The following is a 57671-nucleotide window of genomic DNA, read 5'->3' on the forward strand; positions in this document are numbered from 1 at the left end:
CTCGAACAGGCCGCGCCGATCATGGCGGTGAGCCGGGAAGAGATCAAACTGACCGGACAGGTCAATGTCGAGAACATCCTCAAGGACCTGCCGCAGGTACTTCCGGGCGCAACCGCATCGTCGAACAATCCCGGCGGCGGCGTCGCCACGGCGGACTTGCGCGGCCTTGGCGCGGTGCGCACGCTGATCGTCGTCAACGGCCGTCGCTACGTTTCCTACGACACCAACCAGGTGGTCGACCTGAACACGATCCCCACCGCGCTGATCGAGCGCGTGGATGTGGTCACCGGCGGCAAGTCGGCAGTCTACGGCTCGGACGCGGTCAGCGGCGTGGTCAACTTCGTGACCAAGCAGGACTATGACGGCGTGCAGGCCAACGCCAACTACCGCCTGACCGGACAGGGCGACGGCGCGCAGTATGGCGGCGGCCTGCTGGTCGGCAAGAACTTCGCGGACGGGCGCGGCAACATCACGCTCTATGGCGATTACATGCGCCGCAATCCGATCCTCCAGTCGGCCCGCAAGTACACCGCGACGACCCAGACCGAAGACGGCGCTGGCGGCCTGACGGCCGGTGGTTCGAGCTACATCCCGCAGGGCGCGATCTCGCTCGACGGCAACCGTTACATGTTCAATCAGGACGGCAGCTACCGGGACTATACCTCGGCAGATGCTTATAACTACGCCTCGGAAAACTACCTTCAGGTCCCGCAGAAGCGCGAACTGCTGTTCGGTCAGGCCCACTTCGACGTCAGCGATCACCTGACGATCTATGGCGAGGGCCAGTACGTCCACAACCGCGTGAAGAACCAGCTGGCGCCGACACCGCTCTCGGGCACGTACGAGATCGACACCAATAGCTCGTTCCTCTCGGCGGACTCGCAGGCGCTGCTGAAAAGCTACGATACCGATGGCGACGGCTACACGTCCGCTTCGGTCTATCGCCGCCTCAACGAAGTGGGCAACCGCATCTCGGTGATGGACAGCAAGGCCGTTCGCGGCCTGATCGGCGCGCGCGGCAATATCTCGGGCGACTGGAACTACGACGCCTACTTCAGCTACGCCCGCACCCGGCAGGTGGAGCACCAGTACGGCAACGTCTCGGCCAGCCGCGTCCAGCAGGCGCTGATGACCACGCGTGACAGCGCGGGCAACCTCGTCTGCACCGATACGAGCAACGGCTGCGTCCCACTCAACATCTTCGGCGCAGGCAACATCAGCCAGGCGGCGGCCGACTTCATCTCGATCGACACCGTCAACCGCTCGACCATCACCGAGAAAGTCGCCAGCGGCGCGATCACCAACAATTCGCTGTTCGACCTCGGCGCCGGGCCCGCAGGTCTGGCGCTTGGTGCCGAATACCGCAACGAACACGGCAAGTTCGAACCCGACGCAGCGCTCTCCTCGGGCGACGTGATCGGCTTCAACGCCTCCGGCCCGACTGCGGGCGGCTATAACGTCAAGGAACTCTTCGCCGAGATCGACGTGCCGCTGCTGGCGGACAAGCCGTTTATCGACCGTCTGGCATTCAACGGCGCCTATCGCTTCTCCGATTACTCGACGGCAGCGGGTCAGGTCGGCACGTTCTCGGCCGGTCTTGTCTGGGCACCGGTCAAGGACATCAGCCTGCGCGGGCAATATTCGCGCGCCGTTCGCGCGCCGACGGTTGCCGATCTCTACAGCGGCAGCATCGGAAACTACGAGACGGCAAGCGACCCCTGCGCCACCAGCGCGGCGCTTTCCAATGCCACGCTCAACGCCAGCTGCATCGCCTCGGGCGTTCCGGCGGGCAAGATCGGCAACTTCACCACCGATCCGCAGATCCTCAGCTACAACGCGGGCAACAGCGCACTGCGTGAGGAAACCGCCAATACCTGGACGTTCGGCACGGTGATCCAGCCCCGCTTCATTCCGGGCTTCTCGCTGACGGTCGATTACTACAACATCAAGATCGACAACTTCATCACCACCGCGACTACCAACAACATCGTCGGTGCCTGCTACGGCACTGCCGCCAATGGCTGGACGCCCTACAACACCGACTATTGCTCGCTACTGCCGCGCGATCCGACGAGCTACAACATCAACGGCGCCATCGACAACCTGACCAACTCCGGCGGTGTGAAGACCGACGGCATCGACTTCGACGCGCGTTACACGATCCCGCTCGCGTTCGGCGTCAATGACGAGAGCAAGCTGGACCTGCGCTTCTCGGGCACCCGCCTGATGAGCTGGAAGTTCACGCCGATCGCGACGATTTCGGATATGTCGTATGACTGCGCCGGCAAGTTCGGCCTGCTCTGCGGCAACGTCTACGCCAAGTGGCGCCTCAACAGCCGCGTGACCTGGTCGACCGAGGGCAAGACCCTGTCGCTTGCCTGGCGCCACCTGTCCCCGGTCAAGGACGACGACGTATCGACCGACTACAGCGTCGAAAAGATCAAGGCGTTCGACTACTTCGACCTGGCAGCCTCGATCGACGTGGCCAAGCAGTTCACCTGGTCGGTGGGCATGAACAACATGTTCAACAAGAAGCCGCCGATCCTTGGCGACAACCAGGAGCAGGCGAACACTTATCCATCCACGTACGATGTCTATGGCCGCACGCTCTTCATGAACGTGACTGTCGACTTCTAAGAGTGAAAAGAGGGGAGCCGGGTCCGTCCGGCTCCCCGATTTCGCGGTCTTTCATGAACCGCAGATGACATCTTTCGTTGCACGACGGACAATGCCGCGTCATCCTCTCAAAAAAATGAAAAGAGAGAGGATGACAGCACCGATGAAGACGGCACACGTGCGACTATCGATTGCAGGCCTGCTTGCTCTGGCGGGCACAGGTTGTTCCGAACTCAAACCCGCTCACGAAATGGGCGCTTGCTGGAACGTCAACACCACCTCATCGGGTCCGGTGCAGGGTCAGGGCGTGCTGGTTGCAGGCGTGGACGGCTTCTCGCTTCAGGCGCCGGATTGTGACGACAAGACCGGGCGGAACCGCTTCGAACTCTCGCGCGATGCGTCTGGCCAGCTAAGCACGCTGCTCGGCAAGCACCCGCGCGCCGTCACGTTCCGCTTCTCCGGCCATATCCTGCCGCGCTCGGGCCATCAGTCGCTGTGGATCGGCACACTGAGCAACATCGCCGCGAACAGCAGTCCGCCGAAATGGATGCCGGGAATGCAATGACGGCAGCGGCCCAGAAAGGCTGATAGATGCGGCGCGGGAGCCCATGCTCCCGCGCCGCATTCGTTTTTACCAGCCGGCCTTCTCGCCCTTGTTCTGCTCATCGAGCCACTTCTGGAGCGGCGCGAAGTAGGCAAGCATCGGCTTGGCACTCAGCTTGTCCGAACCCGTGAAGGCCTTGAGCGCCTCAGGCCAGGGCTTGGACATGCCCATCGCCAGCATGCGGTCGAGGTTCTCGCCCACCTTCTTGTTGCCGTAGAAGCTGCAACGGTGAAGCGGGCCCTTCCAGCCGGCCTGCTTGCACGCCGCTTCATACAACTGGAACTGGAGGATGCGCGCGAGGAAGTAGCGCGTGTAGGGCGTGTTGCCCGGCACGTGGAACTTGGCGCCTGCATCGAAACCGTCGTCGGGACGGGCCGAAGGCGGCACCACACCCTGATAGTCGAGGCGCATCTTGGTCCACGCCTTGTTGTAGTCGGCCGGCTTGATCGAGCCGTCGAAGATGCCCCAGCGATAGCGGTCGATCAGCAGGCCGAACGGCAGGAACGCCACCTTGTCCATTGCCTGACGCAGCAGCAGGCCGATGTCCTTGTCGGCGCTCGGCACCTTGTCCTTGTCGAGCAGGCCGATCTGGACGAGGTACTGCGGGGTGATCGACAGCGCGATGAAGTCGCCGATCGCCTCATGGAAACCGTCGTTGGCGCCGTTGAGGTAGAGGTAGGGCTGCTTGTTGTAGGCGCGCTGGTAGTAGTTGTGGCCCAGTTCGTGGTGAATGGTGACGAAATCTTCCGAATTCACCTTGGTGCACATCTTGATGCGCACATCGTCCTTGTTGTCGATATCCCAGGCCGACGCGTGGCAGATCACCTCGCGGTCGGCGGGCTTCACGAACATCGAGCGCTTCCAGAACGTCTCCGGCAGCGGTGCGAAGCCGAGCGAAGAGTAGAAGCCCTCCCCATACTTCACCATGTCCAGCGGGGTCTTGCCCTTGGCCTTCAGCAGCGCGCCGATGTCATAGCCAAGATCGCCCGCGCCGGCCGGCGCGACCAGCGGATAGACGTTGCCCCATTCCTGCGACCACATGTTGCCCAGCAGATCGGCGCGGATCGGGCCGGTCTTCGGCTGCACGGCATCGCCGTACTTCTCGTTCAGCTTGTGGCGCACGTAAGTATGCAGCGCGAGGTAGAGTGGCTTCACTTCCTCCCAGAGGCGCTGTGTCTCGGCCGAGAACTGCTCGGGCGTCATGTCATAACCCGAACGCCACATGGCGCCGACGTCGGCATAGCCGAGTTCCTTTGCGCCCTGGTTCGCGATACCGACCATCTTGACGAAGTCGCCCTTCATCGGCGCGCCGACGTTGTCGTGCCAGCTCGTCCACATCTCGGCGAATTCCGCCGGGGTATGCGAGAGGTCGCCCATGGCGGCCTCGATGTCCGAACCGTTGATTTCCTTGCCGTCCAGCGTGCCACGGCCCTTGCCGTACGTGGAGGCAAGGCGGGTCGAGATCGTGCTCAGTTCGTCCGCCGCGCCCGGCGTGGTCGGCGCGGGCAGAACGATGCCCTGACGCAGGATGCCCAGCTTGCGGGCAACGTCGGGATCGAGGCCCGGGACGTTCGCGAACTTGGCGGCCTCGATCGCATAGGCGACCTGCTTCTCGGTGATCGCCGCGTTCGACTGCGCCGCCAGCGCGTCGGTATCGTCGGTGATGTAGGTGTAGTTCACCCAGCTGATGCGCGCATTGTCGACCGAGGCGGGGAACAGGTCCTTCTCGGCATCGGCGATGAACTGTGCCGCACCGGCAGCGGTGGTGGGATAGTCGGCCTTGGCTTCTTCGGCGAAAGCGGGAACGGCAAGTCCGAAGCAAAGCCCGGCGGCCAGCGCCGCGCGTGCGGTGGATGCGAATTTCATGGGTGCGCCCTCTTGGTATGTTCTGATGGCGCCGGAGACTAACCGCGCTTGGCGTGAGATCAACCGTATCGGGAGGGCGATACCCGATAAATTCGATTCACGCGGAGGCGCGGAGGCGCAGAGATCTTGTGAATGCGGCGAAGCCGCCCATTCATCCCAACGTCGCATTTTGGGCAAGGTGAAGTCGAGGAAATGCCTGCGGCGCTTGCACGCCGTCTCTGCGTGCTTCCCCCTTTTCTTCTCCGCGTCTCCGCGCCTCCGCGCGAACCCTCAATCGAGCAGAAACGCCGCCATAGCCCGGCCCATGTCCTTGAACGTCACCGATGACATGTGATTCCCCGGCGTCTGGACATAGCGCCCATCCGGGAGTGCCGCCGCCAGATCGACAGCCGCACCGTTATCGTGGTCATCCTTGCCGGAAACACAGAGCGTCGGCATCGAGACCTGCGCGATGGCATCGGCAGGCGTATCGTCCACCGACTGAAGCAGCAGCCGGGCCGCCACGCGGTCGATGTTCATGGACTTCATGAAGGCCTGCGCGATGAAAGCCTTGTCGCCGCGCTCGATTGTGCCGAAGCGATCGATGGCATCCACGAAATGCGCCGAGCGCCGCGCCCAGCCCGAAAGGCCAGTGAGCCCCATGCCGCCAAGGATCAACTTACGCGGCGCCAGCCCCGCCAGCACGCCGCGCACCGAAGTCCGCGCGCCCAGCGAAAAGCCGCCAAGGTCGAAGTCGCCAAGGCCAAGCTGCTCCACCGTCGCCTTGAGATCGCGCACCAGCACGTCGCCCGGATAAGCATCGGCTTCGTGCGGCGCCCCGCTCTGTCCATGCGCGCGCAAGTCCGGCATGAAGACCTCGAACCCGGCATCGGCAAGGATCCGCGCGTTGCCGTACTTGATCCAGTTCACATCCGCGCTGGAAAACAGCCCGTGGAGCAACAGGAGCGGCCGCGCGCCGTGATCGCCCATGACATGCACTGCCAGCCGGGTGCCGGCATAGCCTTCGAGATATTCGGTCTTAGCGTCGCTCACTGCCAATTCGCCTGCTCTACGGGAGGACCGATCACTCGGGCGGCGCCATTCCGGCCGCCTTCCAGCGCTCGATCACATTGGGATTCTCGGCGCTCGTGTAGCCGGGCAAATGCGTCACGTCAGCCCATGCCGGAAGCATCGATTCAGTGGCATAGTTGTGCTCGGGCCGAAACGGCGTGGGATCGTCGAAACTCCCGACGGTAAGGTCGATATTCGTCGCGCCCTCGCTGAATTCGAAACCCAGCGGCGTACCGCAGTGCGAACAGAACGGCCGCCGCGCGATGGGCGAGGATTGATACCAGTCCGGCTCGGTATGCCAGACCACCTTGTCGCGCGGCGGATTGACGAAGGCAATGGAGACGCCCCCGGTCGCCCGGCGGCACATCTTGCAATGGCACAGATAGGCCGTCTCGGGATCGACTTCGGCCGTGTAGCGGATGCGGCCGCACTGGCAGCCGCCGGTCATCCGCACCGTCATACCGGCGTGGGCGCAATCGGCCGGATGTCCCCGGCAAGGTGCGCCATGAAATCGGCCTTGCCGAACTCCAGCCCCTGCATCCTCAGGATCGCGTAGGCCGTGATCAGGTGGAAATAGAGATTGGGCAGGATCCAGTCGTCCAGATAGCGCTGGCCGGAGAGATCGAGGCACATGCCGATCGGCTCCAGTCGGATGTGCTTCGTCTCTGGCAGTGCAGCCGCCTCAGCCGCCGCTGCCTGTACCTTGGCCAGCACCTCGCGCAGCAGCGCCTTCGCATCATGCCAGCCGGTGGGCGGAGTGACGGTGTTCGGCTGCTCCTTGCCCCGGCTCCATGCGAGAAACTGCTCGGCCTGCGTTGCGGTGGCAGCCACTTGCCAGGACAGCGGATGCATGTCGATCGCCAGCCGCGCGGCGGCCAGCGTGTCGAGATCCCTGCCCACCCAAAGCCCCTGGGCCTTGTCGAGCAATGCGGAAAGAGTGCTGAGCCGGCTGGCGATGAGCGCCAGACCGGATGCGGCGTCGGGTTGTTGCATGAAAAGCCTCCCTCGCTTTCAGGAAGCCCCTAAATGGAACCGCCGCGCCGCCGGGACAAGAGTCATGCGGCGGGTGGTCGGCGCCGTATGTAATGGATGGCCAGTGCCGCGATCAGTGCCACCGCCACGACTCCGGCCAGCAAGTGCTCGATCGACCGGATGCGCCCGAAAAGCGTATCGATCGCCTCCCCGCACCAATAGCCGAGCGAAACGAAAATGAACGCCCAGACCAGCGCCGCCACGGCATTCACCGCCACGAACGTCCGTGTCGCCAGCCGCGTGGTGCCGATGGCAACGGGGCTCACCGTGCGCAGGCCGTAAATGAAGCGGAACGCGAAAGTGAAGGTGAGCGGATGGCGTTCGAACGCCGCCAGCGCCCGCGCAAAGGCAGGCCGCGCGTGCATACGCCGAACGAAACCGTGGTCGCGAAAGCGCCGTCCCAGTTGGAAGAACAGCTGATCGGCAAAGAACGACCCTCCCGCCGCAACCAGCACCGCCGGCCAATAGGGCAACAATCCCCGATGCGCCATGAGCCCGCCCAGGACGGTCATGGTCTCCCCTTCGAAACCCGCGCCGAGGAACAGCCCGACAAGGCCGTATTGGGCAATGATCTGCTCAATCGTCACGGCGCAACCACCCGCACTGCACCCAGACGGGTGCCATCACCCTGCTCGACGATGCGTGAGGTCACTCAATGGCCTTCCCTGTTAGGCGTACCCGAAGGTGCATGCCTGAAGCGTGGCGGAACCGTTCAAGACAAACGCACTATACAGAATTTCGCTGCCATGGGTTCCCCAAAGAACCGGCGCCCAAGCACAAAAAAGTCCGCGAAGCCTCTGCCTCGCGGACCTTTTTGTCTGTCAGGTCGGGCTATGAAGCCCGCCCGTCACCGGAGCTGAAATCAGCCCTTCTTGAGGTGGCGACGGCCCAGCAGTTCGGCGATCTGCACCGCGTTCAGGGCAGCGCCCTTGCGCAGGTTGTCCGACACGCACCACAGCGCCAGGCCGTTCTCGACGGTCGGGTCCTCGCGGACGCGGCTGACGTACGTGGCGCTGTCGCCCACGGCCTCGATCGGGGTGACGTAACCACCGTCCTCGCGCTTGTCGACGAGCATGATGCCCGGCGCCTCGCGCAGGATGTCCTGTGCTTCCTCGGCCGAGATTTCGTTCTCGAACTCGATGTTCAGCGATTCCGAGTGGCCCACGAAGACCGGCACGCGCACGCAAGTGGCCTGGATCTTGATCTTGGGATCGAGGATCTTCTTGGTCTCGACGATCATCTTCCACTCTTCCTTGGTGGAACCGTCGTCGAGGAAGACGTCGATGTGCGGGATCACGTTGAAGGCGATCTGCTTGGTGAACTTGCGCGGTTCGACCTGATCGCCGACGAAGATCGCGCGGCTCTGCTCGAACAGCTCATCAAGGCCCGCCTTGCCCGCGCCGGAAACCGACTGGTAGGTCGAAACGACGACGCGCTTGATCTTCGCCTTGTCGTGCAGCGGCTTCAGCGCCACCACCATCTGCGCGGTCGAGCAGTTGGGATTGGCGATGATGTTGCGCGCCTTGTAACCGTCGATGGCGTCCGGGTTCACTTCCGGCACGATCAGCGGCACGTCCGGATCCATGCGGTAGAGCGACGAATTGTCGATCACCACGCAGCCCGCAGCGGCGGCCTTGGGCGCGTAAATCTTCGTCGGCTCGGAGCCGACGGCGAACAGCGCAATATCCCAGCCGGTGAAATCGAAGTGCTCGATGTTCTTTACTTTGAGCATTTTGCCGGTTTCGCCGAATTCAATCTCGGTCCCGATCGAACGCGACGAAGCCACCGCTGCGATCTCATCGCAGGGGAATTCGCGCTCGGCGAGGATGTTGAGCATTTCGCGGCCGACATTTCCGGTCGCGCCGACGACGGCAACCCGGTAACCCATTTCAAGATCCTTCATGCAAATCCCCGCACGGCAAGGACGCGGCGCGGGAAGCGGCCCGTTACAGGTACAGCGCGGGGATGGCAAGAGACTGCGCAAACCGCTTGCGCAAGGAAATCGAAATTCGACCGAAAATTACGGCGGGCCGCCCGTAAAGGAAATGGAACGCCAGTCGGATGGGGAAGAGCAAACCGGACACCCGCCCGCTCAGGCTGAGCGTGTCGAAGCCTTTGAGGGCGTGGCGCGAGCTTCCCATCCTTCGACAAGCTCAGGATGAGCGGTGTGGGGGGCGAGACAGTAGCTTACCCTTTCAAAGCCGCCGTCATCGCGCTGATGGAGGAAACCCAAAGAGTGCCCCGGCCATCGCGGCACAATAGCCTGTTCACCGGTCCCGATCAGGCCGACGGATCAAATCCTACGCCTTCCACTCCTGCTCAGGCTGAGCCTGTCGAAGCCCCCGCGCACGTGGTGCAAGGCTCGCATCCTTCGACAAGTTCAGCCTGAGCAGGAGTGAGGCCGGGTTCGGTAGTTGCCATTCAAAATAGCCGCCATCCCGATACAAAAAAGGCGCCGGATCAACCGGCGCCCTTCTCGTTTCGGTTATCCCGCCCGCCTCAGTGCGCGGTGGCGGAGGGGGCCGGTGTCTGCGGCGGAGCGGCGGCCAGTTCGTCGGCCTCGGTCCACTCGATCGCGGTGAGCGGCTCGACGAGCGCCTTTGCCAGCACTTCGTCGACATGGCTGACCGGAATGATCTCCAGCCCCTGCTTAACGTTCTCCGGGATCTCGGCGAGGTCCTTGCGGTTCTCTTCCGGGATCAGCACCGTGGTGATGCCACCGCGCAGAGCGGCCAGCAGCTTCTCCTTCAGCCCGCCGATCGGCAGCACGCGGCCGCGCAGGGTGACTTCGCCGGTCATGGCGATATCCTTGCGCACCGGCACGCCGGAGAGCGTCGAGACGATCGAGGTGACCATGCCGATACCGGCCGAGGGGCCATCCTTGGGCACCGCGCCTTCGGGCAGGTGAATGTGGATGTCCTTCTTGTTGAAGATCGACGGCTTGATCCCGTAAGCGGGCGAGCGCGCACGCACGAAGCTGAAGGCGGTCTGGATCGACTCGTTCATCACTTCGCCGAGCTTGCCGGTCGCCTTGATCGCGCCCTTGCCGGGCACAGTCACGCTTTCGATCGTCAGCAGTTCGCCGCCCACTTCGGTCCAGGCGAGGCCGGTGACGGCACCCACCTGGTGCTCTTCCTCGCCCACGCCGTGGCGGAACTTCCGCACGCCCGCGAATTCGGCAAGGTTTTCCGGCGTAATGACCACGCCCTTGGTCTTGCCTTCAAGGATCTGGCGCAGCGACTTGCGCGCAAGCCTTGCGATCTCGCGCTCCAGCGTGCGTACGCCCGCCTCGCGGGTGTAGTAGCGGATGAGATCCCGCAGACCATCCTGCGTGAGCGTGAACTCGCCCTTCTTCAGGCCATGCGCCTCCACCTGCTTGCGGATCAGATGGCGCTCGGCGATCTCGACCTTCTCGTCCTCGGTATAACCCTCAAGACGGATGATCTCCATGCGGTCCAGCAGCGGCTGCGGCAGGTTCAGGCTGTTCGCAGTGCAGACGAACATCACGTCCGACAGATCGATATCGAGTTCGAGGTAGTGATCCTGGAACTTCGCGTTCTGTTCGGGATCGAGCACTTCGAGCAGCGCCGAGGCCGGATCGCCGCGGAAATCCTGACCCAGCTTGTCGATCTCGTCGAGCAGGAACAGCGGGTTAGACTTGCCGGCCTTGCGCAGGTTGGTCACGATCTTGCCCGGCAGCGAGCCGATGTAGGTGCGGCGGTGGCCGCGAATCTCGGCCTCGTCGCGCACGCCGCCCAGCGACTGGCGGATGAATTCGCGCCCGGTCGCCTTGGCGATCGACTTGCCCAGCGAGGTCTTGCCGACGCCCGGCGGGCCGACGAGGCACAGGATCGGCCCCTTCAGCTTGTTGGTACGCGCCTGCACCGCCAGATACTCGACAATGCGGTCCTTGACCTTGTCGAGCGCATAGTGATCGGCATCGAGAACGCCCTGCGCCTCGGAAATGTCGCGCTTGAGCTTGCTCTTTTTGCCCCAGGGCAGGCCCAGCAGCACATCGAGGTAATTGCGGATGACCGTGGCTTCGGCGCTCATCGGCTGCATCGACTTGAGCTTCTTCAGCTCGGCCGTGGCCTTTTCACGCGCTTCCTTGGTCAGGCGCGTCTTCTCGATCTTGTCCTGAAGCTCCTGAATCTCGTTGGCTTCTTCACCGTCGCCGCCGCCGAGTTCGGACTGGATCGCCTTCAGCTGCTCATTCAGGTAATATTCGCGCTGGGTCTTCTCCATCTGCCGCTTCACGCGGCCACGGATCTTGCGCTCCACCTGAAGGACGCCGAGTTCGCCTTCCATGAAGGAATAGACCATCTCCAGCCGCTTGAGCGGATCGGGCTCGGAGAGCACGGCCTGCTTGTCCGCGACTTTGGCGGAAAGCTGGGCGGCCACGGTATCGGCCAGGCGGGCGGCATCCTCGATGTCACCCAGCTGTTCGCCCGCGTCCTGCGAGAGCTTCTTGTTGAGCTTGGCGTATTCGCCGAACTGTTCGACCACCGAGCGCATCATCGCGGCAACTTCGGTGCTCTCGGAACCTTCGACGGTGTCCGCATCGATCCGCTCGACATCGGCGACCAGCATTTCGCCCTCGGCGCCCTGCTCGGCCTGAAGGCCGGTCAGGCGCGCACGCTCTTGCCCTTCCACCAGCACGCGGACGGTGCCGTCAGGCAGCTTGAGGAGTTGCAGCACACTGGCAATTACGCCGGTGTCATAAAGATCGTCGCGCTCGGGATCGTCGCAGCTGGGGTCGAGCTGGGCGAGAAGGAAGATGTCCTTTTCACCCGCCATCGCCGCCTCAAGTGCAGCAACGGATTTTTCGCGGCCGACGAAGAGAGGCACGACCATGCCGGGAAACACGACGATATCGCGCAAGGGCAGCAACGGAAGCAGGTTCAAAGGCATATCCAATTCTATACGTGCCGAAGCCCATTCGGACGCCGGCCATTGGCGATAGATATGGTGTCAATCAGGCAGCACGCAATGCAATAGCCGTGAAAGACTGTGGAAGCGCTTGCCGTTCGCCTCCACGGTAATCCTTATTGCCGGTGTAGAATATCCGCAACTGAGGCGCATTCGGCACACCGGGGTCATCCGTTCCGGAAATGGGACGGATCGGCCGTACAAAAGCGGTTTCAGGCCCGGCGAGCGGCCGAAAACGGCAAACCGCCCCCGGTGTGGCCCATGAATTCGGTGAATCCATGGTCCGCGCCGAGGGCGGCTAAAAGGCCCGTCCCGGATTTCCCCAGACACCCATCGGTGTCAGAATAATCTGCCACAAATGGGTCTCAAATCGGCCTCAAAACAGAAAGAATCAGAACGGCATCTTGAAGCCCGGCGGCAGACCCATGCCCTGCTGGGCCTTGGCCAGTTCCTCACCGGCGACCGAGTCCGCCTTGACGCGCGCATCGTTGTAGGCGGCAACCACGAGGTCTTCGAGGATCTGCTTCTCATCCAACTGCATCAGGCTGTCATCAATCGACACGGCGATGACGCGGCCCTTGGCCGAGCAGCGGATCTTGACGAGCCCGCCGCCCGAAAGCCCTTCGACTTCGAGCGAGTCCAGCTTGGCCTGGGTCTCGTTCATCTGCTTCTGGATGGTCTCGGCGGCCTGCTGCGCCGCCTGGATCATCTCTTCCATCGACTTCATTTCAACGTCTCCAATTGCGGGCACCGCCGCCAACGGCAAGCGGGCTTTCATCCTCGATCACTTTGGCATCCGGGAAAGCGGCCTTGGCGGCCAGCACCAGCGGGTGCTGGTTGACCTCGTCACTTTCCGCGATCTTCTTCGCCTCGGCCAGTTCGACCAGCGTCGGCGCGCCGTCCTCGCTGACCTTGTGGACTTCCCAGCGCTCGCCGGTCGCCTTGGCAAGGCCAGCGCGCACAATTGCGGTAATGTCCTCGCTGAAGCCCGGCGGCTGGCAATAGCGCAACAGCCCCGGCCGCAGCTCAACCACGCGCACTTGCATACGCATGGTGTTGGCGGTGGAAAGCTCCCCCGCATGCTCGACGTCGTCGGCCAATTCTTCCCAGCGCTTCGCCAGCATTTCCGGCGAGATCGTGGCGGCAGGCGCCGCTCCGGCGGGGGCGCCCGGACCTTCGGCAACCGGCGCGGCAGCGACAGGCGCGCGCGCGGCAAGGTCTTCCAGCTTCTTCACCAGCGAGCCCGGGTCGGGCATGTCGGCCGCGTGCATGATCCGCAGCAGCGCCATTTGTGCGGCGACCAGCGGATCGGGGGCGGACTTCACTTCCTCATGCCCCTTGAGCAGGAGCTGCCAGAGGCGATGGACCTGACCGGGCTTGAGGGCCTTGGCCCAGCTCTCGATCGCTTCGCGCTCCTCGGCGGAATGGGCGTCGTGCGCGCTGCCGGCGACTTGCGCCACGGCGATCCGGTGCCCCAGTTCCATCAGCCCGCGCAGGATCGCGATCGGCTCGACGCCCAGCGCGAACTGGTGCGCGACCAGGTCCAGCAGATCGGCGCCCTTGCCATCGAGTATCGCCGCGATCAGCTTGCGCTGGACGCTCTTGTCGGAAAGGCCGAGCATGTCGCGCACCTTGTCGGCACGAACCTGACCTTCGCCATCGAGATCGGCATGGGCAATCGCCTGATCGAGAATCGACAAGCCGTCACGCACGGACCCTTCGGCGGCAGCGGCAACCATGGCCAGCGCCTCGCCCTCGGCCTCGACACCTTCGAGGCCACAGACCTTCGCGAAGTGATCGGCCAGCATCGGCGCGGGAATACGGCGCAAGTCGAAGCGCTGGCAGCGCGAGAGCACCGTGACCGGCAGCTTGTCCACTTCGGTTGTCGCAAAGAGGAACTTCACATGTGCGGGTGGTTCTTCAAGAGTCTTCAGCAAGGCATTGAACGCATTGCGAGACAGCATGTGAACTTCGTCGATGATGTAGATCTTGTAGCGCGCCGAAACGGCAGCGTAACGCACGGCCTCGATGATCTCGCGCACGTCGTCCACGCCGGTGTGCGAGGCGGCGTCCATCTCGATCACGTCGATATGGCGGCCTTCGGCAATGGCGCGGCAAGGCTCGCACTGGCCGCAGGGATCGATGGTCGGGCCGCCCTGCCCGTCCGCACCGATGCAGTTGAGCGCCTTGGCAATCAGGCGCGCGGTCGATGTCTTGCCGACACCGCGCACGCCGGTCATCAGGAAGGCATGGGCCAGCCGGTCGCGCTTGATCGCGTTGGCCAGGGTCTGGACCATCGCTTCCTGCCCGATCAGTTCGCCGAAGCTCTGCGGACGGTACTTGCGCGCCAGCACGCGATAAGGCTGCGCGGGCGTGCCGACCGGTGCCGGTGCTTTCGGGGCGGCTGGAATTGCAGGTGCAGGTTCAGGTGCAGGTGTCGCGACCTCAGGCTCCGGCCCAGCCACAGGTTCCGGCTCCGAATCAGGTTCGGCTTCCGGCTCCGTTGCAGCAGGCTCGGGCGCCGGTTCGGGATCACCGAACATCGACACCTGCCCGGCGGCTTCCATTTCCGCCGAGGTCGGTGCGGCCTCTTCCTCGTCCCCGTCATTCCAGGGCGGGCTATCGCCGAACATGTCGCGTGAATCGTCCATCGTCTGCCAAACTAGGGGTTGGGGCCGCGAATGTCAGGAGGAAAGCGATTTGCTCCACAGCCGCGCGTGAAATGATACCGGCAGGAACGGTGTCCTGCGGCCTGAGAGGCCAGTTTGAGGTATCATCACGATATTGGCTGAAGGAGCCGGGCGACCCGTCGCAATCCGTTGTGGCTGCTTCCTTCCGGACCTGACCAGATTGGCGAACGCAAACGTCCACCCGACTCCCGGGCGGGCATATGGCTGCGCGCTTCGGGTTTGTCCAGCCCCTGCGGCACTTGTTCCGGCCGAAATTACAGAGCCGGAACGGCAACGGCCCGCGCCCCCTTGATGTGGGAACGCGGGCCGTTTGCTGCGAAAAAACGCGCCGGAGCGCGATGGATCAGCGGAAGTTGTCGGCGTAAGCCTGAATCTTGAGACGGCGCGGCGGGGTCACGTGAACCTCTGCCTCGATGCCGTAGCGCTCTGCATAGGCCTTGGCCGCCTCCACGTCCGGGAACGTCAGGCTGACCTGCTGCTGCGTGTCGCCCGAACCGGCCCAGCCCATCAGGGGATCGGGCTTCTTGGCCTCGGCGGCGGCGAATTCGAGAACCCACTGGTCAAGCAGTGCCTTGCCGGACTGCATGGCGTTCTTCGGGCGCTGATAGATGCGTGCACTCATGGGCAAGCGCTTTGCCGTCGAATCGGGGCGAGAATCAAGCGCAAATCATTTGCCCCGCGATGCTTCGAACGCATTTCGCGTCTTCAGGCTGGGATCCTCGTTCCACGGCTCGTCCGGCCAGCGGTGCCGGGGATAGCGCCCTTTCATGTCCCGCTGCACATCGCGCCACGATCCGCGCCAGAATCCCGGCAGGTCGCGCGTGGTCTGGATCGGGCGCCCGGCGGGCGACGTCAGCTTGAGCAGAAGCGGCAGCGGCGGCTGGCCGAACGTGGGATGGCGGTCGAGCCCGAACAGCGCCTGCACGCGAATCTCGACGCTGGGCCCACCCTCGTCCTCATAGTCAATGGCATGGCTGGTGCCCGCTGGGCTGCGAAATTCGGGCGGTGCCAGCTTCTCCAGCTTTTGCTGGTCGTCCCAGTTGAGCCGATTTCGCAAGGCATCGGCAAGCGCGCCCTTGTCCACCGCGTCGAGCCTGCGGCCGAGAAGCGGGCCAAGCCAGTCGTCGAGATCGGCCAGCAGTGCAGCCTCCGACAGCGGCTCGATCCCCGCATAACGCGCGCGCCGCAGCAAGGCGTGAGCGCCCTTGCCGAAGGGCACGAGATCGAGCCCCTTCTCGCGCACGCGTTCGAGCAGGAATGCAGAAATCGCGGCGGGATCGGGGGCCGGGTCGGGTCCGGATGCTAACGTGATTGCCCCGATTCGGCGCTCCAGCCGCGCTTCCACGCGCCCTTCCGATTCGTTCCAGCGCAGCACTGAGCGGCGCTCGATCCGTTCGGAGAGCCATTGCTCCACTTCGGCAGGCTCCAGCGTCGCACCCGACAGGATTCGCGCGCCCCGCGCCTGCCCCTGCGCATCGCCGATCACCATCCATTCGCGGGTGGCGAGCGGTGAAGCAGGATCCAGCACGTAGCCCCTGCCCCCGGCCGAAAGCCAGTTCTCGCCGCTGGCATCGCGGCGCCGGGCCAGCATGTCCGGTCGCCCGAGCGCGAGCAGGACACCGGGGGGCACGTCCTGGCTCTGCTCGCCCTCGGCCACCAACGAGCGGGCCCGGCGGGCCCACCCTGACGCCAGCTTGCGCGAAGCCTCAGCACGCGGCGCGCGGTCGCCGTTCCAGCGAGACAGGCGTTGCGCCAGATCCTCGCTGCGGCCGCCCAGCCCGCGTTCCTGCAACAGCAGCGCCAGCTTCGCGGCCGTGCCTCCGGCGCCCAGTTCGGTGGCGCGAAGAATCATCGCCGCCTGGGCCGGGTCCATCGGCAGGCTGGCAACCTTGCGCCCGAAATCGGTGATCCGCCCTTCCCCGTCCAGCGCGCCGAGCGATTCGAGCTGCCTCTGCGCGGCATCCAGCGACGGCGCGGGCGGCAGGTCCAGCCAGGCCATCGCCGCCGGATCTCCCGCGCCCCACTGCGCCAGCGAGAGGGTCAGCGGGGCCAGATCGCTGGTCAGCATTTCGGGCGGATCGAACTCCGGCCGTCCCGCATGGGCGGCCTCTTCCCACAGCCGATAGGCCACGCCAGGCCCTTGCCGCGCCGCACGGCCCGCACGCTGCGCGGCCGAGGCGCGGCTGGCACGGTGGGTCGCGAGCCGGGTTACGCCCGCCGCCTTGTCGAACTCCGCCCGGCGCGAGAGGCCACTGTCAACGACGACGGAAACGCCGTCGAGCGTCAGCGAGGTCTCGGCGATTGCCGTGGCGAGCACGATTCGGCGGCGGCCCTCACCGTCACGGCGGATCGCGGCCCGCTGGGCGGCGGGCTCGCACTGGCCGTGAAGCGGCAGGATCGGGACATGCGGCAATCGCACCGTCAGCCGCTCCGCCACGCGCTCGATCTCGCGGACGCCGGGAAGGAAGGCGAGGATATCGCCCTCCTGCTCACGCCAGGCGGCAAGAATGGCCGAAGTCATCGCCTCCTCGATGCGCAAGGCGGGCGACGCACCAAGCCAGCGGAAGGCCAGCGGCCAGGCCTTGCCCTCGCTCTCGATCACCGGTGTTTCGGGCCCCAGCAAGCGTGCGAACCGCGCGCCGTCGATGGTGGCTGACATGACGACGACCCGCAGGTCTTCGCGCAGCACTTCGCCTGCCTCGATGGCCAGCGCGAGGCCAAGATCGCTGTCGAGATGGCGCTCGTGCGCTTCATCGAACAGCACCGCCGATACGCCGGGAAGCTCGGGATCGGAGAGGATCGTGGCGACGAAGATCGCCTCCGTCATCACCACTACCCGTGTGCGTGCGGAGCGCTTTACATCAAGGCGGGTGACATAGCCGATGGTCTCACCAGCCTGCTCGCCAAGCTGCGCGGCCATGCGTTCGGCAGCGGCGCGGGCCGCCACACGGCGCGGCGAAAGCAGGATCACGGTGCCCGTGCACCAGGGCTCGGTCAAAAGCGCAGGAGCCAGCGCGGTTGTCTTGCCCGCACCGGGCGGCGCGATCAGGACGGCGCGGGGCCCGGCACGCAAGGCGGCCAGCAGTTCGGGTAGCACGGCATGGATCGGGAGTTCGCTCACGCGTGCTTCCTTAGAAGCCAATCGAACGGTTCGCCAGACCGCTACCATTACGGGTAAATGCAACCATTTTGGAGCGGGTTCGTCCGGCCATCCACTCTTCCTCAACGATTGATAGCTAACTGTGGCTGTCGGAGCCGATGACCTTGCAACACCCCGATCATACCCCCAACCTGACCTATAGAGCCGGTCAACATCCCTTGCCGGTGGCGCAATACTTGCGCCTGCGCGAACGCGTACCGCCGCTCTACGGGCTGCTTTCGGTCAATGCCGCGATCCTGGCCTTTACGCATCGGGCGCTGGCGCCGGGCTATCTGACGCTGACGGTTCCCGCGATTCTCGTCGCCGCCTGCCTGATGCGCATGCTCGTGTGGCTGCGCCCCACCACATCGGCGGACTTCGATCCGGACGTGGCCGAATATCGGATGCGGCGCACCACCTGGCTTGCGGTGGTGATTGCAGTGGCATTCGTCGGCTGGGCGCTTGTGCTGGATCAGTACGGTGGGCCTTACGAGCATGGCCATGTCGCCATCTACATCGCCGTAACGGTGCTGGGCTGCGTCTTCTGCCTGACGTTCCTCCCCAACGCGGCCCTGCTGATCTGCACGCTCGTGCTGGGGATCTTCCTTGCCTACAGCCTCATCATGGGGCCGCTGGTGCGGATAGCTATCGCCGTGAACATCACGCTGGTCGCCACGGTGATCCTCAAGATCCTGCGCGATACCTACGATTCCTTCGTCGCTCTCGAAACCACGCAGCACGCGCTCACCAGCGAACGGCGGCAGGCGCAAGTGCTGGGCGCAGAGAACGCGCGCCTTGCCGAAACCGATGCCCTGACCGGGCTGCCCAATCGCAGGCGCTTTTTCAGCCATCTTGAAGCGATGCTGGCCGATGCCGATAGCGCCGAGGGGTTTTCCGTCGGCCTGATCGATCTCGACCGCTTCAAGCCGGTCAACGATACCTACGGCCACGCGCAGGGCGACCGCCTGTTGCAAGTGCTCGGCCAGCGCATGATCGCCGATTGCCCCGAAAATGTGGTCATTGCCCGCCTCGGCGGCGACGAGTTCGGGATCATCGTCAAAGGCTCGCCCGAGGAAGCCGAGGCGATTGCCCAGAAGCTCTGCACCGAAATCCGGCGTCCGGCGCGGGTCGGTGACCTTGTCGTGGCGGTCGGCTGCTCGGCGGGCCTTGCCGACTTCCCCGGCAGCGGCCGCAGCGCCGATGCTCTATTCGACCGTGCCGACTTCGCGCTCTATCACGCCAAGAACGAAAAACGCGGCCAGTGCGTGCGCTTTTCCAGCGAACTCGAAGGCATGATCCGCACCGAGCAAGCGCTCGACGCGGCGCTGCAAACGGCGGACCTTGCCCGCGAGCTTTCGGTGGTCTTCCAGCCGATCGTCGCCACTGAAAATCGCATGCCGATGGGCGTGGAATGCCTCGCCCGCTGGACCTCGCCCTCGCTCGGCGCGGTGCCTCCGGAAATGCTGATCGCATCGGCGGAGCGCATCGGCCGCGCGCGCGAAGTCACGCTGGCGCTGTTCACGCAGGCTTTGGCAGCACTTATCCGCCTGCCCGAGGCCATGCACATGTGCTTCAACCTCTCGGGCCACGACATTGCCGATGCCGAGACCGTGGCCGCGCTGATCGCCTTGATCGAACGATCGGGCGGCGCGCCTTCGCGGCTGATCTTCGAGATCACTGAAACCTCGCTGATTGCCAAGTTTGACAGCGCCAGCGATGCGCTGGAAGGCCTGCGCGAAACCGGCGCCCGGATCGCGCTGGACGATTTCGGAACCGGCTATTCAAGCCTCTCCGCGCTGCACCAGCTTCCGCTGGACATGGTCAAGATCGATCGCAGCTTCGCCCCTCGCCTTGACGAGACGCGCGGTCGCCGCCTGATCGCGGCCATCCGCAACCTCGCCCGCTCGCTTTCGCTCGACTGCGTGATCGAGGGGATCGAGACCGAGGAGCAGATGCTGAGCGCCCGCATCGCCGGCTTCACGCTGGCGCAGGGCTATCATCTGGGCATGCCGATGCGGCTGGAGGATCTGATCGAACGCCTCGGCACCGAGCGAAAGAGCGCGTTCAGCGTCGCCTGAGCGCCCCGGTAACGCGGGCGGCTCAGGACGATATTCCCCGCTCGCTGTAAGTGATGCGGATCCTTACCCAGCTGCCGATCTGCGCCTTGCCGTTGATCCGCGGCGGCTGAACCTCGAACTGCCAGGCGGCATTGAGCACCGCGCGTCCGAAGCCCGATCCACGCGGTGATTCGGCCAGGATCTGGCAATTGTCGACCTTGTAGTGCGGCTGCGTCTGGCAGGCGATCTCACCCCATCCACTGGTCGGGCGATGATCCGGCAGATAACCGGCAAGCTGGGCATCGGTCGGTTCGTGGAACCACGCGGCATTGTAGAGCACCATGCCGCCCGGGCCTTCGCCGGGGCCGTACGTGCCGCCGGAACCGCCCGGAGCCTGATCGCCCGAAGCCGACGACTCGCCCTTCATCTTGCCGATGTCCGCCGCCGCGAAATCGTTGCTGGACATGCGCAGGAACGTGAAAGCCTGCTTTTTCGCGGCCGCAGGCTGCTCGACGGGCTTCTCCGTCACGACCGGAACCGAGGTTTTGTGCTCGGTGTGCTTTTCCTGCTTCTGCTTTTGCTTCTGAGGCTCGCTGCCGCCCTTTTCACGCTCATGATTGACGACGTCGAACGTGGTCAGAGCAGCGGTTTTCTTCACTAGAGCCGGGACAAAGCCCGTCTGGGTGATCGCAAGCAAGAGCGCGAGCACCAATATGGCTGCCGAAAGCAGCGAGGAGACTAGGCGCTGGCGCGGCGACCCGGGCTGATAACCCGTGGCAGCCAGCTCGGAATCAAGGGGCATAACGGGGTCTGGATAGACGCGCCAAAGGTGCGCGGCAATTGCAGGTTTATTGCCGATTCATTGCAGCATTGAAGTGTTGCCCGAATGGCGCAGGGTGGCTTCCTGGCCTCACCTCACGCCGGAGCTTGGTGGCTAACCGCTGATGCCCAGAAAACGGAAGGGCCCGTGCTCCGCGAAGTCGCCCGACACCTCACCCGAGAACGTGTGATCCTGGTTCGGCCCGAGATCGAGCGTCTTCACTTTCCCGCTCTCCTTCGAGAAGTCGATCTTCTTGAGATCGACCCAGAATGTGTTGGGCGTCAGCGCCGATTCGAAGAAATAGAGCTGACGCTTGTGGTCGAACACTGTGCGCCAGCGGGTGGAGGAAATGTTCGGCTCTTCGGGCGTGTTGATGCCGTAAGGCACCGAGGCATTGCGGATCACGCTGAACACCGAGGCAAGCGCCTTGTTCGGGTCTTCAGCCTTGGGAATCGCATTTATGTAGAACGAAGCGCGGGCAAAACGATCGGCTGCGCGATTGGTACCGGGCAGCATGACGGTGCCGCCGATGTCCTTCCAATAGGCATTGAGCGCGAGTTGGTGCTCGAAAATCGGCGAATTGGTCATCACCTGATAGGCGCGCGAATGGTGGATGACCTGCTTGCCGTCGATATATTCGATGATCGCGCTGTCCCCCGTCGCGTCCGAAAGCGAGAGGTGCACGGTCGTCAGCCGATCCTCACCCGGGACATTGTCGGTAACGATCGTGAACGGCTCTTTCTGAAGCGCAGTCACGGCCTCGTCCACCGTCGCGAAGTTGTCGAGCATGTACTGAGCCCAGGCGGCGATGGTCAGGCCGGGTTTGCTCTTGGCGTCGAAGTGCGGATATTCGGATTCGGCCAGCCAGAGCAGGTTCGCTTCCAGCCCCTTCTCGTTGACACCGTCGGTGGTCGAGACGTCATAGCCGCTGACGATCACGCTGCCGTATCTGGAGGTCCACTTGATCGAATTGGGCCCGGCCTCGCCGCTGCGCGCAATTCCGCGCGGCAGGATCCACATGTTGGAGAGGATGTCGCTCTTCCAGTCCATCGAGCGGGCGGTGATGATATTGTTATCGGGCCCGAGGTAGACGGCGCGGGTACAAGCATCGGCGGCCATGCCGGCCATGAGTAGCGCCGGCAGTGCCAGCATGCGGGCAGAGCGCACGAATCCGGTCGTCAGGAAGGGCATAGGGGGCTCCTCTTCGCGAAATCGGGGGGAACAGCGCAAGTCGGAGAGCGCGGGCCATGGCTGGGCCTGAGGCGGGAAACGGCGCCGCCTCGCGGCACGACCAGACCATCGAACGCGCTCCTTCACAGGATACGTAATGGCCGGAAGATAATGGCAATCTCCCGATCTATCAAACCAATAGAATACGCCCCGGGAACTTCAAACAGCGCCGCGAACGACTTCACGCCTGCCCGCATGTCCTGCGCGCATAAACGAACGGCGCGCCCGGTGACCGGGCGCGCCGTAATCTTTTACGAAGGGAAAGCCCCGATCAGTAGCGGCGAGCTACCGCGAACTCGACCGCCTCGCACATGGCGTCTCGCGCGGCGCCGGCGGGGAAGATCGACAGGGCGTCGATGGCACGCTGCGCATAGAGGCGCGCACGCTCACGCGTCGCCTCGACGCAGCCATGACGGTTGATCAGCTCGACAGCGTGGGCGAGGTCTTCGTCCTCGGTGCGGAAGCCGGCGATGGCTTCCTCCCAAAACTTGCGTTCCTCGGCCGTGCCGCGCGCATAGGCGAGGATGACGGGCAGCGTCATCTTGCCTTCGCGGAAGTCGTCGCCCTTGTCCTTGCCCGATTCGGAGGCCTCCGAATCGTAGTCGATGGCGTCGTCGACAAGCTGGAATGCAATGCCGAGGTTGCGACCATAGGCATCCAGCGCATGCTCCTCGGCCTCGCCCTTCTCGGCGACGACAGCGGCGATGCGGGTCGCGGCGGCAAAGAGCGCGGCGGTCTTGGAGCCGATGATCTGGAGGTAGTGCTCCTCGCTCGTTTCGATCTTGCGCTGGGCGACCAGCTGATCGACTTCGCCCTCGGCAATGATCGAGCTGGCGCTCGACAGGATCTTGAGGACCTTCAGGCTGCCGTCTTCGACCATCAACTCGAACGCGCGGCTGAACAGGAAGTCGCCCACCAGAACAGTCGCCGGATTGCCAAAGACGATATTCGCCGCCGCCTTGCCGCGCCGCAGGTCCGAACCGTCGACAACGTCGTCATGCAGGAGCGTGGCGGTGTGAATGAACTCTACCGAAGCCGCCAGCTTGTGGTGGCGCGTGCCCTGATAGCCGCAGAGTTCCGCCCCCGCGACCGTAAGCATCGGGCGCATGCGCTTGCCGCCACCCGAAATCAGGTGACCGGCCAGTGCCGGAATAAGCGGGATCTCACTCTGCATGCGATCAAGAATGACCGCATTCACGCTGTTCATGCCGGCCGCGGTAAGCGCCAGCATGGGGGCGAGGGAAGGCTGCGATCCGCGCGTGCGCAGGGGTATGACATCGGCACTCATCGTTTCGGCGCATTGCGCGCTTGCAAGCATTTACGCAAGAGCGAATGCCACAACGCGGGTGCACAATACGGTTGGCGGGGCCGATCGGAGGGGCACATCGAAAGGACGGTTTGGCGGCCGGACTGGAAGAGCGCGCGGAGGCGTGCTAGCGGACCGTCCCGATGACCGAGACCACGCCTCCCGCCACCGATCCCGTTCTGGCCTCTTACCGCGCCAGCATCGACAACATCGATGCCGCGCTGATCCACATGCTCGCCGAGCGATTTCGGATCACCCAGGCCGTGGGCACCTACAAGGCCGAGAAGAACCTTCCCGCCTCGGATCCCAGCCGGGAAGAGCGCCAGATCGTCCGCCTGCGCAAGCTGGCCGAAGACGCGCAGCTCGATCCCGACTTCGGCGAAAAGTTCATCCGCTTCATCATCGATGAAGTGATCCGCCACCACCAGCGCGCGAAAGCGGGCTGAGGGATCTGTCTGGAAATTCGCCGAGGGCGAATTTCGCGGCACCGGCCCGCTCCCCCACCCGGCCACCCATCAGGATACACTCGAGGGTGGCCGGGTGGGGGAGCGGGCCGGTGCCGCGTCGAAAATGCCCCGATGGGCATTTTTCAAACAAAATCTGACGGCGAACAATACCTGAGGGACGGCGCGATCTCGCGCCATCCCCCAGCATTGCATCAGCCCTCGACGAGGTCCTGAAGGCGCGTGATCAGTGCCTGGATGCGCGTTGCGGCTTCCGCGAACGTCTCCAGGTCTTCCTTGTTGCCGTCCTCGCGCGCTTCCTTGGCGGCCTCGACATACCCTTCGAGGTCGGCCTCCAGCGCATCGACGATCATTTCGATCTCGTCGGGGGATACGGTCAGCGTGATGGAATCGGTCATTGGGGGTTATCCTCGATCAGGTGAACCGGGCCCATGGGGACGAACGGCTGGTTCCGCAACAGTCGTTAGCGCCGGTTCCACGGGATTTTAAGCCGGGAATATGTCAGGCGATAGCACGCGGCAGGTAAAGCCTGACAAGCAGGCCGCCGAGATCCTCGCTCTCGTCCAGTTCGACGCTGCCGCCGTAGATTTCCACCACGTCGCGCACGATGGCAAGGCCGAGGCCGGTGCCGGGCTTGCCCGAATCGAGCCGCGCGCCGCGATCGAAGATGCGGATGCGCTCGGCCTCGGGAATGCCCATGCCGTCATCCTCCACCCATATCTGGCACAGGCGCGAATCGCGCTCGGCATCGACCGTGACGAACACACTGCCGCCGCCATACTTGGCCGCATTCTCGATGAGGTTGCCGAGGATTTCCTCAAGGTCCTGCTTTTCCAGCGCGACCACGGCGGCATGATTGCCATCCAGGTCGCAACGGGCCTGATCGTAGAGCCGCTCCACCGCGCGCAGCACGGCCTCAAGGCTGGGCCAGACATCGGCGCGGGACTGGCCCACGGCGCGGCGGCCGACCGCCCTCGCCCGCGCCAGATGGTGATCGACCTGCCGGCGCATCACCGCCGCCTCGCGAATCACCGTATCGGCAAGATCGGGCGCCTTGGCGGTCGCCGCATTCATCACCACGGTCAGCGGCGTCTTCAGCGCATGGGCAAGATTGCCCGCATGGGTGCGCGCTTCCTCGGCCTGACGCTCGTTGTGTTCGAGCAGTGCATTCAGCTCTTCCACCAGCGGCTCGACCTCGCGCGGGAGCGGGTCGGCAACGCGGGCCGATCCGGTGGTACGCAGCTTCTGGATCGCGCGGCGCACGTGGCGCAGCGGGAACAGGCCGTACCAGGTCTGCATCCCCGCCATCAGCAGCAGGCCGAAGCCCAGCGCGACGAAGCTGTAGACCAGGATCGCCCGGATCATCTTGATCTGCTCGTCCAGATCGACACGACTGGCGGCGACCGTGAACATCCACTTGGTATTGCTGCCCGGCAGGATGATCGAGCGCTCCATCACGCGCAGCGTCTCGCCCGGGAACTGGTGCGAATCATAGACGTGCGGCTGGGCGTCGAAGTGGTCCGCCGGCACGTCGAGGCTGCGGTCCCACAGCGAGCGCGAGGGGAAATCCTCATGCCCTTTGCCGCGAATCTGCCAGTAGAGGCCCGAATTCGGCTCAAGAAAGCGCTGGTCGCCCAGCGGGCGGATGAAGAAGACTTCTCCGTCCGGGCCGATTTCCGCCGAACCGATCATGCCGGTCAGCATGTAGCCCAGTTGCTCGTCGAAATTGCGCGTGACGAGGCCGGTCAGCGTATGGTCGAGCGCGAGGCCACCGACGAGCAGGAGGATCGAAATCCATCCTGCCGCAATCAGCATCATGCGCCGGGCAAGCGAACCGGTAGGTGCCTCGTGCGGGAAGCTTTCGCGTGCCTCGAGTTCGGGCGCGGCATCGGGCGGGGCGGTGTTCGCCACCGCCGGCGCCTCAGCCGCGGCCGGGTTCGGCGGGATCGTCGAGGCTGTAGCCAAGGCCACGGATCGTCGTGATGACATCGGCACCCAGCTTCTTGCGGATGCGCGTGACGAAGACCTCGATCGTGTTCGAATCGCGGTCGAAATCCTGATCGTAGATATGCTCGATCAGTTCGGTGCGGCTGACCACCTTGCCCTTGTGGTGCATCAGGTAGGACAGCAGTTTGTATTCCTGCGCGGTCATCTTGACCGGCTCGCCGGCCAATGTGACGCGGCCGGAACGGGTGTCCAGCCGCACGTCGCCGGCCGTCAGTTCGCTGGAAGTGTTCCCGGAAGCGCGGCGAATCAGCGCGCGCAGGCGGGCAATCAGTTCCTCGGTCTGGAACGGCTTGGCAAGGTAGTCATCGGCGCCGGCATCGAGCCCCGCCACCTTGTCCGACCAGGAATCGCGGGCGGTGAGCACCAGCACGGGGAAGTCGCGCCCTTCGCGGCGCCACATGCCGAGCACGGTCAATCCATCGATCTCGGGCAAGCCAAGGTCGAGAATCACCGCGTCGTAGTCCTCGGTCGAGCCCAGGAAATGTCCGTCCTCGCCATCGGTCGAAAGATCGACGGCGTAGCCAGTCTGTTCCAGCGTGGTCTTGAGCTGGTTGCCGAGCGTAGGTTCATCCTCGACGATCAGGATGCGCAAATCGGTCTCTCCCTCGGAGGTGCCCTGAAATGGGCCACGAAATGGATGAAGCAAATGGGGTGAAAGCCGGTAAGCGTCAAGCGATCCGGCCTTCCGGGCGCATAACCACGCCCGATCGGCGGGATCCGATCAGCGCGATTGCCCGATCACGCGGCCGGTGCGGGCATCGACATCGACGAAATAGACCTTTCCATTCTGGATGAACTTGAGCCGATACGCCATCGCGGCGGCATCGTATTCGGGACCGAGGTATTGCATCGCCCCCATGCGCGGCAGGACAAGCTGCTCGATCTGGCGGATCGAGAGGATGTTGCCCGCCTTCCGCTCGCGGCGGGCCTCCCCCTGCTCTCCGCCCGGATCGGCGGCGTGCGCGCAAAGCGAAGGCGCCACCAGCGCAAACGCGGCAATCACGGTTGCGCCCAGGAAAGCGCTGCGCACTGCAAGAAAGGAGACGAGGCGTTTCATAACGTCGTGGGTGCCTAAGCACCGGGGCTTGAACAAGTCCTGAATGTGGCACGAAGGCGGCACCGACTGAAATGTGTTGCAGGAATCCCACGCTCACATTGCTTCCGCCGCGCTTGCGGCCCCCTGCCCCTGCCTGTAGGGCGCAGGCATCATGGCAACTGCACCTATTCTCAGCTGGGAAGGCCTCGGCCTCATCCAGGGCAACGGCTGGCTCTTCCAGGACATCGACATCAACATCGGTCCGCGTGACCGGCTGGCCCTGATCGGCCGCAACGGCGCGGGCAAGACCACGCTGCTGAAGCTGATCGCGGGTATCGTCGATGCCGACAAGGGCACGCGCTCGGTCCAGCCCGGCACACGCGTGGTGACGCTGGAGCAGGATCCGTTCTTCACCGGCTTCGACACCCTGCTGGACTTCGCGATCCACGGCGACGACGCGCCGCCACGCCACGAGGTGGAATCCATCGCCGACCAGCTCGGCATCGACCTTTCGCGCGAGGCCGGCAGCGCCTCGGGCGGTGAGCGCCGCCGCGCCGCACTGTGCCGCGCCCTCGCCTCCGAGCCGGACCTGCTGCTGTTGGACGAGCCGACCAACCACCTCGACCTTGCCGCCATCGACTGGCTGGAATCCTGGCTCCAGCGCTACAACGGGGCTTTCGTGGTCATTAGCCACGACCGTACCTTCCTCACCCGCCTGACCAATGCGACGCTCTGGCTGGACCGTGGGGGCCTGCGCCGCCGGGACATCGGCTTCGGCGGCTACGAGGCGTGGGAAGACGAAGTCTACGCCGAGGAAGCGCGCGCCGCGCAGAAGCTGGACGCCAAGCTCAAGATCGAGGCGCACTGGCTGGAACGCGGCGTCACCGCGCGCCGCAAGCGCAATCAGGGGCGCCTTGCCAAGCTTTGGGAAATGCGTGCCCAGCGTGCCTCGATGATGGGCCCGCAAGGCGCGGCCAAGCTTGCCGTAGTCGCGGACGACAGCAAGACCAAGTCGGTTATCGTTGCCGAACACGTCACCAAGCGTTTCGGAGACCGCACGGTCATCAAGGACTTCAACTTGCGCATCCAGCGCGGCGACCGCATCGGCGTGGTCGGCGCCAACGGTTCGGGCAAGACGACGCTGCTCAAGATCCTGATGGGCGAAATCCAGCCCGACGAGGGCAAGGTGACGCGCGCGGCGACGCTGGACGCCACGGTCATCGACCAGCAGCGGAGCCGGATGAGCCCGGAAATGCGCATCCGCGACGTGCTGGCCGAAGGTGGCGACTGGATCGACGTCGTTGGCGTGCGCAAACACATCCAGGGCTACCTCAAGGACTTCCTGTTCGATCCGGGGTTGGTGGAGGCGAAAGTCGGAACCCTCTCCGGCGGTGAGCGTTCACGCCTGCTGTTCGCGCGCGAATTTGCGCGCACGTCGAACCTGCTGGTGCTGGACGAGCCGACCAACGACCTCGACCTCGAAACGCTCGACCTGCTTCAGGAAGTGATCTCGGACTACGACGGCACCGTGCTGATCGTCAGCCATGACCGCGACTTCCTCGACCGCACGGTCAACGTGACGCTCGGGCTCGACGGATCCGGCCATATCGACGTGATCGCGGGCGGCTATGCCGACTGGGAAGCCAAGCGCCGCCAGCGCACCAGCGCAGGCAAGGCCAAGGCGAAGGAGAGCACCAATACCGCCGCTCCACCGCCGCCGAAGAAGGGCAAGCTGTCCTACAAGGACCAGCGCGACTACGAACTGCTGCCGAAGAAGATCGAGGAACTGGAAGCGGCCATTGGCCGAGATGAGGCGACCCTGGCCGACCCCGCGCTCTACACCCGCGATCCGGCGAAATTCGCCAGTCTTACTGCCGCCATCGACAAGGCCCGCGCCGACAAGGAAGCGGCCGAGGAACGCTGGCTGGAACTGGCCGAGCAGGTCGAGGGCTGAGCCGGAATTTGACGGCGAATGTGCATCCACTTCCCGGAGATGCACACGCCCGACACTCGAAAGCGAAGCCGAGTTACCAGTCCCAAACCGTCGTCGCCCCCGCGAAGGCGGGGGCCCCGCTTCCTGGCGACCTCGCGCCTAGCGCAAAAGAAGCGGGATCCCCGCCTTCGCGGGGATGACGGGGTTGCAGCTGGAGTGCACCTTCAGATCGGGAATCAAGTCTGCTTTACGGGCAACGCTTAAATCTACCCCGTGAGCGCTGCGGCGCCCTCGTCTTCGAGCGACCTTCCGTCCAGCACCGCGCGCCAGAAGCGTACAAGGTTCTGCGCATTCACGCCCCATGAGAACCGGGCGACATTGGCCGAAACCTGCTCTTGGCTCGGCGGGTCGGCGAGAATGGCATGCACCGCCTCGGCAATTGCCTCGGGCGTGCGTTCGGCAAGGCGGCCAGCGCTTGGGTCCTTCACCACCTCGCGCGCGCCGCCGATATCGGGAACGACGATCGGGGTGCCGCAGGCCAGCCCCTCGATCCAGACATTGGCAAGCCCCTCGCTCGCCGAGGGCAGCACCAGCACATCGGCCGCGCAGAGCAAGTGCGGCAGGAGATCGTGACCGACCTGCCCGAGAAACTGCACGCGGTCGGCAACGCCGAGCGAATGGGCAAGCCCGCGCAATGCCTTTTCGTCCGCGCCCACGCCCGCCAGCGCAAGGCGCACACCCGGCAGATGCGCCAGCGCCTCGATCACCAGCCGCTGGCCCTTGCGCGGGATCAGCGAACCCGGCGTCACCAGCAGCGGCCCCACCGACCAGACGCCAAGGTCCGGCAGCGCCGAGACCAAGGCCCGCGCCGCGCCGCGCTCGATGGGATGAAAACGCTCACGGTCGAGGCCGGTATAATGCACGCCGATCCGATCTCCCGGCATGCCGAGCGCGATCATGTCTTCACGCAGCGCCTCACTGACCGCCAGCATGCCGCTCGCCTGCCGCGACGCCTTGAGCATCTGCGCGAGCGCGGCCGCGCGTTGCCCCCAGTAATGGATATCGGCGCCGCGCGATTTGATCGTCAGCGGCACGCCCAGTTCCCGCGCCACGATCGCGGCGGCGGGGCCGTCGGGGAAGAAGAACTGCGCATCGACAAGGTCGAACGGCTGCTCGGCATGCAACTGACGCGCGAGAGGCAGGATCGCCTTGGCAATCCGCCCCGGATTGCTGTCGCCGCCGATTTTCGGGATCAGCGTGAACTTGGGATAGAGCACTGCAATGCCCGAAGCGTCGCTCGCCTCAGGCAGTTCGCGCAGCGCGTCGTAGGGCTTGCGGCGCGACAGCGGCCATGGCGGCACACCGACCGGGCTCACCATCACGAGATCGACGGCGCAGTTGGCGACCACCGCGCGCATCTGGTTGCCCACGAATATCCCGAAGGACGGCTTCGCGGGGTTGGGGAACAGCGTGGCTATCGAAAGGATGCGCATGACGTGCCCCTACGCGTGAGAAGTTAGAGCTTTCTGACCAGCATCTCCGCAACCGCCAGCCACTGCGGATGTTCCACCAGCACTTGCCTCTGGCCGATGGCCGGAGGCAGCAGCGCGATGCGATCCCCGTCACAATCGATCAGGCGCCCGAACGCGAAGCGCCCGACGGGACGCGGCACCAGCACATCGCGGTTGAGCGCCCGCGCCGCCTGCCCCGGAGGCAACTGCCGCAGCCAGACCTGATCTCCCGCACGGTACTCGCCCGAGGAGGCCTCCACTTCCAGCACTAGCCAGGGCGCTTCGGCGGCGAGTTCGTGCGGTGGCACCGCTTCACGTGGCGCATGCGGCGCTTCCGGCCCGGCTTCGGTCAGGACCGCGACGATCATCGCCGGTTCGCGCGTTTCGCTGCGCAGCAGAAGTTCGGGTTCCACCTCAAGCGCGGCGGCGATGCGGTTCATCCAGCCAAGCGACAGCGTCCGCGTGCCGGTTTCAAGCCGCCCGATGGTTTGCGCCGTCGTCGCCGGACGGCAGGCGGCGGCCACATCCGCCAAAGTAAGGCCTTTCTGCTGCCGAATGTCACGAATGCGGTTGATCACGGGCGCCTCGAAATAACCAATTAGGTTTTCTATTTCCTACAATCACTCCAGTTTGGCAAGTTGCGACCTTCTGTAAACTCTGGAAGCCATGAAGCAGCATCTTGTCGAACGCCCGCTCACAAGCGAGGGTCCGGCCCAGCTCGGTGCCGATTCGCCCAAACGGCGGGGGTCGCGCAGCGTGACCGTCAATCTCGCCGAATCCTCGCTATCCTGGCTCCATGCACGTGGCCATTTGAGCGACCGCCGGTTCGCCGCCGGCGAACTCCTGCGCGCTGACTGGGAACGCGCGCAGCTTTCGCCGCGCGTGACGATGCACTGGGCCCCGGTCCGCGTCGGTGGCGGCGGGGCGGACCTCACCCCCGGCGAACGCCAGATCGCTGCCAAGGCCCGGTTCGACGGCGCCATCGCTGCCGCCGGTTCAGGGCTCGCCGACGTGCTGTGGCGCGTGGTCTGCGCCGGCGAGACAGTGCCAACTGCGGAAAAGACGCTGGGCTGGCCGGTGCGCAGCGGCAAGCTGGTGCTCGGCCTCGCGCTTGACCGGGTGGCGGACTTTTACAGGATCGCGAAATAGCCCTGCCCACCCGCCGTTCCCGGCGCGAAAAAGGGGCCGTTCCCTCGCAGGAGCGGCCCCTTTTCCTGTCAGTCAGCAGTCGGCGTCAGGGACGCGCGCTGCGCTCGCGGGCGAGGCGTTCCTGACGGTCGATCTCGCTCTCGGTCTTGACGAAGCTGTCGCTGCTCACGCCCAGCCAGATCAGGATCGGCGCCGCCATGTAGATCGAGCTGTAAGTACCGACGAAGATGCCCAGCACGATCGCGGCGGTGAAGCCGAAGATCACGTCCGGACCCAGCAGCAGCAGCGAAACCAGCGTGATCAGCATCGACAGCGAAGTGACGATGGTGCGAGCGAGCGTCTCGTTGACCGAAAGGTCGAGCAGCTCGGGCATCGGCATCTTGCGATACTTCTTCATGTTCTCGCGGATACGGTCGTAGACGACGATCGTGTCGTTCAGCGAGTAACCGATCAGCGTCAGCAGCGCGGCAACGATGTTGAGGTCGAACTCCATCTGCGTGATCGCGAAGAGGCCGAGCGTCAGCGTCACGTCGTGCACGAGGCTGAACAGCGCGCCGACACCGAATTGCCACTCGAAGCGGATCCAGATATAGGCCGCCACCGCCAGCGCTGCGAGGCCGAGTGCGAGCATGGCGCTGCGGCCAAGCTCGCCCGAGACCTTGCCCGTGACCGAATCGACGCCGTCGATACGAGCATCGGCATGGTTCGAGCGGATGTCGGTGGTGATCGTGCGCGACATGGCGTCCGACAGCTTCGGATTCTTGTCCCCGCCGGTCGGCAGCTTCATGCGGATCGAAATTTCGTTCGGCTTGCCGAAGCGCTGGATGATCGGCTCGCCGTAACCCAGCTTGTCGATCTCCTTGCTGAGCACCTCGACGGGGGCGTTGGTGCCCTCCGCAAAGGTCACGCGGATCACCTGGCCGCCGACGAAGTCGACGCCAAGATTAAGGCCCTTGGTGACGACGAGGCCGATCGAGGCCGCCATGAGCACAAGGCTCATGACGTAGAACGGCACCCGCCACCGCAGGAAGTGGATGTTGGTGTGGTCGGGAACGAGCTTGAGGAGCTTCATCTGTCCTCTCCTCTTACAGGTTCAGGTCCGCCGGCCGCGTCTTGCGCAGCCAGCCGGCGACCCACATGCGGGTCATGGTCACGGCAGTGAACACGGACGTGGCGATGCCGATCAACAGAACGATGGCGAAGCCGCGCACCGGGCCGGTGCCGAAAGCCGCCATGAGCACGGCAGCGATGACGTTGGTGATATTGGCGTCGAAGATCGCGCGGCTGGCTTCCTTGTAGCCGAGTTCCACCGCTTGCAGCACGCGCCGGCCACGATGGCGTTCCTCGCGGATACGTTCGTTGATCAGCACGTTGGCGTCGACCGCAGCACCGATGGTGAGCACGAAGCCGGCGATGCCGGGCAGCGTCAGCGTGGTACCGAACAGGCTCATCACACCAAGGATCATCAGCAGGTTCACCACCAGCGCGCAGCAGGCATAGACGCCGAAGCGGCCATAGGTGACGAGGATGAAGATCATCAGCAAGCCGGTGCCCACGCCCATGGCGATGGCCCCCTTGTGGATCGAATCGGCGCCGAGGTCGGGACCGACGGTGCGCTCCTCCACCACGGTGAGATCGACCGGCAGCGCGCCCGAACGCAGCGCAATCGCGAGCTGCGTGGCCGACTGGACCGTGAAGCTGCCCGAGATCTGCGCGCCGCCGCCGAGGATCGGCTCGCGGATGCTGGGAGCCGAGAGCACCTTGCCGTCAAGGATGATGGCGAAGCGCTTGCCGACGTTCTCGGTGGTCAGCTTGGCGAACTTCTCGCCGCCCTGCTGGTTGAAGGTGATCGAGACGACCGGTGTGTTGGTCTTGGGTTCGAAGGCTTGCTTGGCATCGGTGAGTTCGTCACCCTTGATGCCGCCGAGGCGCTTGACGGCCAGAACCGGGACGCCCTGCGATGCCGGATCCTTCGGATCGGCCCAGGGGACGAGTTCCGAACCCGGGGGAACCACGCCCTTGGCAAGGTCGCTGGGCACGGCGGTCTCATCGACCATCTTGAATTCAAGCTTGGCGGTCTGGCCCAGCAGGTTCTTCAGCGCCTGCGGATCCTGAAGACCGGGGACCTGCACGTCGATGCGCGTACCGCCAAGGCGGCGGATATCGGGCTCCTTGGTGCCCAACGCGTCGATACGCTTGCGCACGACGTCGACCGCGGTCTCCATCGCGTTGTTGATCGCAAGGTCGATACCGGCCTGCGTCGGCACGAGCACGAAGCGCGATCCGTCAACCACCTGGATGTCCCAGTCGCGCTGGCCAGAGAGGCCCGCGCCGGAGGTCAGCGGCAGGATCGCTTCACGCGCGGCATCGACCTGCGAAGGGTCGCGCACCGTGAAGGAGAGCTTGCCGCCGGAGCTGGAAACGTCACCGATGGCAATGCGCGGCTCGCTCTGGCCAAGGCGCGTGCGCACCGATTCTTCCATGCCTTCCAGACGCTGCTGGGTGACCTGGTCACGATTGGCTTCGAGCAGCAGGCGGCTGCCGCCGGCAAGGTCAAGGCCGAGATTGATCTTGGGCTCGGGCAATGCCGAGGGCCAGCGCACGTTCGGTGTGAGCGCGACCAGCGAAGGCAGGGCGCAGACGCAGAAGAACAGCGTCAGCGCCCAGTACCAGGCCTTCTTCCAGGTGGAAAATTCGAGCATAGCCTCAGGCTTCTCTTTTTCTGATTTTAGGGCCGAAGCCTCAGTCGTTGGCGGGCTTGGAACCGGCGGGCGGAATGACGTCGACGATGGTCGACTTCACGGCCTTGACCTTCACGCCCTGGGCGATCTCGATCTCGACATAGTTATCATCGACCTTGAGGACCTTGCCGACGAAACCGCCGCCGGTCAGCACTTCGTCACCGCGCTTCAGCTCGGAAAGCTTGCTGCGGTGTTCCTTCTGCTGCTTCATCTGCGGACGCATGATGAGGAACCAGAAGATCGCGGCCATCGCCACGAAGGGCAGATACTGGATCCATGCGGGCGGAGCGCCCGCGGGCGCGGCGGCGGCAAGCTGGTTGAGAATCGAGCTTTGCATTGAGATGAAGGGCCTTCTTGTCGTTTCGTCCCGGCGCGAATCGCGCGTTGCATCGGATGTGCCGCACGCCCCGCCCCGAAATACCGTCGCCGGATTTCACCGGATGGGCGCGGTTAGCAATAAAGCGGAAGGCTGGCAACGCGCGCACTCGCGGGCGAAAGCGCCCCCTGCCCCCCAATGTCACGGGCAAATGGCCATCTTCGGCGCCACTTCAAGGCCTGAGGCATTCATCCACAGGGCCCGTGAAGAAAGTGAAGAAAGGGTGCTTGCGCTATCCGAATGACCTGCCTATAGGCCGCGCTCCGGTCGGGACGTAGCGCAGCCTGGTAGCGCATCACACTGGGGGTGTGGGGGTCGGAGGTTCGAATCCTCTCGTCCCGACCAATTTTCCAAACATCGTCGACAATGCAAATTCCCCCCTTCGGGGATCCTCGACGCGCGTTTGCGGCATTTTCCTACACGAACCGATTTGGTTATCTGGTTGCGAGCAACAATCCGAAAGGGAGTGCTCGTCCATGCCGCTGCTCGATTCGATTATCGATCCCATCGCCAAGATCATCGACAAGGTCATCCCCGACCCCGAAGCGCGCGACCGCGCCAAGCTGGAACTGCTCAAGCAGGAAAACAGCCAGGATCTCGAGATGCTGCAGGCCAGCCTCTCGGCCATCATCGCCGAGGCCAATTCCACCGATCCCTGGACCAGTCGCGCACGGCCCAGCTTTCTATATGTTATGTATGCCATGCTGCTCTGGTCGCTGCCGATGGGCCTGATCGGCGCGCTCAGCCCAGCGACTGCCCACGCCATCGCCGAAAGCATGACCGCTTACCTCAACGGCATTCCCGAACCGCTCTATGCCCTCTTCGGCACCGGCTACCTTGGCTATTCGGCGATACGCCAGTGGGGAAAGACCAAGGGCTCAGATCGCTAACATTGCGCTAACGCTTCGGTGATAAACCTCCTCGCAAGGCCTTCGGGTCCCTTGCGAGGAGCATTTGCGTGTTTCGGAATGTCGTGCGTTCGCTGGTGCTGGTGGCACCGGCACTTGTCCTGACCGGTGCGCTGACCGGCTGCGGCCAGAGCCGCGAAGCGGAACTCGAACAACAGCTTGCCGAGGCGAAGGCGGAGACGGCAAAGGCTGAGGCAGCCAATCAGGCCGCTGCGCGGGCAACGGCAGATGCCGCCGCGAAGCAGGCCCACGACGCCGAACTCGCCCAGTTCTATCAGGGCGAATCCACTCCGCAGGATGCCGCTCAGCAACCTGATGACAAGCCGGCGGACACCCCTCCGCCCGCCCCCGATGCCGCGCCAGCTCAGGCCGCCGCCCCTGCAGCATCCGGCCCCGTCATGAACAACGGACCCTTCCGCGTCGGCGTCCAGACAGAGCCTGTCGGCTGACGGCACCGCCGCGCGCTTTGCAGGACCGGTGCAGTTGCGCTAGAGCGGCAGCGTCCGGCCGCGTTCCGCGTGTCGGCAAGTTCATGGAGACATTCGCGAAATGACAGCCAGGCTGGTCTATGTGCTCAACGGGCCGAACCTCAACCGGCTGGGCCTGCGCGAACCGGGCATCTACGGATCGCAGACGCTGGATGACATTGCCGCCATGCTGGTCGAACGCGGAGAAGCGCTCGGTTGCGAGATCGACATGCGCCAGTCGAACCACGAAGGCCACCTTGTCGACTGGCTGCATGAGGCCGAGGACAACGGCGCCCATGCCGTCCTGCTGAACGCGGGCGCCTATACGCACACGTCGATCGCGCTGCTCGACGCCATCCGCGCCATCAAGGTGCCGGTGATCGAGGTCCATCTCTCGAACCCGCACACGCGCGAGGAATTCCGCCACAAATCCTGGGTCGGCATGGCCGCGAAGGGCACTGTGGCCGGCTTCGGTGCGCAGAGTTACATCGTGGCACTGGAAGCCGCTGCGGGATTGTGACTGTCGGCGGCAACACGGCAACCCATGGTTCGCCGGCCTGCCGCCATATCAGTGGATTGAATTGCACCCCCGTCCGGCACGGCCCGCCATGCGGACCGGCGCGAGAGCCTCAGCCTTCCAGCGGCACTCCGGGCACGTTCTTGGCCGTGCGGATCGTCAGCGAGGTCTTGACGCTGTCCACGTTCGGTGCCGGGGTCAGCTTGCTGGTGAGGAACTCCTGGAAGCTCTGAAGGTCGCGGCTGACAATCTTCAGTATAAAGTCGATTTCGCCGTTGAGCATGTGGCATTCACGCACTTCGGGCAGACCCTTCATGTGGTCCTCGAACGCGCGCAGCGATTCCTCGGCCTGGCTCTTGAGGCTGACCAATGCGAAAACGGTGATGGTGAAGCCGAGTTTCGAGGCATCCAGATCGGCGTGATAGCCCTGGATAATGCCCGATTCTTCAAGGCTGCGGACGCGGCGAAGGCACGGCGGCGCGGTCAGGCCCACGCGCTGCGCCAGTTCGACGTTGGTGATGCGACCTTCGCTCTGCAGCTCTGCGAGCAGGCGGCGGTCGATTTCATCAAGATTGATCATGCGAATCTTTCCTTGCGGGCGCGCCGGCGTCGTCCAGCATGTAACTTCCACTCGAAAACACGTGCACCCCTGTAATATTATTATCCCATAGCGTAATTGTACCGCATTGCAACGCCTAGAAACCGACCGCTTTCGCTGTCTGCACCGTTTGCCAGCGGCGTTTATCCACCGTAGAATCCGAGGAAGTGCGCGGCTTGGTGACCTCTCCTTAAGCGATTTGCGTTAAAGTCGCCGCCAAGGGGCAAATTAGAGTGTCAGTTTGAAGTCCGGCGGCGGATTGGCGCATGAGCGGCCACCGGACGGTTTGGAGCGGGAATGCATTTCGACGATCGTCTTGCCACGGTGTTGCGACTGCCAACTACGGGCGAGGCACTGGCACGTATCCAGTACCGGCAACTGGTCGATATACTCGGCCGGCTGCCGGCCAATGCCCGCTCCTGGGCGGTTGCCGCCGGGTTCGCGCAACTGCGCGAACTGGACAAGATCATTCCTGCCGCCGACCGCGCGCGGCTGGTCGCGCAGCCGCTTCAGCCTCTGGCCAACCCGCGCCTTGTCGCGCGCCTTGCCGAAGCCGAGCCGCAAGTGGCCACTGCCGCCGTGCGCACCGCCAATCTGACCGAGGATGCCTGGCTCACGCTGATCCCCGCCCTGCCCATCCGGGCGCGCGGAATCCTGCGTCACCGCCGCGACCTTGGCCCGCAAGTCGATGCCCTGCTCGAACAACTCGGTGTGCAGGACCGGGCTCTTCCGCCGGTCGAGGCGATGGAACTCGACATGTTGCTGGAAGTGGAGGTCGAGGCGCCGCCTGCTCCTACCGCTGCCGCGCCCGCCGCAATTTCGCCGAGCCCGAGTGCGCCTGGCCCTGCTGCTCCGCCGCAGCCCGCCCCCCCTCCTCCGCTCCGCGCCGTCGAAACCGCGCCCTTCGCCGAATTCGGTCAAGCCACTGCCTCGCTGGGCGTCGCGCCGCCGCCTACCAATACGCAGGCCGGGATCGGCGCCATCGTCCGCCGTATCGAGGAATTCCGTAAGGCGCGCGAGGCACTCGGCAACGGGCATCACGACCACGATGGGGCTTTCGACGAGCCGCGCGCACCGCATACCGACGCCGCGCCCAGCCCGCCGCGCGTACCGGCCGCGATCGACTTCAGCACCGATGCCGAAGGCCGCGTATCCTGGGCAGACGGCATCCACGCGCCTTCGCTGATCGGCCTCGACCTTTCCGGCCTCTCCTCCACGGAAGCGCCGGGCATAGAGGCGCCGGCGGGCATCGTCTCGGCCATGCGCCACCGCCTGCCGCTGCGCGCAGCGCAAGTGGAGATCAGCGGCGCCCCCGCGATTCGGGGTACCTGGCAAGTCGATGCCGTTCCTCGCTTCGATCCCGTCAGCGGCCGTTTCATGGGCTATTGCGGCCGCTTGCGCCGTCCCGCCGTGCTCGCCGCAGTCGGCGCCGCCGTGCAAGGCCATGGCGAGGCCGACCGGCTGCGTCAGGTGCTGCACGAGCTGCGCACCCCCGCCAATGCGATTCAGGTCGCCGCCGAAATCATCCAGCAGCAACTCTATGGCCCTGCTCCGCATGAATATCGCGCGCTGGCAGCCGCCATCGCCGGAGACTGCGCTCATATTCTTGCCGGCTTCGAGGAACTGGACCGGCTGGTCCGGCTGGAAACCGGCGTGCTCGGCCTCGAAACCGGGGAATGCGACCTGGGCGCCGTTCTCGCCGAAACGGTGAACCGCCTGAAGGCATGGACCGAGCCACGCCGCAGCGGCTTCGCTCTTATCGCCATGACCGACGACGCGGCATTGCCAGTACCGCTCGACCGTACCGAGGCCGAACGCCTTATCTGGCGCCTGTTCGCGGCGCTCGCCGGGTCCACCGCATTCGACGAGATCCTGCCGGTCGAATGGGGGCGCGAGGATAACGGCGTCATGCTGCGCGTCGCCCTGCCCGCCTCGCTCGCGGCCCGCACGGACGAGAATTTTCACGAAACCTCGTCGAGCGATCGCGGCCACGCGCTGTCTACCGGCATGTTCGGGATCGGCTTCACCCTGCGTCTTGCAGCAGCCGAGGCGGCAGCGGCCGGCGGCAGTCTGCGCCGCACCGGCGCGCGCCTGGAGCTTCACCTGCCCGGGTTGACCGCGCTGGACACAGATCATAGCCATTCATCGCGGAGCCGAGCGCTCTGAATTCAGTCGCCCTACCGGATGCGACCCGATCGGGGGAAAATTCAATCTTGTCGGGGATCAACATCCTTCAGCCGCCCAAGCCGGATGCCTTTGCCCGTTTTCGGGAGGATTTCGGCCAGCGCTTCATCGTTACGGTCGATACCGAGGAAGAGTTCGACTGGGACGCCCCCCTCGATCGTGATCGCTACAGCACGGTCACCGTCTCGGCCCTGCGCCAGTTTCAGGAATTCTGCGAAGGATTCGGCGTCAAGCCGATCTACCTTGTCGATTATCCGGTCGCCGAATCGCCGCGCATACCGGAAGCCATCGGCAACGCCGTCAGCGCCGGGCGCGCCGAAGTGGGCGTCCAACTCCACCCTTGGGTGAGCCCGCCGTTCGACGAAGAGGTCAGCGAGTTCAATTCCTACGCAGGCAATCTTCCCTTCACCCTGGAGCGCGAGAAGTTCGCCCGGCTCCACGCCCGGATCGTCGAGGCCTTCGGGACCGCGCCGCGAATCTATCGCGCCGGCCGCTATGGCCTTGGCCCCCGCACGGCCGAGATCCTCACCGAATTCGGAATCGCCATCGACAGTTCGGTGCGTGCCCGGTTCGATTACAGCAGCGCGGGCGGCCCGAACTACCGCGAACATCCGCTGCGTCCCTACTGGGTGGATCCCGCCAAGCGCCTGCTCGAACTGCCGCTGACCACGGTCTACTGGGGGCCGCTGCGGCAGATGGGCAATGCGATCTACCCGCACCTCTGGCGCGCGCCGCAAGTGCGCGGCGTGCTCGCCCGCACCGGACTGCTCGAACGCATCGCCCTGACGCCCGAGGGAATCAGTGTCGACGAAGCGCTTCGCGGAGTCGATATCGCCATCGACGACGGTCTTCCGGTGCTGGTTTTCTCATTCCACAGCCCTTCGCTGGCCCCCGGGCACACGCCTTACGTACAGGACGTGCAAGATCTCAACAGGTTATATGACTGGTGGCGCCAGCTTTTCGGCCATCTTGCGCGGCGCGGCGTGCTTCCGACGAGCGTTGGCGAAATCATGCACGCAGTCGAGCTTGCCTAGTGCGACGCACCAAGCTAACGGGCTTTCACCCCGGCGCTGTCGATGAGCCGGGGGAACGGTTGGGGCCTGTAGCTCAGCGGTTAGAGCTGGCCGCTCATAACGGCTAGGTCGCGGGTTCGAATCCTGCCGGGCCCACCACCGTAGAGGGCCGGCACGGACCCAACATCATCATCGACGACCGAAGGGTCGGGGAGTGGCGCAGCCCGGTAGCGCGCTTGCTTTGGGAGCAAGATGTCGCAGGTTCGAATCCTGTCTCCCCGACCAATTCGTTTTTCCAAGACATGCTGGAGCTTGCCATGACGGCCCGAGTGGATTTTCCGCTTTCGGTCGCGAAGATGGCGAAGTCCCCGATGAGGCGATGAGCTCGGACCATTTGGGCATCGATCAATGTTGCGACGCGCATCATTCGATCTGTTGAACAAAAATCGTTCGACCAGTTGAACCGGTGAAGATTCGATGTAGGGAGACCTGTCTACGATCGATTCGCAGACCCTAGACTTGTGATACAGCGAAGTTCATAAGAACTGCTACACTGTCTTTGGAATGCAAGATCGATTCAATATTGAATTGGCTTCGGTCAAATCGATTAATGCGAGTCGCACAAAGACAAGTCGCGATTTGTATCGGCAGACATCATCCCGACAGCGATCACTGGGAATTATCGGCGATCGGAATTGCCGCCTCCCAACGCCGACGCTATGCGCCGCAGCGCTATATATCTGAACATAGTCAATAATGCCTGCCCGGAGGCCGCGCTTTGCGGCGCCCGTTCGTATGCCCTGGCATAATAATAAATTCGGAGAGGACAGCGTGCTTACCAAATTGGACACCTCGAAAAACCGCTGGCGCCTAGCGGCTTGAGCTGATTCACTGCCTTTGCACGACGGTGGAGGCGATGATGGCGGGACAGCCGAGTTTCTTCGATCTTTCGGACCGATACGAGGCGTTGAGCGCGGCAGGCGATCCACTTGAACGGCTTGCGACTGTCGTCGACTTCGAGGTTTTCCGCGGTCCGTTGGTAGCAGCACTGCGGCGGAGTGTCCGCGGCAAGGGCGGCAGGCCGCCGTTCGATCCGGTCCTCATGTTCAAGATCCTGGTACTGCAGGCGCTCTACTCGCTGTCTGACGAGGCCACCGAGTTCCAGATTAAGGATCGCTTGTCGTTCCAGCGCTTCCTAGGGCTCGGGCTCGACGGCACGGTGCCGGACGCAACGACGGTGTGGCTGTTCCGCGAGAGGCTGGTCAAGGCCAAGGCGATCGACAGGCTGTTCGCTCGCTTCGATGCCGCGCTCACCGAGCGGGGCTATCTCGCCATGGGTGGGCAGATCATCGACGCCACGGTCGTGCCGGCACCCAAGCAGAGGAACACCGAGGCCGAGAAGATGGCGATCAAGGATGGCCGAGTGCCCGAGGACTGGAAGCCGGCCAAGATCAGGCAGAAGGATCGCGATGCGCGCTGGAGCGTCAAGTACACCAAGGCCAAGGTGAAGGAGGGCGCTGATCCCAAGGCAGCGAAGCCGGTTGACCTCGCTATCCCGATGTTCGGTTACAAGAATCACATCGGCATCGACCGCGCTCATGGCCTCATCCGCACCTGGGACGCGAGCGCCGCCAATGCCCACGACGGCGCGCGGCTGCCTGAGGTGGTCAGCAAGGACAACACCGGCTCGGGCGTTTGGGCCGACACCGCCTACCGGTCCAAGAAGAACGAGGCCTTCCTCGCCAAGGGCATGTTCACCAGCCACATCCATCAGAAGAAGCCGCCACGTCGGCCGATGCCCGAGCGCATCGCCAGGGCCAATGCGAAGCGCTCCGCCGTGCGCTCAGCAGTCGAGCACGTGTTTGCCGGCCAGAAACACCGCATGCGGCTTGTCGTTCGCACCATCGGCATCGCCCGCGCCCGCATCAAAATCGGAATGGCGAACCTCGCCTATAATTTCCAACGCCTCGCCTGGCTTGAGGGGCGAACTGCGCCCGCGTGACGCCGAAAACCGGCCTTAAGGCCGTCCATCACCCGAAAATCACAAGATCAGGAGGACGAAACAGAGGCCCACCGGGCCCTCCCGCGCCGTCACGTCAAAATCATGCCGATTTCAGACAGTTCTTCGAGGTATCCAATTCCAATCGTGCTCCATGATGATCGGCGCCAGTGCAATTGCCTTTGCCTTCGCCGCCTCCCCAGCCGCAGCGCAATCGACAGACAATACGGAAGCCAGCACCAACGACATTATCGTCACCGCACGCCGCGTCGAAGAACGACTGCAGGACGTGCCGATCTCGATTACTGCCTATAATCAGTCGCAACTTGCCGATCGAAATGTCGTCAACTCGCAGGATCTGGCGCGTTACACGCCGTCGCTGTCGGCGAACTCGAACTTCGGCAACGAAAACTCCACTTTCGCTATCCGCGGTTTCGTCCAGGACACCGGCACGGCGCCGTCTGTCGGCGTCTATTTTGCCGACGTCGTTGCGCCGCGCGGCGCGTCGAACAACGTTCCGGTTGGCGACGGCGCCGGTCCGGGCAGCTTCTTCGATCTCTCGAACGTCCAGGTCCTGAAGGGCCCGCAGGGCACGCTGCAAGGCCGCAACACCACCGGCGGTGCCGTCCTTCTGGTCCCGCAGAAGCCCACCGACAACCTTGAGGGCTTTGTCGAAGGATCGATCGGCAATTACGATCTGCGCCGCGTTCAGGCGGTCATCAACATCCCGGTCATGGACTCGCTGCGCATCCGAATGGGTGTCGATCATCAGTCGCGCGACGGTTACATCCACAACAACAGCGGCATTGGGCCCAAGGATTTCGGCGACGTCGACTATACCGCGCTGCGCTTCAGCGCCGTGGCCGATCTCGCGCCCAACCTCGAAAACTACATGATCGTGTCGTACAGCCGCTCGCACACGAACGGCTCGCTGCAGAAGCTGATCGCGGTGGACCCGAATGAAGGCTTCGGCGCGTTTGCGGGCGATCAGCTCACGCGGCAGGGTTCGGGCTTCTACGATGCCTGGCAGACGATGGAAAATCCCTCGTCCAAGGTCGAGCAGTGGCAGATCATCAACACCACGACCTGGCAGGCCAGCGATGCGCTGACGGTCAAGAACATCGCCAGCTACGCCGAACTGCGCGATAATCTTACTTCGCCGCTGTTCGGCACCGATCTCAATACCGCCAACATCGGTCTTCCAAACGGTTCGTTCGGCTTTGCCAGCATCAATCCGCTGCCCAACGGGGCGACGGGCAGCCAGTCGACGTTCACCGAAGAACTCCAGCTTCAGGGCCGCGCCCTTGACGACCGCCTGACCTATCAGGGCGGCGCCTATCTGGAAGTCAGCGATCCGCTCGGCCTGTCCGGTTCGCAGTCGCCGGTCTATGGCAACTGCAACGATCTGGCGGCGCTCTCGTGCACGTCTCCGCTGTCGATGCTTCCGGTCCCCGGCATTCCGCAAGGCGTCGTCAACTACACCGCATCGCGAACCTCGTTCCGTGACGTGGGTCTCTACGCGCAGGCCACTTACAAGCTGACAGAGCAACTGAAGCTGACCGGCGGCTTCCGTTACACCTGGGACCGCGTGATCAACGACAGCCAGCTGGTGACATACACCGGCTTCCCGGCCATGGGTTACAGCACGCCGACCCAGATCTATTGCAGCAACCCCGCGACCAGCAACGCGGCGACGGTAACGGCCGCCACGTTCAATCCCACCACGGATTGCCGCATCAATCTCACGCAGAAGTCGAGCGCGCCGACGTGGCTGATCGACCTTGACTACACCCCGATGCGTGACCTCATGCTCTACGCGAAATACTCTCGCGGTTATCGCACCGGCACGGTCTCTCCCTCGGTTCCCTTGAGCCTTGCTTATGTGCAGCCCGAGAAGGTCGACACGTATGAAGTCGGCATGAAGGGGAGCTTCCGTGAATTCCTGCGCAGCACGCTGAACGTCGCGGCGTTCTACAACGACTTCTCCAACCAGCAGATCCAGCTCGACTTCCTGCAGTACAGCGATCCCACCGGCCTCACCAATCCGCCTAGCGTGTCGCCGACGACGGCACCGGCAAACGCGGGTAGCTCGCGGATCTGGGGCGTCGAGATCGACGGATCGATTTCGCCGTTCCGGGGCTTCACAATCCAGGGCTCCTACGCGCACCTGGACACGAAGATTCGCTCGATCCAGACCTTTACGGTCGATGGCCCGTCGACCGGCTATGAAGTCGTCGGCCAAGCCCAGGTTGGCGATCCCCTGCTGCTGTCGCCGAAGAACAAGTACTCCATCACCGCGACCTATCAGCTGCCGCTGGACGAAGACATCGGCACGATCTCGATCGGCGCGACCTATACCCATACCGACCGGGCGCTCGGCAACTATTCCAGCCGCTTCTACACGAGCCCGGATCCGGCGCTCCAGGCGGAATTCCGCAGCCTGAGCTGGCTGCCGTCGAACAATCTGCTCAACCTCAATGCGAGCTGGAATTCGATCGCCGGCTCGCCGGTCGACCTGGCCTTGTTCGCAACCAATGTGACCAAGGAAAAGTACTACACCTTCCTGCCCGGCATCTCGGGAACCGGCATGCTGGTCGCCTCGCTCGGCGAACCGCGCATGTACGGCCTGCGCCTGAAGGTGCATTTCGGGAACTGATCACGTCCCACAAAATCAGGCCTGCCCGACAGCGCTGCCCAAGGCAGGCCACCACAATTTGCGATCTTCCTCCTTACCCGGTCGGCTTTCCAAGCCGGCCGGGCCTCTTTTTGAGCGCGACCTTGTCCGTCGCAGCCCCTCGACCATAACGAGTGCCTTGCGGTTGAAGATCCGGCGCGCTCGGCTTCCAACCGACGAGTGTGGCTGAACATCGTGTAGCAGCCGTTCCTCCGAAGCTTGTCCCCATGGCCGAGCGGGTGCTGGCTCCGAGCCACCCCGAGATCGTCGCCAATCAGGGAGTTGGCACCGGGGACCTCCATGCCACCATCCTTGCCCTCAACTTGCAGAAGATCGCCGTCCTGAAGCCGTGCTTGCTGCAAACGTGCACCGTGAGAGCCCCGCCTCCGGTTCCGTGACCCCCCGAAAATCCGCACCCTGGCGAAACGGCTTGCCCTGGTGCCCCTTCCTGATGCGCAACCCATAGTTAGCAGCGAGGGACCTTTTGGGAGGCAGGTCAGTGCCATGGGCGCCTTGGTGCGTCCGCATGGTTACACTTTTGTCGCAGATTTCACCTTTGTCGCAGGGCCGCGAAAATTTCCCTTGAATGAATCGCGAATCATTCGCATTAGCGCCACCTAATTGATACTCATTAGCAACAAGGGGGAATTTCGTGTCTCTGTCCCGTTTCCGCAATTCGTCGTCGCCTGCCTTCCTCGCGCTGGGATGCGTTCTTGCTGCTTCCCCCGCGCTGGCGCAGGAAGCCCAGACCGCCAGCGCACCCAAGCTCGGCGGCGTGACCGTGACCGACACGGCCATCGACGAGGATAGCTACAAGGTCGACAAGGTCGATTCCCCCAAATACACCGCTCCGCTGGTCGACACCCCCCGCTCGATCACTGTCATTCCCTCGCAGGTCATCCGCGACACCGCCTCGGCCTCGCTCACCGAAGCCCTGCGCACTGTGCCCGGCATCACGCTCGGGGCCGGCGAAGGCGGCAACCCACAGGGCGACCGTCCCTTCATCCGCGGCTTCGACAGCCAGGCCAGCACCTACCTCGACGGCGTTCGCGACATCGGCGCGCAGAGCCGCGAAGTCTTCGCGGTTGAGCAGATCGAGGTCGTCAAGGGCTCCGACAGCTCGATGGGCGGCCGTGGCAGCGCCGGTGGCAGCATCAACCTCGTGTCGAAGACTCCCACGGCAGACCGCTTCGCCGCCGCCAGCGGCAGCATCGGCACTGACGACTACAAGCGCGTCACGCTCGACGTGAACCAGCCGCTGAACGATTTCGTCGGCGTTCGCCTCGCCGCCATGTACCACGATCAGGACATTGCCGGCCGCGATGCCGTCTGGTCGAAGCGCTGGGGCGTCGCGCCTTCCGTCAAGCTCGGCCTCAATGGCCCGACCAGCCTGACCATCGGCTACTACCACCTCGAATCCAACGAACTGCCGGATTCGGGCATTCCCTATCTCTATACTTCGGCCAACGCCCCCGCCGGCGTGACCGAAACCGCTCCGGCCGAGCACTTCACGACGATCAGCGGTGTCGATGTCGACCGTCCGCGCGATGCCTTCTACGGCCTCAAAGACCGCGATTTCCGCAAGACCAACGTCAACAACCTGACGATCCGCGCCCAGCACGAGTTCGACAACGGCATCACCCTGCGCAACACCTCGCGCTATGGCCGCAGCGAACAGGACTACGTCCTCACCCAGCCGGACGACCAGCAGGGCAACGTCTACGGCGTGAAAAATCCCGCCGGCGTCATCACCGCTCCCGGCAATCAGGTCTGGCGCCGCGCCAACACGCGCTACGGCTATGCCGAGGGCCTGATCAACCAGACCGACCTGTTCGGGGATGCCAACCTCTTCGGCCTCAAGAACAGCTTCGCCGCCAGCCTCGAATTCGCACGCGAAAAGGCCTCGACCGGCTCCTACGTGTCGAACGCTACGACCGGCACCGCCATCGCGACCGGCTCGACCCAGAGCCCGCGCTGCAACGCGAACATGGTCGCCCGCTACAACTGCACCTCGGTCGACAATCCCAATCCGAGCGATCCCTGGGTGAGCTACACTGCCGACGGGTCAACCATCCCGACCGACATCGTGCGCAGCCTGCCCAAGACCCGCACGCTGACGCGCATCGACAGTTGGGGCGCCTCGCTGTTCGACACCGTCAACATCACCGATAACCTGCTGCTGAACCTCGGCGGCCGCTACGACCACTACAAGACCGTGGTCAGCCCGGGCCTCACCGCAGCTTCAACCGCCAATCGCCTTTATGTCAGCCGCACGGATGACCTGTGGAACTATCAGGCCGGCCTGGTCTTCAAGCCCACGGCCGACAGCAGCATCTACATCTCGACGTCCAGCGCGGCGACACCTCCGGGTTCGTACCTGGGCCAGGGTAGCGAAGGCAACGCGCTCAACACCACGATACCCACGACCCCGAACGCGCCGACACCGCAGGAACTGACCGACGCGCTGAAGATCGAACGGACCAAGTCCTACGAAGTCGGCACCAAATGGAACCTGTTCGACAACACGCTGTCGCTGTCGCTGGCCGCCTTCCAGACGCGCACCAAGAACGCGCGTACGACGGGTGACAACAACACCGTTGTCTTCGTCGGCGACCGCCGTATCCGCGGCATCGAGTTCGGCTTCAACGGCAACATCACGCCGGAATGGAGCGTCTTCGGCGGCTACACCTACATGGACGCCAAGATCATCGACGGCGGCAACTCCGCGCCCGTCACCGTGACGGACTCCGTCACCGGCCAGACCGTCACGATCAATACGCCGTCGCCCAGCACCGGCACGCAGTTCCCGAACACGCCGAAGCACAGCTTCACCGCGTTCACCAACTATAACGTGACGTCGAAGTTCACGCTCGGCGGCGGCGCGATCTACATGAGCAAGGTCTACGGCGGCATCCAAAACGTAGGGTCGCCTACCCTGGCCAATGGGCAAATCACCTTGCCGCGCACCCTCGCCCGCATGGTGCCGAGCTACTGGCGCTTCGACGCCAGCGCCTCGTACAAGATCAACGACATCGCGCAGCTTCAGCTGAACGTGCAGAACGTCTTCAACGAACTGTACTATGACAAGGCCTACACGGCGCACTTCGCCAACCAGGCTCCGGGTCGTACCGCGATCCTGACGCTGAACGTCAAGTACTGAGCCGCAACGCTTGAAACGAACGGCCCGTCCCTCATCGAGGGGCGGGCCGTTTGCCGTTATGGGTTAGACCAGCAAGTCTTCGTGGAAGGCGCCAAACGGGCGCGTCGGATGGCGGATCTGCATTTCGAGGATCCAGAGCCCCGTCCCCGGCACGGCATCGAAGTCGCCCAGATTGCCGCCCTTGTGCACCGAATGCGGATAGTCACTCACCCGGTGCCCGCGAATGTCGAGATTGAGCACCCAGCCCATCGCCCTCGCCTCTTCCTCCGCCCGCTCATAGAGCGCGCGGCCGGAGACCGCCCCGCCGTCCCAGATTGCGCGAACGCGGTCGAACAGCGTGCGGACCGCCTCGGCGCAGGCCCGCATCTCGGTATCGTCGCCGACCGTATAGGTCGCGCCGACATCGCCTTCGTGCCCCAGGAAAACCGGCCCCATGTCGATGAAGAAGATGTCGTTCTCGGCAAGGACAGTGTCACCCTGCGAGCGGTCGCTGAAGATCTTGAGCGTATCGCTGCCAAAGCGGATCAGCAGCGGATGCCAGGAACGCTCCATGCCCAGCTCTTCGAGAATGGCAAGGCCTGCCGCATTGGCCTCGCTCTCGCGCATGCCGGGGCGGATCAATGCGGCGATCCGGTCGAGCGCCTGCCACGAGATAGCCTGCGCCGCGCGAAGATCTTCGATCGCATAATTCGGCCCCACCGCTTCGCGGGGTTGGTTTACGGTCATGGACCAATTGCTCCGATGCTGACAATGCGCCGCCGTGTGGCGGCCCTTGCCCGCATCAGTCAAGCGGATTGGCGGTCAGCGAAATGGACTGGCACAAGACGTAAGCACGATCAGGTGCAGAGCGACTGCCCATTACCTCCGGTGATGCCTCCGGGCGTTCCGGTCGGATTGAGGTTGCGCCCATCACGCGTCAGATAAGCCGCTTCTTGATTGAACACGGTGTTGTTCCGGACGAACATGTTTCCGAACAGCGGCTGGTAAGCATAGAAGACTTCCACATACATGACCGCATAATTAGTCGAAGCGTCGGGAGCGGTAACGACGTGGCCACTTGCGCCCATCCCCGTAACCGTCTGCAACGCAGCTCCATAGGCCGACGCGCGCGCAAGGCTGCCTCGACAGCGCTGCCAGTGAATGTACTGCGTAGTCGTCGAAGGCTTCGTCTCAAGGCTGGAAAGAATGATCCGGCCATTGGTGCTGAAATTGAACGAAGCACCCTGCTTGAGCGCACCGGACATGACCGAATCGATGTTCGTTTCCGTGATGGTTGGCGTTACCGAGGAGTTGTCGGTCTGACCCAGGCGCGAGGCATTGTCCGCCACCGATGTAGCGATCTCGGCCACCTGCATTTTTACCACGGCCATATACGCCAGCTCGGTGCCGTACAGGCCGAGTGTGAGAAGGATCGGCAGGACCAGCGCGAACTCCATCAGCGAAACACCGCTGCTGTCCCGACCAAAGCGCTGAGCCAAGCGGAGGACGCGCGCACCTATCGTCACAAGAGAGTAGCCGCGCGTGCAAGTGTGCAAAAACCGGTTCATTTGCAGCTCCCTGCACCCGACCCGTAGCTCTGTTGAAGTGCGAAGGGCTGGTTCTTGCGGACGGCGACCGCAGTCAGCGTGCGCGTATTGTTGGGATTGGTAATACCCGGGATCGGGAACAGCGGCGTGTAAGTCGCATTCACCGTATAGACCACCACGTCATTGGCGCCGCCATTGCCGGACTTGCCGATATCGGCGTCCCAAGTGCCGTTGTTGTTCTCGTCAGTGTAGGTTTCACCGTTGTCGCATGTGCCGTTGTTATTCTTGTCGTTCCAGGCCTCGGGCCGCGCGATATCACTGAAGTCGTAATAGCTGGACCGGGTTGTCTTCACGACCACGCCAGGCGCGACACGGCCCAGGATCTTCTGGATCATCTGATCCTGGGTCGCGGTGTTGGCAGTCTCCAGCGTGCCATTGCGCGCCGCTTCCTCCACGGCACCGTGGAGCACCGAATAGACATAGGCCATATGTCCGATATCAAAGATCCCGAGGAGCAGTACGATCAAGACCGGTCCGGCAATCGCGAACTCCAACGCGGTGGCGCCCGAACGATCGGCCCGCAGGCGCTTTTCCAGCCACAGCGTTGCGATGGACCGGCGAACACCGGCGATGACAGAGCGCACGGGCCGCCTCACAGCGTGACCCTCAATGCGCCAACCTGCTTGGCGATCTCGGTAAAGGCGGAATTGAGGTCAGCCGCATTGTTGGCCGTGAACGAGCTGCCGTCAGATGCACAGTTCTGAAGGTCGCTCGACAGAGAGGATGTGAAGGCGATCACCCATATGCGTATGCCCTTGGCCCGGATCGCGTTGCAAACCGCCAGGAAGCGTGCCGTGTGCCGCGTGTCTGCGGTGGCTTCCGCTCCATCTGTCGTGACCCGGCGATCCCACCAGTCAATGCCCCAGGCCGAAGTCGAATAGTTGGACGTATCCATCTGGCCATCCGTCATGAAGATGATGTGCCGCGATACCTTGCCGCCGTTCGAAGGAGCCGTGTTGACATTGGTACTGAAAATGCCGTTCGGCGAACTCAAACGGCCGCCCCAGATCATGCCGATATCGAGATAAGTACCACCGTTGGCGACGAGCGAATCTGCGTAAGCGTTAAACGCAGTCTGCGTCATTTCTGTAAGTATCTGGGCCTTGGCCGGGCAATATTCGGTCACACCGGTTCCGTCGCTGGTGTTACTCTGAGTCCAGTTGGCATTGTTGCTGCCGCCTGGTCCGCGCGTGTAACTCACCTGATACCACTGCGGCGCCCACTTCGTGGTGACGTCTGCGGTTGGAGCGGAATCTAAGTCGATGTCATGCGCAGCGGAAGGCGAATATCCAGTTACCGACGAATAGCTGAAAGCTGTGCCGGTCGTCGTACCACGCTCTTCGATACAACCGTCCCATGTGGTCGATTGAGCTACGCCCTTGTCACCCGTATAAGTCGTTACGGCTGAGCCGGTCTTGAACACGCTGCTGTCGCGCACAACCGGCTTATAGGTCCAATAATAGAAGTCCGACTTTGCCGTAGGCGTTCCCACCACAAGGGAAACTTTAGTCCATTGCTCTCGCGTAAACGAACTGTCCGTTTCGGTATATTGATAAATATAATAGCTGCCGCCAGACTGTTGGCATGTATAATTCGTTCTCGTTTGACCGGTAGTCACATTGCGAGTCAGACTTATATTGGGGCTCGTTCCAGAAATTGAATATATAACTGGCGCACTACCAGTCACCCAAGCAGTAGGATTTGGGTTCGGTAAAGCTTTATTGCAATTTGAACTGGAGCTGTATTTCGTGGTACTGTACTGGGTGGTGTCACCCATGGTGCCCTTACCTACCGAGGTTGACGAGCTTTTCGTTGCGTTCGTATAGTCAAAATACGTTGCCTCGCGCGACTGGTAGGTCCAGCTATCCGCAAGATAGCTTGGATTGAGCGTGTACAGCAGACTGCCGACGTTTACCGTCGAGCTGTAGGGAACAAACCCATATCGTATCCGCGCGTTGCTGTTGGTCGTAGAGGCGGCCAGCGTCGTGTAGAAGCTCTTCATCGCCGCGCGCAGCGCCTGGATGCGCGTCTGAGTTCCCGACAGAACCGTATCCATCGAGCCGGTGGTGTCGAGCACCATCGTCACATCCGCATTGCCCACGCCCATCGATGCGGCACATGTCACGGCAACATTGAAGCTGTTGAAGCCGAACAGTCGCATGATCAGCGTGTTAAGCGTCGTCGACGCGGTGCCGGTGATGGTCTGGCCGCTATCGGTCGAGCTGACAGAAAATGTCGTGCCCGACGTTTCTTGTGTCGCATCATTAAAGTTGGTTGCAAAATAATTGTTTGCGGCAGTGTTCCCCGCAGCATCGAAACCATTAAGCTTTGTCGCCGCGCCAACATCGGTCGAGCGGCGCCCGGCCAGCACTGCCGCGTCGCAGGCGGACTGAAGCTGATTGCGCACCTTGTAATCGCGGCTGAAGTCGATGGCCGAGCCGACGACGGCTGCGGCGACCATCATGCCCGCGGCCGCCAGCGGCAGGATGTTGCCCGCGTTGTCGCGGATCAGGCGGTGGATCGGGCGTTTCAGGTGGCGCATGGGTGGACCAGTCGTGCTGGAGGGAACTCGGCGGGATTCAAGGGCTTCACTAGAAGATATTACTTAAGGAAACCCTTAGTGGGCCTAAGCCCACCATCCTCCACGAAGTCTTCCCAAGTGCGGGAAACGCGAAATTTACCATCTGCCCGCCTCCACCCGATTTGCTGTTGAGCCAGATCTGCCCCGGCGGTACGGCCGGAGCATGAATGAGATCGTTCTTCCGTCGTTCCTCTTCGTCTGCCTCGGCAACATCTGCCGCTCGCCTCTTGCCGAGGCGGCGATGCGGCATGAGGCTGAGGCCGCCGGGCTCGACCTCATCATCGATTCGGCGGGGACGGGTTCATGGCATATCGGCAAGGGCCCCGACCCGCGCTCGCAGGCGGAAGCCCTGCGCCATGGCATCGACATTTCGGGCTATCGTGCCCGACAGGTGGTAAGGGCCGACTTCACCCGCTTCGACCATATCATCGCGATGGACAGCAGCAATTTCGTCAACCTGAAGCGACTGGAGCCACGTTCTTCCCGCGCGCGGCTGTCGATGCTGCTCGATCATGTGCCGGGCTGGGAGGGCCGCGACATCGACGATCCCTATTTCGGCGGACCGGAAGGCTTCGTGACGACTTGGGATCAAGTCAGCGCAGCGGCCCGCAATCTCGTCGCCGCGATCCGCTCCTAAAGCGGGCGCATCCAGTATTGCAGCCGCTTGGCGGTTTCCTCGCTGTCGCGGTGATCTCTCCACGACAGTGCGCAAGTAAGCCCCGGAACCGGCGCATATCCGCGCTTGCTCCAGAACGCGTCGAGCGGCCGATAGCCTCGCGGCCGGTCGGGATGGTCCTCCGGGCGGATCACCGCCGCGAAAGTCGCTGCCGCCGCGCCGTAGCGGCGCGCCTGTGCCTCGCGGAGGTCAAAGAAGGCATGGCCGATCCCCCGCCCTCGCCACGCGGGCAGCAGCACCGATTCGCCGAAATAATAGAGCGATCCGACATCGAACCCGGCGTCCTCGAACGGAATCCGCAGCGCCTCTTCCTGCGCCGCGAGCGGCGAAGCGGTAGCGAGGCCGACGATCCGGCCGTCCACGCTGGCAGCCACCAGAACCGCGTCAGGAGCGGCGGCGAAGGCGGCAAGATAGTCCCGCTCGTAACCGGGATCGCCATCGTAGAGATAGGGCCATTCCGCAAAGACCGCGATCCGCAGGCGCGCCAGATCGTCCATTGCGGCAAGGATTTCGCTGCCGGTGAGAGCACGGATCGTGACAGTCATGCGCCCTGCTTTCCTTGCGTCATCACGGCCCGAAAATGCGTTCTCTCAAGTGGATAGCCCCCACCTCCGGCGTCGGCAATCCCTGCCACTGCCCCGCCCCGTAACACCCCCCGCCGCATCGATTGTACCGGCCTGTCAGCCCTTGCAACCAAGCCGGTTTGCTTTTGCCCCCCATTGAACTATATGCCCGCTCGAACGCCCCGGCAGCGCGGTCGCCCAGCGACGCCCCGCGCGCCGTGGCTTGCTCTTTTACCCATTCAAGGACGAACACGCATGTCCCGTCGCCGCCAGATCTACGAGGGCAAGGCCAAGATCCTCTACGAAGGCCCCGAACCCGGCACGCTGATCCAGTACTTCAAGGATGATGCCACTGCGTTCAACGCGCAGAAAAAGGGCACGATCCAGGGCAAGGGCGTGATCAACAACCGCATCAGCGAGTACGTGTTCACGCGCCTCAACCACATCGGCGTGCCCAACCACTTCATCCGCCGCCTCAACATGCGCGAGCAGCTGGTCCGCCAGGTCGAGATCATCCCGATCGAGGTCGTGGTGCGCAATGTGGCCGCCGGTTCGATCTCCAAGCGCCTCGGCATCCCCGAGGGTGAACCGCTGCCGCATACGCTGATCGAATATTACTACAAGGACGATGCGCTGGGCGATCCGATGATCGCCGAAGAGCACATCGCCTGCTTCGGCTGGGCCACCAACGAGGAGATGCAGGACATCGCCGCGATGGCCATCCGCGTGAACGATTTCATGTGTGGCATGTTCGCGGCGATCAACATCCGCCTCGTGGACTTCAAGCTCGAATTCGGCCGCATCTGGGACGGCGACTACAGCCGCGTGATCCTCGCGGACGAAATCAGCCCGGACGGCTGCCGCCTGTGGGACATGTTCACCGGCGAAAAGCTGGACAAGGACCGCTTCCGCCGCGATCTCGGCGGTGAGGAAGAGGCCTATCAGGAAGTCGCCCGCCGCCTCGGCCTGCTTCAGGACGACAACGGACCGAGCGAAGTCTTCGACCTGTCGAAGCACCGCAAGCTGCGCGGCAAGTAAGCCGCGCGCAAGCGAACACGTTGAAAAGGCCCGGCGCGCCCCTCGGCACGCCGGGCCTTTTCGTTTTTTAACAGGGAGCTGCCGAACTCCGGCTTGTGGAGTTCGGCCCGGTGGGGCACTCCAACGCCCATGCGTACCGCCCTGATCGCCGTTCTCATCGTTCTTGCGCCGCTTCCGCTGGCCGCGAAGGAAGCGCCTGCCCCCGCGTCTGCTCCCCGACCCGACGACACCAGCTGGGCTTTCGAGAAGAGCGACGTGCCGGTGGATCCGGATTTCCGCTTCGGACGCCTTGCCAACGGCATGCGCTACGTGATCCGCCACAATGCCACTCCTGCGGGCACCGCCGTTGTGCGCATGGATGTAGCGGCCGGATCGCTGGATGAAAGCGACAGCGAACAAGGCTTTGCCCACTTCCTCGAACACATAGCGTTCCAGGGCTCCACGCACGTTCCCGAAGGCCAGATGGTGCCGCTGCTGGAGCGCGAGGGCCTGGCCTTTGGGGCCGACACCAATGCCTCGACCACGTTCGAGCGCACCGTCTACAAGCTCGACCTGCCCCGCGCCGACCAGCACTTGCTCGACACGGCGCTCATGCTCATGCGCGAAACCGCGAGCGAGCTGACGATCTCGCAATCCGCGCTGGAACGCGAACGCGGCGTCATCTTCTCGGAAATGCGTGACCGCAACACGTTTTCCTACCGCAATGTCGTCTCCCAGTCCGGTTTCTTCTATCCCGCCTCGCGCTATGTCCGCCGCTTTCCGATCGGCACAGCCGAGACGCTGAACGGCGCCACGGCAGAGACCCTGCGCGCCTTCTACACGCGAGAATACGTGCCCGCCCATGCCACGCTGGTGGTGATCGGCGATTTCGACGCGAATGTGGTCGAAGCCGCGATCCACAGCCGGTTCGGCGACTGGGCACCGCGACCGGCGGAAGCGCAGCCCGATGCCGGTCCCGTCGACGGCCGAGACAAGGGCCGCACCGGTATCTGGATCGATCCTGCCCTCTCCGAGCGCCTTGTGATCCAGCGCAACGGCGCCTGGCTCGATGAGCCCGACAGCGTGGCCCAGCGGCAGGAAAACCTGTTGCGTTCGATCGGTTACGATGTGATCAACCGCCGCCTCCAACGCCTCTCGCGCACGGCCGAGCCGCCGTTCCGGGGCGCCGGCTTCGGCACCGGCGACATGTTCAAGGCCGCTCGCTCGACGCGCCTCATCATCGACAGTGTCGACGGCAAGTGGGCGACCGCGCTGGAGGCCGCCGCGCGCGAATATCGCCGCGCCCTTGCCCAAGGCTTCACCGAGGCCGAGATTGCCGAGCAGGTCGCCCAGTTGCGGACCTCGCTCACCGATGCCGCCGGCTCCGCTGCCACCCGCAGCAATGGCGCGCTCGCCGCCGCCGCGCTCTCGCTGGTCGACGATCGGCAGGTCCCCGGGACGCCGAAGTCGGTGCTCGACCGCTTCGTGGCCTTCGCCCCGCAGATCAAGCCGGACGCCGTGCTCGCCGCGCTCAAGCGGGAAGCCATCGCACTCGACGAGCCGCTGATCCGGTTCGAAGGACGCACCGCGCCCAACGGCGGCGAGAAAACGATCCGCGATGCCTGGCAGCAGGCCATGCGCGCGCCGATCGCCACGGAGGAAGCCGGCACCGTGGCCGCCTTCGCCTATACCGACTTCGGCAAGCCCGGCGCGGTCGTGTCCGATACGCGCGATCCGGTGCTGGGCATCCGCGAGGTACGCTTCGCCAATGGCGTCATGCTCAACCTCAAGCATACCGATATCGTCAAGGACCGCGTCGACGTCAGCCTGGCCATCGATGGCGGCGACATGCTCGACACCAAGGACAATCCGCGCGCGACCGACATGGTGCCCTATATCGACGAAGGCGGCCTCGGAAAGCACAGCCGCGACGAACTCGATACGATCATGGCGGGCCACACGCTGGGCATCGGCATGAGCAACGGCGAGGCGAGCTTCGTGGCGCAGGACGGCACCACGCCGCGCGATCTGGAACTCCAGCTTCAGTTACTGGCCGCCATGGTCACCGATCCGGGTTTCCGACCCGAAGGCGAAGTGCAATATCGCCAACAGATCAACACCTACTTCGCCCGACTGCGCGCAACGCCCGCCTCAGCACTTCAGGCCGATCTCAGCACGATCATCTCGGACAACGACCCCCGCTTCAGCCTCGGCAAGGTTGAGGACTATCGCGCCCTCACCTTCGATAAGTTGCGCCGTGATATCGGCGACAGGCTGGTACACGGCGCTATCGAGATCGGCGTGGTTGGCGACATCGACGAGGACAGGACCATCGCCATGGTCGCCGGCACATTCGGCGCCCTCCCCGCGCGTGAGCCCGCATTCCGTCCTTACGACGACCAGCCGCCGCGCACGTTCACGGCAGACCGCACCCCGCATGTGGTCCGCCACACCGGCCCCGCCGACCAGGCCATGCTGCGCGTGACGTGGCCGACGCGCGACGATTCGGACCCGGTGGAATCGCTGAAGCTCCAGCTGCTCGAACGCGTGGTCCGCATCGAATTGACCGACAGCCTGCGCCAGGCGCTGGGCAAGGCCTATTCCCCCACAGCGGGCGTCTCGCTCTCACGCCACTGGAAGGGCTACGGCACGTTCGCAGTAGTCGCCTCGATCGACGTTGCCGACGTTCCCGCCGCGCGCAAGGCGATCAGCGGGGTCATGACCGCGCTGCGGAAGGCGCCGATCAGCGACGATATACTCCAGCGCGCGCGCCAGCCGCTACTCGAAGCTTATCAGAACGCGCTCAAGAGCAATGGCGGCTGGCTCTCGCTGGTTGACCGTGCCCAGACGGAGAGCGATCGGATTGACCGCTTCCACCGGGCGCACGACCGGCTGGCTGCCCTGACCGCCGCCGATGTGCAGGCGGAGGCAAAGCGTTATCTCGATCCGGCACAGGGGCTTGAGGTTCTGGCACTGCCTGAAGGCGTTGCCGAACCGGCGAAGTAGAAAAAGCGGGATCCCCGCCTGCGTGGGGACGACGGAGTGGTAACACGGGGGGCTTCCCGATGAGGAAGCCCTTGCCCGTTTAGCGCGCGTGGTTGGGCCTTGTCGGCCGTCCAGTGCGCTCGGCCCATTCGACGATCAGGTCGTCGAAGAGCTTCTGGTCGATCAG

General features: G+C 63.9%; 47 protein-coding genes, 3 tRNA genes and 1 other RNA gene (2 of these 51 cut by a window edge). 20 read left to right on the plus strand and 31 right to left on the minus strand.

Annotated features, from left to right (window positions below; genetic code table 11):
* On the plus strand, positions 1 to 2637 hold the 3' portion of the coding sequence (locus tag AC1VVK_RS03700) for a TonB-dependent receptor (RefSeq protein WP_482904428.1). The gene continues 153 nt to the left of window position 1, outside the view; 2637 of the gene's 2790 nt are visible here — the last part of the coding sequence; the start codon falls outside the window, past its left edge; it ends in the stop codon at positions 2635 to 2637.
* Between the two features lie 142 nt (positions 2638 to 2779).
* The gene (locus AC1VVK_RS03705; protein ID WP_482904429.1) at positions 2780 to 3181 is read left to right on the plus strand and encodes a hypothetical protein; all 402 of its coding nucleotides are present in this window, start codon (positions 2780 to 2782) and stop codon (positions 3179 to 3181) included.
* Between the two features lie 66 nt (positions 3182 to 3247).
* Here the strand turns inward: AC1VVK_RS03705 and AC1VVK_RS03710 are convergent, their stop codons facing one another.
* The 12 genes from AC1VVK_RS03710 to hrpB form a co-directional block, all read right to left on the minus strand.
* Positions 3248 to 5086, minus strand: coding sequence for a M2 family metallopeptidase (locus AC1VVK_RS03710; protein ID WP_482904430.1), 1839 nt, complete (start codon positions 5084 to 5086; stop codon positions 3248 to 3250).
* Between the two features lie 270 nt (positions 5087 to 5356).
* The gene (locus AC1VVK_RS03715; RefSeq protein WP_482904431.1) at positions 5357 to 6118 is read right to left on the minus strand and encodes an alpha/beta fold hydrolase; all 762 of its coding nucleotides are present in this window, start codon (positions 6116 to 6118) and stop codon (positions 5357 to 5359) included.
* Between the two features lie 31 nt (positions 6119 to 6149).
* Positions 6150 to 6596: a GFA family protein gene (locus AC1VVK_RS03720; RefSeq protein ID WP_482904432.1), complete on the minus strand. Its 447-nt coding sequence runs from the start codon at positions 6594 to 6596 to the stop codon at positions 6150 to 6152.
* Positions 6593 to 7129, minus strand: coding sequence for a DUF1993 family protein (locus AC1VVK_RS03725; protein ID WP_482904433.1), 537 nt, complete (start codon positions 7127 to 7129; stop codon positions 6593 to 6595). The genes AC1VVK_RS03720 and AC1VVK_RS03725 overlap by 4 nt, the downstream gene beginning before the upstream one ends.
* A 62-nt stretch (positions 7130 to 7191) precedes the next feature.
* Positions 7192 to 7755, minus strand: coding sequence for a DedA family protein (locus tag AC1VVK_RS03730; RefSeq protein ID WP_482904434.1), 564 nt, complete (start codon positions 7753 to 7755; stop codon positions 7192 to 7194).
* Between the two features lie 275 nt (positions 7756 to 8030).
* The gene (locus AC1VVK_RS03735; RefSeq protein WP_132385817.1) at positions 8031 to 9056 is read right to left on the minus strand and encodes an aspartate-semialdehyde dehydrogenase; all 1026 of its coding nucleotides are present in this window, start codon (positions 9054 to 9056) and stop codon (positions 8031 to 8033) included.
* Between the two features lie 611 nt (positions 9057 to 9667).
* Positions 9668 to 12079 (minus strand): endopeptidase La, encoded by a 2412-nt coding sequence (gene lon, locus AC1VVK_RS03740; protein ID WP_482904435.1) that lies wholly within the window; start codon positions 12077 to 12079, stop codon positions 9668 to 9670.
* A 409-nt stretch (positions 12080 to 12488) separates the two neighbouring features.
* On the minus strand, positions 12489 to 12824 hold the full coding sequence (locus tag AC1VVK_RS03745) for a YbaB/EbfC family nucleoid-associated protein (protein WP_132385674.1): 336 nt from the start codon (positions 12822 to 12824) through the stop codon (positions 12489 to 12491).
* Position 12825: 1 nt separating this feature from the next.
* The gene (locus AC1VVK_RS03750; protein ID WP_482904436.1) at positions 12826 to 14748 is read right to left on the minus strand and encodes a DNA polymerase III subunit gamma/tau; all 1923 of its coding nucleotides are present in this window, start codon (positions 14746 to 14748) and stop codon (positions 12826 to 12828) included.
* 136 nt (positions 14749 to 14884) lie between these two features.
* Positions 14885 to 14979, minus strand: an RNA gene (ffs, locus tag AC1VVK_RS03755) — signal recognition particle sRNA small type.
* Positions 14980 to 15130: 151 nt separating this feature from the next.
* Positions 15131 to 15409: an ETC complex I subunit gene (locus AC1VVK_RS03760; RefSeq protein WP_132385676.1), complete on the minus strand. Its 279-nt coding sequence runs from the start codon at positions 15407 to 15409 to the stop codon at positions 15131 to 15133.
* A gap of 45 nt (positions 15410 to 15454) precedes the next feature.
* Positions 15455 to 17908, minus strand: coding sequence for an ATP-dependent helicase HrpB (gene hrpB / locus AC1VVK_RS03765; protein ID WP_482904437.1), 2454 nt, complete (start codon positions 17906 to 17908; stop codon positions 15455 to 15457).
* A 137-nt stretch (positions 17909 to 18045) separates the two neighbouring features.
* Here hrpB and AC1VVK_RS03770 point away from each other — a divergent pair, with 137 nt between their 5' ends.
* Complete coding sequence (locus AC1VVK_RS03770) at positions 18046 to 20004, plus strand: putative bifunctional diguanylate cyclase/phosphodiesterase (protein ID WP_482904438.1); 1959 nt, start codon at positions 18046 to 18048, stop codon at positions 20002 to 20004.
* 22 nt (positions 20005 to 20026) lie between these two features.
* Here the strand turns inward: AC1VVK_RS03770 and AC1VVK_RS03775 are convergent, their stop codons facing one another.
* The 3 genes from AC1VVK_RS03775 to AC1VVK_RS03785 all read right to left on the minus strand — a co-directional run bounded on the left by AC1VVK_RS03775 (position 20027) and on the right by AC1VVK_RS03785 (position 23321).
* On the minus strand, positions 20027 to 20785 hold the full coding sequence (locus AC1VVK_RS03775) for an energy transducer TonB (RefSeq protein ID WP_132385678.1): 759 nt from the start codon (positions 20783 to 20785) through the stop codon (positions 20027 to 20029).
* 132 nt (positions 20786 to 20917) lie between these two features.
* Positions 20918 to 21994 (minus strand): linear amide C-N hydrolase, encoded by a 1077-nt coding sequence (locus AC1VVK_RS03780; RefSeq protein ID WP_482904439.1) that lies wholly within the window; start codon positions 21992 to 21994, stop codon positions 20918 to 20920.
* 310 nt (positions 21995 to 22304) lie between these two features.
* Positions 22305 to 23321, minus strand: coding sequence for a polyprenyl synthetase family protein (locus AC1VVK_RS03785; protein WP_132385680.1), 1017 nt, complete (start codon positions 23319 to 23321; stop codon positions 22305 to 22307).
* A gap of 161 nt (positions 23322 to 23482) precedes the next feature.
* Here AC1VVK_RS03785 and AC1VVK_RS03790 point away from each other — a divergent pair, with 161 nt between their 5' ends.
* Positions 23483 to 23785, plus strand: coding sequence for a chorismate mutase (locus AC1VVK_RS03790; protein WP_132385681.1), 303 nt, complete (start codon positions 23483 to 23485; stop codon positions 23783 to 23785).
* Between the two features lie 212 nt (positions 23786 to 23997).
* Here the strand turns inward: AC1VVK_RS03790 and AC1VVK_RS03795 are convergent, their stop codons facing one another.
* From AC1VVK_RS03795 to AC1VVK_RS03810, 4 genes are all read right to left on the minus strand, one after another.
* Entirely contained in the window at positions 23998 to 24201 is a 204-nt protein-coding gene (locus tag AC1VVK_RS03795) for a hypothetical protein (protein ID WP_132385682.1), read from the minus strand.
* Between the two features lie 103 nt (positions 24202 to 24304).
* Complete coding sequence (locus tag AC1VVK_RS03800) at positions 24305 to 25621, minus strand: sensor histidine kinase (RefSeq protein ID WP_243652415.1); 1317 nt, start codon at positions 25619 to 25621, stop codon at positions 24305 to 24307.
* Positions 25622 to 25724: 103 nt separating this feature from the next.
* Positions 25725 to 26402, minus strand: coding sequence for a response regulator (locus AC1VVK_RS03805; RefSeq protein ID WP_132385684.1), 678 nt, complete (start codon positions 26400 to 26402; stop codon positions 25725 to 25727).
* A 129-nt stretch (positions 26403 to 26531) separates the two neighbouring features.
* The gene (locus AC1VVK_RS03810) at positions 26532 to 26867 is read right to left on the minus strand and encodes a PepSY domain-containing protein (protein WP_132385685.1); all 336 of its coding nucleotides are present in this window, start codon (positions 26865 to 26867) and stop codon (positions 26532 to 26534) included.
* Between the two features lie 151 nt (positions 26868 to 27018).
* Between AC1VVK_RS03810 and AC1VVK_RS03815 the strand changes: the two genes are divergently transcribed.
* Complete coding sequence (locus AC1VVK_RS03815; RefSeq protein ID WP_482904440.1) at positions 27019 to 28800, plus strand: ABC-F family ATP-binding cassette domain-containing protein; 1782 nt, start codon at positions 27019 to 27021, stop codon at positions 28798 to 28800.
* Positions 28801 to 29045: 245 nt separating this feature from the next.
* On the opposite strand, the gene AC1VVK_RS03820 is transcribed toward AC1VVK_RS03815, so the two are convergent.
* Entirely contained in the window at positions 29046 to 30272 is a 1227-nt protein-coding gene (locus AC1VVK_RS03820; RefSeq protein WP_482904441.1) for a glycosyltransferase, read from the minus strand.
* Between the two features lie 23 nt (positions 30273 to 30295).
* Positions 30296 to 30868: a helix-turn-helix transcriptional regulator gene (locus AC1VVK_RS03825; RefSeq protein WP_482904442.1), complete on the minus strand. Its 573-nt coding sequence runs from the start codon at positions 30866 to 30868 to the stop codon at positions 30296 to 30298.
* An 88-nt stretch (positions 30869 to 30956) separates the two neighbouring features.
* On the opposite strand from AC1VVK_RS03825, the gene AC1VVK_RS03830 reads away from it, so the two are divergent.
* The gene (locus AC1VVK_RS03830; protein ID WP_482904443.1) at positions 30957 to 31439 is read left to right on the plus strand and encodes a DUF6456 domain-containing protein; all 483 of its coding nucleotides are present in this window, start codon (positions 30957 to 30959) and stop codon (positions 31437 to 31439) included.
* An 85-nt stretch (positions 31440 to 31524) separates the two neighbouring features.
* On the opposite strand, the gene secF is transcribed toward AC1VVK_RS03830, so the two are convergent.
* The 3 genes from secF to yajC are packed head-to-tail and all read right to left on the minus strand — an operon-like array spanning position 31525 to position 34517.
* Positions 31525 to 32511, minus strand: a complete 987-nt coding sequence (gene secF, locus AC1VVK_RS03835) for a protein translocase subunit SecF (RefSeq protein WP_482904444.1) — start codon at positions 32509 to 32511, stop codon at positions 31525 to 31527.
* Between the two features lie 13 nt (positions 32512 to 32524).
* Entirely contained in the window at positions 32525 to 34141 is a 1617-nt protein-coding gene (gene secD / locus AC1VVK_RS03840; RefSeq protein WP_482904445.1) for a protein translocase subunit SecD, read from the minus strand.
* 40 nt (positions 34142 to 34181) lie between these two features.
* A complete protein-coding gene (gene yajC / locus AC1VVK_RS03845; RefSeq protein ID WP_132385692.1) occupies positions 34182 to 34517 on the minus strand; it encodes a preprotein translocase subunit YajC in 336 nt (111 codons plus the stop codon).
* Between the two features lie 307 nt (positions 34518 to 34824).
* Between yajC and AC1VVK_RS03850 the strand changes: the two genes are divergently transcribed.
* The 4 genes from AC1VVK_RS03850 (at position 34825) to aroQ (ending at position 36451) form a co-directional block, all read left to right on the plus strand.
* Positions 34825 to 34901 (plus strand) — tRNA-Pro (locus AC1VVK_RS03850).
* Between the two features lie 131 nt (positions 34902 to 35032).
* Positions 35033 to 35446, plus strand: coding sequence for a holin family protein (locus AC1VVK_RS03855; protein WP_482904446.1), 414 nt, complete (start codon positions 35033 to 35035; stop codon positions 35444 to 35446).
* Positions 35447 to 35514: 68 nt separating this feature from the next.
* A complete protein-coding gene (locus AC1VVK_RS03860) occupies positions 35515 to 35913 on the plus strand; it encodes a hypothetical protein (RefSeq protein WP_482904447.1) in 399 nt (132 codons plus the stop codon).
* A 100-nt stretch (positions 35914 to 36013) separates the two neighbouring features.
* Positions 36014 to 36451 (plus strand): type II 3-dehydroquinate dehydratase, encoded by a 438-nt coding sequence (gene aroQ / locus AC1VVK_RS03865; protein WP_482904448.1) that lies wholly within the window; start codon positions 36014 to 36016, stop codon positions 36449 to 36451.
* 109 nt (positions 36452 to 36560) lie between these two features.
* On the opposite strand, the gene AC1VVK_RS03870 is transcribed toward aroQ, so the two are convergent.
* The gene (locus AC1VVK_RS03870; RefSeq protein WP_132385696.1) at positions 36561 to 37028 is read right to left on the minus strand and encodes an Lrp/AsnC family transcriptional regulator; all 468 of its coding nucleotides are present in this window, start codon (positions 37026 to 37028) and stop codon (positions 36561 to 36563) included.
* Between the two features lie 315 nt (positions 37029 to 37343).
* Between AC1VVK_RS03870 and AC1VVK_RS03875 the strand changes: the two genes are divergently transcribed.
* The 7 genes from AC1VVK_RS03875 to AC1VVK_RS03905 all read left to right on the plus strand — a co-directional run bounded on the left by AC1VVK_RS03875 (position 37344) and on the right by AC1VVK_RS03905 (position 48076).
* On the plus strand, positions 37344 to 39212 hold the full coding sequence (locus AC1VVK_RS03875) for a histidine kinase (protein WP_482904449.1): 1869 nt from the start codon (positions 37344 to 37346) through the stop codon (positions 39210 to 39212).
* A 47-nt stretch (positions 39213 to 39259) separates the two neighbouring features.
* Complete coding sequence (locus AC1VVK_RS03880; RefSeq protein ID WP_482904450.1) at positions 39260 to 40264, plus strand: polysaccharide deacetylase family protein; 1005 nt, start codon at positions 39260 to 39262, stop codon at positions 40262 to 40264.
* 62 nt (positions 40265 to 40326) lie between these two features.
* A tRNA-Ile gene (locus tag AC1VVK_RS03885) sits at positions 40327 to 40402 on the plus strand.
* A 49-nt stretch (positions 40403 to 40451) separates the two neighbouring features.
* A tRNA-Pro gene (locus AC1VVK_RS03890) sits at positions 40452 to 40528 on the plus strand.
* A 634-nt stretch (positions 40529 to 41162) separates the two neighbouring features.
* A complete protein-coding gene (locus AC1VVK_RS03895; RefSeq protein WP_482905110.1) occupies positions 41163 to 42245 on the plus strand; it encodes an IS5 family transposase in 1083 nt (360 codons plus the stop codon).
* Between the two features lie 151 nt (positions 42246 to 42396).
* On the plus strand, positions 42397 to 44898 hold the full coding sequence (locus tag AC1VVK_RS03900; RefSeq protein ID WP_482904451.1) for a TonB-dependent receptor: 2502 nt from the start codon (positions 42397 to 42399) through the stop codon (positions 44896 to 44898).
* A 670-nt stretch (positions 44899 to 45568) separates the two neighbouring features.
* Positions 45569 to 48076 carry a TonB-dependent receptor gene (locus AC1VVK_RS03905; protein WP_482904452.1) on the plus strand — a complete coding sequence of 836 codons (2508 nt, stop codon included), beginning with the start codon at positions 45569 to 45571 and terminating at the stop codon, positions 48074 to 48076.
* A 63-nt stretch (positions 48077 to 48139) separates the two neighbouring features.
* On the opposite strand, the gene AC1VVK_RS03910 is transcribed toward AC1VVK_RS03905, so the two are convergent.
* From AC1VVK_RS03910 to AC1VVK_RS03925, 4 genes are all read right to left on the minus strand, one after another.
* Positions 48140 to 48802 carry a M24 family metallopeptidase gene (locus AC1VVK_RS03910; RefSeq protein WP_482904453.1) on the minus strand — a complete coding sequence of 221 codons (663 nt, stop codon included), beginning with the start codon at positions 48800 to 48802 and terminating at the stop codon, positions 48140 to 48142.
* A 110-nt stretch (positions 48803 to 48912) separates the two neighbouring features.
* Complete coding sequence (locus AC1VVK_RS03915) at positions 48913 to 49623, minus strand: TadE/TadG family type IV pilus assembly protein (RefSeq protein ID WP_482904454.1); 711 nt, start codon at positions 49621 to 49623, stop codon at positions 48913 to 48915.
* Positions 49620 to 50246 carry a TadE/TadG family type IV pilus assembly protein gene (locus tag AC1VVK_RS03920; RefSeq protein WP_482904455.1) on the minus strand — a complete coding sequence of 209 codons (627 nt, stop codon included), beginning with the start codon at positions 50244 to 50246 and terminating at the stop codon, positions 49620 to 49622. The genes AC1VVK_RS03915 and AC1VVK_RS03920 overlap by 4 nt, the downstream gene beginning before the upstream one ends.
* Positions 50247 to 50254: 8 nt before the next feature.
* Positions 50255 to 52204 carry a TadE/TadG family type IV pilus assembly protein gene (locus tag AC1VVK_RS03925; RefSeq protein ID WP_482904456.1) on the minus strand — a complete coding sequence of 650 codons (1950 nt, stop codon included), beginning with the start codon at positions 52202 to 52204 and terminating at the stop codon, positions 50255 to 50257.
* A gap of 202 nt (positions 52205 to 52406) precedes the next feature.
* Between AC1VVK_RS03925 and AC1VVK_RS03930 the strand changes: the two genes are divergently transcribed.
* A complete protein-coding gene (locus AC1VVK_RS03930; protein ID WP_482904457.1) occupies positions 52407 to 52880 on the plus strand; it encodes a low molecular weight protein-tyrosine-phosphatase in 474 nt (157 codons plus the stop codon).
* On the opposite strand, the gene AC1VVK_RS03935 is transcribed toward AC1VVK_RS03930, so the two are convergent.
* The gene (locus tag AC1VVK_RS03935; protein ID WP_482904458.1) at positions 52877 to 53464 is read right to left on the minus strand and encodes a GNAT family N-acetyltransferase; all 588 of its coding nucleotides are present in this window, start codon (positions 53462 to 53464) and stop codon (positions 52877 to 52879) included. The two genes, AC1VVK_RS03930 and AC1VVK_RS03935, sit on opposite strands and share 4 nt — an antisense overlap.
* A gap of 273 nt (positions 53465 to 53737) precedes the next feature.
* Here AC1VVK_RS03935 and purC point away from each other — a divergent pair, with 273 nt between their 5' ends.
* Both purC and AC1VVK_RS03945 read left to right on the plus strand, forming a co-directional pair.
* A complete protein-coding gene (gene purC, locus AC1VVK_RS03940; RefSeq protein ID WP_054441309.1) occupies positions 53738 to 54520 on the plus strand; it encodes a phosphoribosylaminoimidazolesuccinocarboxamide synthase in 783 nt (260 codons plus the stop codon).
* A gap of 129 nt (positions 54521 to 54649) precedes the next feature.
* Positions 54650 to 57505, plus strand: a complete 2856-nt coding sequence (locus AC1VVK_RS03945; RefSeq protein ID WP_482904459.1) for a M16 family metallopeptidase — start codon at positions 54650 to 54652, stop codon at positions 57503 to 57505.
* 79 nt (positions 57506 to 57584) lie between these two features.
* Here the strand turns inward: AC1VVK_RS03945 and AC1VVK_RS03950 are convergent, their stop codons facing one another.
* Positions 57585 to 57671 carry the end of an isocitrate lyase/PEP mutase family protein gene (locus tag AC1VVK_RS03950; protein WP_482904460.1) on the minus strand. The gene runs 792 nt beyond the window's last position, so 87 of the gene's 879 nt are visible here — the last part of the coding sequence; its start codon lies beyond the right edge, outside the window; the stop codon is at positions 57585 to 57587.

The organism is Novosphingobium sp. BL-S-32 (assembly GCF_056857055.1).

Coding starts and splice junctions, on each gene's coding strand:
- AC1VVK_RS03810 (WP_132385685.1), bottom strand. CDS start 26,867: ATGAAACGCCTCGTCTCCTTTCTTGCAGTGCGCAGCGCTTTCCTGGGC.
- AC1VVK_RS03945 (WP_482904459.1), top strand. CDS start 54,650: ATGCGTACCGCCCTGATCGCCGTTCTCATCGTTCTTGCGCCGCTTCCG.
- AC1VVK_RS03930 (WP_482904457.1), top strand. CDS start 52,407: ATGAATGAGATCGTTCTTCCGTCGTTCCTCTTCGTCTGCCTCGGCAAC.
- AC1VVK_RS03925 (WP_482904456.1), bottom strand. CDS start 52,204: ATGCGCCACCTGAAACGCCCGATCCACCGCCTGATCCGCGACAACGCG.
- AC1VVK_RS03750 (WP_482904436.1), bottom strand. CDS start 14,748: ATGGACGATTCACGCGACATGTTCGGCGATAGCCCGCCCTGGAATGAC.
- AC1VVK_RS03780 (WP_482904439.1), bottom strand. CDS start 21,994: ATGCCCTTCCTGACGACCGGATTCGTGCGCTCTGCCCGCATGCTGGCA.
- AC1VVK_RS03725 (WP_482904433.1), bottom strand. CDS start 7,129: ATGCAACAACCCGACGCCGCATCCGGTCTGGCGCTCATCGCCAGCCGG.
- AC1VVK_RS03870 (WP_132385696.1), bottom strand. CDS start 37,028: ATGATCAATCTTGATGAAATCGACCGCCGCCTGCTCGCAGAGCTGCAG.
- AC1VVK_RS03800 (WP_243652415.1), bottom strand. CDS start 25,621: ATGATGCTGATTGCGGCAGGATGGATTTCGATCCTCCTGCTCGTCGGT.
- lon (WP_482904435.1), bottom strand. CDS start 12,079: ATGCCTTTGAACCTGCTTCCGTTGCTGCCCTTGCGCGATATCGTCGTG.
- yajC (WP_132385692.1), bottom strand. CDS start 34,517: ATGCAAAGCTCGATTCTCAACCAGCTTGCCGCCGCCGCGCCCGCGGGC.
- AC1VVK_RS03785 (WP_132385680.1), bottom strand. CDS start 23,321: ATGAGTGCCGATGTCATACCCCTGCGCACGCGCGGATCGCAGCCTTCC.
- AC1VVK_RS03720 (WP_482904432.1), bottom strand. CDS start 6,596: ATGACGGTGCGGATGACCGGCGGCTGCCAGTGCGGCCGCATCCGCTAC.
- AC1VVK_RS03830 (WP_482904443.1), top strand. CDS start 30,957: ATGAAGCAGCATCTTGTCGAACGCCCGCTCACAAGCGAGGGTCCGGCC.
- AC1VVK_RS03710 (WP_482904430.1), bottom strand. CDS start 5,086: ATGAAATTCGCATCCACCGCACGCGCGGCGCTGGCCGCCGGGCTTTGC.
- purC (WP_054441309.1), top strand. CDS start 53,738: ATGTCCCGTCGCCGCCAGATCTACGAGGGCAAGGCCAAGATCCTCTAC.
- AC1VVK_RS03915 (WP_482904454.1), bottom strand. CDS start 49,623: ATGAACCGGTTTTTGCACACTTGCACGCGCGGCTACTCTCTTGTGACG.
- AC1VVK_RS03760 (WP_132385676.1), bottom strand. CDS start 15,409: ATGAGTGCACGCATCTATCAGCGCCCGAAGAACGCCATGCAGTCCGGC.
- AC1VVK_RS03790 (WP_132385681.1), top strand. CDS start 23,483: ATGACCGAGACCACGCCTCCCGCCACCGATCCCGTTCTGGCCTCTTAC.
- AC1VVK_RS03775 (WP_132385678.1), bottom strand. CDS start 20,785: ATGCCCCTTGATTCCGAGCTGGCTGCCACGGGTTATCAGCCCGGGTCG.
- AC1VVK_RS03855 (WP_482904446.1), top strand. CDS start 35,033: ATGCCGCTGCTCGATTCGATTATCGATCCCATCGCCAAGATCATCGAC.
- AC1VVK_RS03735 (WP_132385817.1), bottom strand. CDS start 9,056: ATGGGTTACCGGGTTGCCGTCGTCGGCGCGACCGGAAATGTCGGCCGC.
- AC1VVK_RS03770 (WP_482904438.1), top strand. CDS start 18,046: ATGACCTTGCAACACCCCGATCATACCCCCAACCTGACCTATAGAGCC.
- secD (WP_482904445.1), bottom strand. CDS start 34,141: ATGCTCGAATTTTCCACCTGGAAGAAGGCCTGGTACTGGGCGCTGACG.
- AC1VVK_RS03815 (WP_482904440.1), top strand. CDS start 27,019: ATGGCAACTGCACCTATTCTCAGCTGGGAAGGCCTCGGCCTCATCCAG.
- AC1VVK_RS03910 (WP_482904453.1), bottom strand. CDS start 48,802: ATGACCGTAAACCAACCCCGCGAAGCGGTGGGGCCGAATTATGCGATC.
- AC1VVK_RS03745 (WP_132385674.1), bottom strand. CDS start 12,824: ATGAAGTCGATGGAAGAGATGATCCAGGCGGCGCAGCAGGCCGCCGAG.
- AC1VVK_RS03795 (WP_132385682.1), bottom strand. CDS start 24,201: ATGACCGATTCCATCACGCTGACCGTATCCCCCGACGAGATCGAAATG.
- AC1VVK_RS03900 (WP_482904451.1), top strand. CDS start 42,397: ATGATGATCGGCGCCAGTGCAATTGCCTTTGCCTTCGCCGCCTCCCCA.
- AC1VVK_RS03705 (WP_482904429.1), top strand. CDS start 2,780: ATGAAGACGGCACACGTGCGACTATCGATTGCAGGCCTGCTTGCTCTG.
- AC1VVK_RS03895 (WP_482905110.1), top strand. CDS start 41,163: ATGGCGGGACAGCCGAGTTTCTTCGATCTTTCGGACCGATACGAGGCG.
- AC1VVK_RS03820 (WP_482904441.1), bottom strand. CDS start 30,272: ATGCGCATCCTTTCGATAGCCACGCTGTTCCCCAACCCCGCGAAGCCG.
- aroQ (WP_482904448.1), top strand. CDS start 36,014: ATGACAGCCAGGCTGGTCTATGTGCTCAACGGGCCGAACCTCAACCGG.
- AC1VVK_RS03875 (WP_482904449.1), top strand. CDS start 37,344: ATGCATTTCGACGATCGTCTTGCCACGGTGTTGCGACTGCCAACTACG.
- secF (WP_482904444.1), bottom strand. CDS start 32,511: ATGAAGCTCCTCAAGCTCGTTCCCGACCACACCAACATCCACTTCCTG.
- AC1VVK_RS03935 (WP_482904458.1), bottom strand. CDS start 53,464: ATGACTGTCACGATCCGTGCTCTCACCGGCAGCGAAATCCTTGCCGCA.